This is a genomic window from Collimonas antrihumi, assembly GCF_018304965.1.
GTDB classification, from domain to species: Bacteria; Pseudomonadota; Gammaproteobacteria; order Burkholderiales; family Burkholderiaceae_D; genus Collimonas; species Collimonas antrihumi.
This window is the reverse complement of record NZ_JAGQED010000005.1, coordinates 1-56,460: the sequence shown is the minus strand read 5'-3', so window position 1 is coordinate 56,460 and position 56,460 is coordinate 1. Positions and strand designations below refer to the sequence as shown.

The 56,460-nt window shown below is 56.1% G+C and carries 53 protein-coding genes, 1 pseudogene and 1 riboswitch (1 of these 55 only partly in view); of the genes and pseudogenes, 26 read left to right on the top strand and 28 right to left on the bottom strand.

What is annotated here, in order from left to right:
* A protein-coding gene (gene lpxO / locus KHU29_RS06560; protein WP_211452044.1) for a lipid A hydroxylase LpxO crosses the window boundary here: on the bottom strand, window positions 1-122 show its start. 781 nt of this gene lie to the left of the window's left edge; only the first 122 of its 903 coding nucleotides appear in the window; it begins with the start codon at window positions 120-122; its stop codon lies beyond the left edge, outside the window.
* A 253-nt stretch (window positions 123-375) separates the two neighbouring features.
* A riboswitch (yybP-ykoY riboswitch) is annotated at window positions 376-547 on the top strand.
* A gap of 145 nt (window positions 548-692) precedes the next feature.
* Between lpxO and KHU29_RS06555 the strand changes: the two genes are divergently transcribed.
* Entirely contained in the window at window positions 693-1,697 is a 1,005-nt protein-coding gene (locus KHU29_RS06555; protein ID WP_211452042.1) for a sodium:calcium antiporter, read from the top strand.
* A gap of 21 nt (window positions 1,698-1,718) precedes the next feature.
* Here KHU29_RS06555 and KHU29_RS06550 read toward each other — a convergent pair whose 3' ends face one another.
* Window positions 1,719-2,042 carry a YnfA family protein gene (locus KHU29_RS06550; protein WP_211452040.1) on the bottom strand — a complete coding sequence of 108 codons (324 nt, stop codon included), beginning with the start codon at window positions 2,040-2,042 and terminating at the stop codon, window positions 1,719-1,721.
* 145 nt (window positions 2,043-2,187) lie between these two features.
* On the opposite strand from KHU29_RS06550, the gene sugE reads away from it, so the two are divergent.
* Window positions 2,188-2,508 (top strand): quaternary ammonium compound efflux SMR transporter SugE, encoded by a 321-nt coding sequence (gene sugE, locus KHU29_RS06545; RefSeq protein WP_211452038.1) that lies wholly within the window; start codon window positions 2,188-2,190, stop codon window positions 2,506-2,508.
* A 22-nt stretch (window positions 2,509-2,530) separates the two neighbouring features.
* On the opposite strand, the gene KHU29_RS06540 is transcribed toward sugE, so the two are convergent.
* The gene (locus KHU29_RS06540) at window positions 2,531-2,851 is read right to left on the bottom strand and encodes a ribbon-helix-helix domain-containing protein (RefSeq protein WP_211452037.1); all 321 of its coding nucleotides are present in this window, start codon (window positions 2,849-2,851) and stop codon (window positions 2,531-2,533) included.
* A gap of 122 nt (window positions 2,852-2,973) precedes the next feature.
* Window positions 2,974-3,555 (bottom strand): DJ-1/PfpI family protein, encoded by a 582-nt coding sequence (locus tag KHU29_RS06535; protein ID WP_211452035.1) that lies wholly within the window; start codon window positions 3,553-3,555, stop codon window positions 2,974-2,976.
* Between the two features lie 232 nt (window positions 3,556-3,787).
* Between KHU29_RS06535 and folE the strand changes: the two genes are divergently transcribed.
* On the top strand, window positions 3,788-4,414 hold the full coding sequence (gene folE / locus KHU29_RS06530) for a GTP cyclohydrolase I FolE (RefSeq protein WP_211452033.1): 627 nt from the start codon (window positions 3,788-3,790) through the stop codon (window positions 4,412-4,414).
* A 75-nt stretch (window positions 4,415-4,489) separates the two neighbouring features.
* On the opposite strand, the gene KHU29_RS06525 is transcribed toward folE, so the two are convergent.
* Together KHU29_RS06525 and KHU29_RS06520 are read right to left on the bottom strand one after the other, a co-directional pair.
* Window positions 4,490-5,737 carry an MFS transporter gene (locus KHU29_RS06525; protein ID WP_211452031.1) on the bottom strand — a complete coding sequence of 416 codons (1,248 nt, stop codon included), beginning with the start codon at window positions 5,735-5,737 and terminating at the stop codon, window positions 4,490-4,492.
* A 148-nt stretch (window positions 5,738-5,885) separates the two neighbouring features.
* On the bottom strand, window positions 5,886-6,794 hold the full coding sequence (locus KHU29_RS06520) for a LysR family transcriptional regulator (RefSeq protein ID WP_211452029.1): 909 nt from the start codon (window positions 6,792-6,794) through the stop codon (window positions 5,886-5,888).
* Between the two features lie 103 nt (window positions 6,795-6,897).
* Here KHU29_RS06520 and KHU29_RS06515 point away from each other — a divergent pair, with 103 nt between their 5' ends.
* The 3 genes from KHU29_RS06515 to KHU29_RS06505 all read left to right on the top strand — a co-directional run bounded on the left by KHU29_RS06515 (window position 6,898) and on the right by KHU29_RS06505 (window position 11,716).
* Window positions 6,898-7,791, top strand: coding sequence for an MBL fold metallo-hydrolase (locus KHU29_RS06515; protein WP_211452027.1), 894 nt, complete (start codon window positions 6,898-6,900; stop codon window positions 7,789-7,791).
* Window positions 7,785-8,516 (top strand): DsbA family protein, encoded by a 732-nt coding sequence (locus KHU29_RS06510; RefSeq protein ID WP_211452025.1) that lies wholly within the window; start codon window positions 7,785-7,787, stop codon window positions 8,514-8,516. Before KHU29_RS06515 ends, KHU29_RS06510 begins: the two co-directional genes overlap by 7 nt.
* Before the next feature lie 380 nt (window positions 8,517-8,896).
* Entirely contained in the window at window positions 8,897-11,716 is a 2,820-nt protein-coding gene (locus tag KHU29_RS06505) for an autotransporter serine protease (RefSeq protein ID WP_211452023.1), read from the top strand.
* 121 nt (window positions 11,717-11,837) lie between these two features.
* Here KHU29_RS06505 and KHU29_RS06500 read toward each other — a convergent pair whose 3' ends face one another.
* Complete coding sequence (locus tag KHU29_RS06500) at window positions 11,838-12,998, bottom strand: saccharopine dehydrogenase family protein (protein WP_211452021.1); 1,161 nt, start codon at window positions 12,996-12,998, stop codon at window positions 11,838-11,840.
* A 225-nt stretch (window positions 12,999-13,223) separates the two neighbouring features.
* On the opposite strand from KHU29_RS06500, the gene KHU29_RS06495 reads away from it, so the two are divergent.
* Together KHU29_RS06495 and KHU29_RS06490 are read left to right on the top strand one after the other, a co-directional pair.
* On the top strand, window positions 13,224-13,670 hold the full coding sequence (locus tag KHU29_RS06495) for an Lrp/AsnC family transcriptional regulator (protein ID WP_211452019.1): 447 nt from the start codon (window positions 13,224-13,226) through the stop codon (window positions 13,668-13,670).
* 221 nt (window positions 13,671-13,891) lie between these two features.
* Entirely contained in the window at window positions 13,892-14,362 is a 471-nt protein-coding gene (locus tag KHU29_RS06490) for an SRPBCC family protein (protein ID WP_211452196.1), read from the top strand.
* A 45-nt stretch (window positions 14,363-14,407) separates the two neighbouring features.
* Here KHU29_RS06490 and arsH read toward each other — a convergent pair whose 3' ends face one another.
* The 4 genes from arsH to KHU29_RS06470 are packed head-to-tail and all read right to left on the bottom strand — an operon-like array spanning window position 14,408 to window position 16,998.
* Window positions 14,408-15,145, bottom strand: coding sequence for an arsenical resistance protein ArsH (gene arsH / locus KHU29_RS06485; protein WP_211452017.1), 738 nt, complete (start codon window positions 15,143-15,145; stop codon window positions 14,408-14,410).
* Complete coding sequence (gene arsC, locus KHU29_RS06480; RefSeq protein ID WP_211452015.1) at window positions 15,111-15,542, bottom strand: arsenate reductase (glutaredoxin); 432 nt, start codon at window positions 15,540-15,542, stop codon at window positions 15,111-15,113. Before arsC ends, arsH begins: the two co-directional genes overlap by 35 nt.
* 33 nt (window positions 15,543-15,575) lie before the next feature.
* A complete protein-coding gene (gene arsB, locus KHU29_RS06475) occupies window positions 15,576-16,646 on the bottom strand; it encodes an ACR3 family arsenite efflux transporter (RefSeq protein WP_211452013.1) in 1,071 nt (356 codons plus the stop codon).
* Window positions 16,647-16,668: 22 nt separating this feature from the next.
* On the bottom strand, window positions 16,669-16,998 hold the full coding sequence (locus KHU29_RS06470) for an ArsR/SmtB family transcription factor (protein ID WP_211452011.1): 330 nt from the start codon (window positions 16,996-16,998) through the stop codon (window positions 16,669-16,671).
* Between the two features lie 170 nt (window positions 16,999-17,168).
* Here KHU29_RS06470 and KHU29_RS06465 point away from each other — a divergent pair, with 170 nt between their 5' ends.
* Window positions 17,169-17,924: a Mut7-C RNAse domain-containing protein gene (locus tag KHU29_RS06465; RefSeq protein ID WP_211452009.1), complete on the top strand. Its 756-nt coding sequence runs from the start codon at window positions 17,169-17,171 to the stop codon at window positions 17,922-17,924.
* A gap of 147 nt (window positions 17,925-18,071) precedes the next feature.
* Here the strand turns inward: KHU29_RS06465 and KHU29_RS06460 are convergent, their stop codons facing one another.
* Window positions 18,072-19,355 carry an MFS transporter gene (locus KHU29_RS06460; RefSeq protein ID WP_211452006.1) on the bottom strand — a complete coding sequence of 428 codons (1,284 nt, stop codon included), beginning with the start codon at window positions 19,353-19,355 and terminating at the stop codon, window positions 18,072-18,074.
* 153 nt (window positions 19,356-19,508) lie between these two features.
* Here KHU29_RS06460 and KHU29_RS06455 point away from each other — a divergent pair, with 153 nt between their 5' ends.
* Window positions 19,509-20,399: a LysR substrate-binding domain-containing protein gene (locus KHU29_RS06455; RefSeq protein ID WP_211452004.1), complete on the top strand. Its 891-nt coding sequence runs from the start codon at window positions 19,509-19,511 to the stop codon at window positions 20,397-20,399.
* 18 nt (window positions 20,400-20,417) lie between these two features.
* On the opposite strand, the gene KHU29_RS06450 is transcribed toward KHU29_RS06455, so the two are convergent.
* The 3 genes from KHU29_RS06450 to KHU29_RS06440 all read right to left on the bottom strand — a co-directional run bounded on the left by KHU29_RS06450 (window position 20,418) and on the right by KHU29_RS06440 (window position 23,328).
* Window positions 20,418-21,386 carry an AraC family transcriptional regulator gene (locus KHU29_RS06450; protein ID WP_211452002.1) on the bottom strand — a complete coding sequence of 323 codons (969 nt, stop codon included), beginning with the start codon at window positions 21,384-21,386 and terminating at the stop codon, window positions 20,418-20,420.
* A gap of 22 nt (window positions 21,387-21,408) precedes the next feature.
* Complete coding sequence (locus KHU29_RS06445; protein ID WP_211452000.1) at window positions 21,409-22,017, bottom strand: LysE family translocator; 609 nt, start codon at window positions 22,015-22,017, stop codon at window positions 21,409-21,411.
* A gap of 66 nt (window positions 22,018-22,083) precedes the next feature.
* Window positions 22,084-23,328, bottom strand: coding sequence for an MFS transporter (locus KHU29_RS06440; protein ID WP_211452195.1), 1,245 nt, complete (start codon window positions 23,326-23,328; stop codon window positions 22,084-22,086).
* A gap of 180 nt (window positions 23,329-23,508) precedes the next feature.
* Here KHU29_RS06440 and KHU29_RS06435 point away from each other — a divergent pair, with 180 nt between their 5' ends.
* Window positions 23,509-23,970, top strand: a complete 462-nt coding sequence (locus KHU29_RS06435) for a winged helix-turn-helix transcriptional regulator (protein WP_211451998.1) — start codon at window positions 23,509-23,511, stop codon at window positions 23,968-23,970.
* Between the two features lie 131 nt (window positions 23,971-24,101).
* On the opposite strand, the gene KHU29_RS06430 is transcribed toward KHU29_RS06435, so the two are convergent.
* From KHU29_RS06430 to KHU29_RS06400, 7 genes are all read right to left on the bottom strand, one after another.
* Window positions 24,102-25,826: an ABC transporter ATP-binding protein gene (locus KHU29_RS06430; RefSeq protein ID WP_211451996.1), complete on the bottom strand. Its 1,725-nt coding sequence runs from the start codon at window positions 25,824-25,826 to the stop codon at window positions 24,102-24,104.
* 8 nt (window positions 25,827-25,834) lie between these two features.
* Complete coding sequence (locus KHU29_RS06425) at window positions 25,835-27,019, bottom strand: ABC transporter permease (protein ID WP_246541613.1); 1,185 nt, start codon at window positions 27,017-27,019, stop codon at window positions 25,835-25,837.
* 8 nt (window positions 27,020-27,027) lie between these two features.
* Window positions 27,028-27,966 carry an ABC transporter permease gene (locus KHU29_RS06420; RefSeq protein WP_211451994.1) on the bottom strand — a complete coding sequence of 313 codons (939 nt, stop codon included), beginning with the start codon at window positions 27,964-27,966 and terminating at the stop codon, window positions 27,028-27,030.
* Window positions 27,967-27,985: 19 nt separating this feature from the next.
* The gene (locus tag KHU29_RS06415) at window positions 27,986-30,001 is read right to left on the bottom strand and encodes a M3 family metallopeptidase (RefSeq protein ID WP_246541610.1); all 2,016 of its coding nucleotides are present in this window, start codon (window positions 29,999-30,001) and stop codon (window positions 27,986-27,988) included.
* Window positions 30,002-30,101: 100 nt separating this feature from the next.
* The gene (locus tag KHU29_RS06410; protein WP_211451990.1) at window positions 30,102-31,913 is read right to left on the bottom strand and encodes an ABC transporter substrate-binding protein; all 1,812 of its coding nucleotides are present in this window, start codon (window positions 31,911-31,913) and stop codon (window positions 30,102-30,104) included.
* Between the two features lie 97 nt (window positions 31,914-32,010).
* Complete coding sequence (locus tag KHU29_RS06405) at window positions 32,011-33,768, bottom strand: ABC transporter substrate-binding protein (RefSeq protein WP_246541608.1); 1,758 nt, start codon at window positions 33,766-33,768, stop codon at window positions 32,011-32,013.
* Between the two features lie 367 nt (window positions 33,769-34,135).
* On the bottom strand, window positions 34,136-35,935 hold the full coding sequence (locus KHU29_RS06400) for an ABC transporter substrate-binding protein (protein ID WP_211451986.1): 1,800 nt from the start codon (window positions 35,933-35,935) through the stop codon (window positions 34,136-34,138).
* 455 nt (window positions 35,936-36,390) lie between these two features.
* On the opposite strand from KHU29_RS06400, the gene KHU29_RS06395 reads away from it, so the two are divergent.
* The 6 genes from KHU29_RS06395 to KHU29_RS06370 all read left to right on the top strand — a co-directional run bounded on the left by KHU29_RS06395 (window position 36,391) and on the right by KHU29_RS06370 (window position 43,453).
* Window positions 36,391-39,090 (top strand): TonB-dependent receptor, encoded by a 2,700-nt coding sequence (locus tag KHU29_RS06395; RefSeq protein WP_211451984.1) that lies wholly within the window; start codon window positions 36,391-36,393, stop codon window positions 39,088-39,090.
* 352 nt (window positions 39,091-39,442) lie between these two features.
* Window positions 39,443-40,096 carry an energy transducer TonB gene (locus tag KHU29_RS06390; RefSeq protein ID WP_211451982.1) on the top strand — a complete coding sequence of 218 codons (654 nt, stop codon included), beginning with the start codon at window positions 39,443-39,445 and terminating at the stop codon, window positions 40,094-40,096.
* A 68-nt stretch (window positions 40,097-40,164) separates the two neighbouring features.
* On the top strand, window positions 40,165-41,085 hold the full coding sequence (locus KHU29_RS06385) for a MotA/TolQ/ExbB proton channel family protein (protein ID WP_211451980.1): 921 nt from the start codon (window positions 40,165-40,167) through the stop codon (window positions 41,083-41,085).
* A 2-nt stretch (window positions 41,086-41,087) separates the two neighbouring features.
* On the top strand, window positions 41,088-41,516 hold the full coding sequence (locus KHU29_RS06380) for an ExbD/TolR family protein (RefSeq protein ID WP_211451978.1): 429 nt from the start codon (window positions 41,088-41,090) through the stop codon (window positions 41,514-41,516).
* Window positions 41,517-41,650: 134 nt separating this feature from the next.
* Complete coding sequence (locus KHU29_RS06375) at window positions 41,651-42,085, top strand: ExbD/TolR family protein (RefSeq protein ID WP_211451976.1); 435 nt, start codon at window positions 41,651-41,653, stop codon at window positions 42,083-42,085.
* A 102-nt stretch (window positions 42,086-42,187) separates the two neighbouring features.
* Window positions 42,188-43,453: a tetratricopeptide repeat protein gene (locus KHU29_RS06370; protein WP_211451974.1), complete on the top strand. Its 1,266-nt coding sequence runs from the start codon at window positions 42,188-42,190 to the stop codon at window positions 43,451-43,453.
* An 85-nt stretch (window positions 43,454-43,538) separates the two neighbouring features.
* Here the strand turns inward: KHU29_RS06370 and KHU29_RS06365 are convergent, their stop codons facing one another.
* Complete coding sequence (locus KHU29_RS06365; RefSeq protein WP_211451972.1) at window positions 43,539-43,763, bottom strand: hypothetical protein; 225 nt, start codon at window positions 43,761-43,763, stop codon at window positions 43,539-43,541.
* A 70-nt stretch (window positions 43,764-43,833) separates the two neighbouring features.
* Window positions 43,834-44,076, bottom strand: coding sequence for a hypothetical protein (locus tag KHU29_RS06360; RefSeq protein ID WP_211451970.1), 243 nt, complete (start codon window positions 44,074-44,076; stop codon window positions 43,834-43,836).
* Between the two features lie 31 nt (window positions 44,077-44,107).
* On the opposite strand from KHU29_RS06360, the gene KHU29_RS06355 reads away from it, so the two are divergent.
* Window positions 44,108-46,294 carry a prolyl oligopeptidase family serine peptidase gene (locus KHU29_RS06355; RefSeq protein WP_211451968.1) on the top strand — a complete coding sequence of 729 codons (2,187 nt, stop codon included), beginning with the start codon at window positions 44,108-44,110 and terminating at the stop codon, window positions 46,292-46,294.
* 174 nt (window positions 46,295-46,468) lie between these two features.
* On the opposite strand, the gene KHU29_RS06350 is transcribed toward KHU29_RS06355, so the two are convergent.
* Entirely contained in the window at window positions 46,469-47,335 is an 867-nt protein-coding gene (locus KHU29_RS06350; protein WP_211451965.1) for a Crp/Fnr family transcriptional regulator, read from the bottom strand.
* A 262-nt stretch (window positions 47,336-47,597) separates the two neighbouring features.
* On the opposite strand from KHU29_RS06350, the gene KHU29_RS06345 reads away from it, so the two are divergent.
* Together KHU29_RS06345 and KHU29_RS06340 are read left to right on the top strand one after the other, a co-directional pair.
* Entirely contained in the window at window positions 47,598-47,741 is a 144-nt protein-coding gene (locus tag KHU29_RS06345; protein ID WP_211451963.1) for a hypothetical protein, read from the top strand.
* A gap of 334 nt (window positions 47,742-48,075) precedes the next feature.
* Entirely contained in the window at window positions 48,076-48,411 is a 336-nt protein-coding gene (locus KHU29_RS06340) for a hypothetical protein (protein ID WP_246541605.1), read from the top strand.
* Window positions 48,412-48,509: 98 nt separating this feature from the next.
* Here KHU29_RS06340 and KHU29_RS06335 read toward each other — a convergent pair whose 3' ends face one another.
* On the bottom strand, window positions 48,510-49,208 hold the full coding sequence (locus KHU29_RS06335) for an aspartate/glutamate racemase family protein (protein ID WP_211451961.1): 699 nt from the start codon (window positions 49,206-49,208) through the stop codon (window positions 48,510-48,512).
* A gap of 115 nt (window positions 49,209-49,323) precedes the next feature.
* On the opposite strand from KHU29_RS06335, the gene KHU29_RS06330 reads away from it, so the two are divergent.
* On the top strand, window positions 49,324-50,049 hold the full coding sequence (locus KHU29_RS06330; protein ID WP_211451959.1) for an AzlC family ABC transporter permease: 726 nt from the start codon (window positions 49,324-49,326) through the stop codon (window positions 50,047-50,049).
* Entirely contained in the window at window positions 50,046-50,372 is a 327-nt protein-coding gene (locus KHU29_RS06325) for an AzlD domain-containing protein (RefSeq protein WP_211451957.1), read from the top strand. Before KHU29_RS06330 ends, KHU29_RS06325 begins: the two co-directional genes overlap by 4 nt.
* A gap of 61 nt (window positions 50,373-50,433) precedes the next feature.
* Here the strand turns inward: KHU29_RS06325 and KHU29_RS06320 are convergent, their stop codons facing one another.
* Window positions 50,434-51,195, bottom strand: a complete 762-nt coding sequence (locus KHU29_RS06320) for a metallophosphoesterase (RefSeq protein ID WP_211451955.1) — start codon at window positions 51,193-51,195, stop codon at window positions 50,434-50,436.
* Window positions 51,196-51,501: 306 nt separating this feature from the next.
* Here KHU29_RS06320 and KHU29_RS06315 point away from each other — a divergent pair, with 306 nt between their 5' ends.
* A complete protein-coding gene (locus tag KHU29_RS06315; RefSeq protein ID WP_211451953.1) occupies window positions 51,502-53,685 on the top strand; it encodes a phosphocholine-specific phospholipase C in 2,184 nt (727 codons plus the stop codon).
* A 118-nt stretch (window positions 53,686-53,803) separates the two neighbouring features.
* On the opposite strand, the gene KHU29_RS06310 is transcribed toward KHU29_RS06315, so the two are convergent.
* On the bottom strand, window positions 53,804-54,871 hold the full coding sequence (locus tag KHU29_RS06310; protein ID WP_211451951.1) for an aldose epimerase family protein: 1,068 nt from the start codon (window positions 54,869-54,871) through the stop codon (window positions 53,804-53,806).
* Between the two features lie 317 nt (window positions 54,872-55,188).
* On the opposite strand from KHU29_RS06310, the pseudogene KHU29_RS06305 reads away from it, so the two are divergent.
* From KHU29_RS06305 to KHU29_RS06295, 3 genes and pseudogenes are all read left to right on the top strand, one after another.
* Window positions 55,189-55,529: pseudogene (locus KHU29_RS06305) on the top strand (xylose isomerase); the annotation flags it as partial.
* A 208-nt stretch (window positions 55,530-55,737) separates the two neighbouring features.
* Window positions 55,738-56,070 carry a hypothetical protein gene (locus KHU29_RS06300; protein ID WP_211451947.1) on the top strand — a complete coding sequence of 111 codons (333 nt, stop codon included), beginning with the start codon at window positions 55,738-55,740 and terminating at the stop codon, window positions 56,068-56,070.
* A gap of 71 nt (window positions 56,071-56,141) precedes the next feature.
* On the top strand, window positions 56,142-56,396 hold the full coding sequence (locus KHU29_RS06295; RefSeq protein ID WP_211452208.1) for a hypothetical protein: 255 nt from the start codon (window positions 56,142-56,144) through the stop codon (window positions 56,394-56,396).
* Window positions 56,397-56,460 lie beyond the last annotated feature (64 nt).

The window sequence follows — 56,460 nt, the reverse complement described above, 5'->3', positions numbered from 1 at the left end:
TTGAGCGGGGCCATGATCGACGAATGGTCGAATATCTGCCGGAAAAAAGGCAGGCGCGCCTTGCCGCGAAAGTGCACGTACAACACCGATAAAATAAAAATACTGACTACTGCCCATTTCATAAAAATGTGCTCCGTTTCAAAAAATGGCTGGTCACCGTTGCGTTGCCGGCAGATGCCTGGCGCGCATCACATGGCGAGGAAAAAGAATGTGATATTGCCAACTAAAATCAAGTCAACCGCCATTTTATCCCTTTTGCGGCTGGTAACCGTGATCTTGGTGCGTTTGTTCATCCAGATGGTTGCAGCAGGGAATGTCGTGGAAGCGTATCTCCAACATTGCCGCCAATAATATTTCAATGTTAATATTACGCTTCCTTAGGGGAGTAGCCGCCTTCGTTTCTTTCGAAGAGCGCATGTCAACATACTTGGCGCTGTATCAAATTTACGCCATGGCATGCGCGACCGCACGGTTTGGCAAGACCTATGGTGCTTCCCTTTACCCGGCCGGGCGAAGGTGTTGCGCCATTCGTCAGTGCCCGGCCCTCAGGATTTCCTCATGCTTATTTACCGCCAGTGGCAGCGTCAATGCTCTACTACAGCCTGCTTTGCTAAGCCGACCACTGTTACGTCCCCTTCATCTTCTTCGCCAGTTTCATCCTCAACCCTGATTTATCCGGCAGGAGCACGCGCATGATGCTCAGCGTTGCTCTGCTACTCGGTTCGGCCGTAGTGATTTATCTGTCCTGTGAATATTTCGTCAATAGCATCGAATGGGTCGGGCGCCGGATGGGTATTGCGCAAAGTGCCGTGGGCACGGTGTTGGCGGCGTTTGGTACGGCGTTGCCGGAAAGCGTGGTGACTTTTGTCGCGGTGGTGTTCGGGCGCGATGCGGCGCACCGGGAAATCGGCGTCGGTGCTGCGCTCGGCGGGCCGCTGGTGTTGGCGACGATCGCCTATGCGGTGGTCGGCCTGATGTTCATCCTGAATCGTAAAAAACTCGGCAGCATCCTGCTGTCGGCCAGTGCTGCGCAACGGCTGAGCCGGGACCAGGCCTGGTTCATCGGTATTTTTGTGGTCAAGGTTGGCCTCGGCCTGGTGGCGTTTGCCATTAAGCCTTGGCTGGGTGTGTTTTTCCTGCTGGCTTACGGTGTGTATATCTGGGGTGAAATGCGCAAGGAAGAGGATGCCGACGCGGAAGTGAATGATCTGGAGCCTTTGAAATTCCGGCCGCACGATCCGCAACCGGGAATCGGCTGGGCCTTGTTGCAAACTTTGGTGGCGCTGGTGGTGATTTTTCTGAGTTCCCAGTTGTTTGTGCATCAGCTGGGTGATATCGCACCTTGGCTGGGTATTTCGCCGCAATTGGCTGCGCTTTTGCTCAGCCCGATCGCTACCGAGTTGCCGGAGATCCTGAACGCGGTGATCTGGGTGAGGCAGGGCAAGCAAAACCTGGCCCTGAGCAATATCAGCGGCGCCATGATGATCCAGGCGACTATCCCGACCGCACTGGTATTGATCTTTACGCCATGGATGCTGGGTCCGCCGTTGATCTGGGCCGCAGCGGTGACGATGATGTCGATGTTCGGCCTGTACGTGCTGCTGCGCAAGAGCATGTTGACCGCTGGCCGCCTGGCGATCTTCGGCTTGTTGTATTTGCTATTTGCTGCCGGGCTTGGATTCATCGGCGTGCATTGATTGCATTTGATAAAGCCGTTGTCAGGCGCGCGCACCCAAGGCGATCACCGCCGCGCCTGTCAACGCCAGCCCCGCGCCCAGCAGATCGGTCCACCGCGGGCTAACGCCGTCAACACCCCATAGCCAGAAAATTGCGGTGGCGATGTATACCGCGCCATAAGCGGCATACACGCGGCCGCTGGCAGCGGGGTGCAGCGTCAGCAGCCAGACGAAGACCATCAAGCTGACTGCCGCCGGCAGCAATAGCCACGCCGAACCCTTGTTGTTCAACCATAACATCGGCAGGTAGCAGCCGAGGAGCTCGGCGATGGCGGTCAGCAGGAACAGGCCAAGGGTTTTTGTCATGACAGGGTATAAAAGAAACCGGGAAGAGTAGGGTAGCAGCAAGAGCAATATAATGTTGCTGTTATTGCTCTAGCTTTACTCCAGCACCGGGACGACCCGGTGCTGCATTCTATCCGGGGACGACCCCATCTTTTCTGGAGTTCGCATGGCCTGGATCATTCTCTTTCTTGCCGGTTTAGCCGAAATCGTCTGGGCTGTCGGCCTGAAATATTCGGAAGGTTTTACACGTACCTGGCCTTCTGTAATTACCTGCGTCGGCATGGCCATCAGCATCTGGCTGCTGGCACTGGCGATGCGTACCTTGCCACTTGGTACCGCCTACGCGGTGTGGACTGGCATCGGTGCGGTCGGTTCGTTTATTGCCGGTATCGTGCTGCTGGGCGAGGTGGTGAGCGTGGCGCGCATTGCCAGCGTCAGCTTGATCGTGCTGGGCTTGATCGGTTTGAAGTTGTCAACGGCAAGCTGATCGCTAGCCTATGGCTCACGGCCTATGCTGCAGCGTTGATTTTATTGGGTGAGCTGACTACTTTGGAGTCGAATCCTGCATGGGTTTTCAGGGCCTGGTAACGCAGGCAGGTGACGCGCAGGAAAGACGCGAAATTGCTGGCTTCACCGAAATGTGTGGTGACTTCTTCGTGTAATTTTGCGATCAGCTGGTTGGTGGTCAAATCGTTATCTGCAGCCAGTTCCGCCAGGGTTTGCCAAAACAGGTTTTCCAGCTTGATGGTGGTGATGACTCCCATGATGCGCACCGAACGGGCGCGCGATTCATACAGTATGGGATCGGCCTGGGCATAAATCTGACACATCGAACACCTCGCTTCTTGAATATTCCCGAATATTTCTTGTGCAACAGTTGCTGCTGATGCATGCAAACGATACATGCAAACATATTGTGCGGCCGGTCTTGCGGCAGGCCGCACAACATCCATCATAACTCGATGCGTGTCCCCAATGCGGTCAGGAACAGCGCCAGCCACGCTGGATGTGCCGGCCATGCCGGCGCCGTGACCAGGTTGCCGTCGCGATGAGCAGCCGTTATAGCGATTTCTGCATATTTACCGCCCGCCAGTTTTACTTCCGGCGCACAAGCAGGATAGGCCGAGCAGGTTTTTCCTTCCAGCACGCCGGCCGCCGCCAGTAGTTGGGCACCGTGGCAGACTGCGGCAATCGGTTTGTCGGCCGCATGGAACTGCTGGACGATTTCGATCACGCGCGGATTCAGGCGCAGGTATTCCGGTGCACGGCCGCCCGGGATCAGCAAAGCATCGTAGCGGCTGACATCGACATCGCTGAATGCGGCATTCAGGGTAAAGTTGTGGCCGGGTTTTTCGCTATAGGTCTGGTCGCCTTCGAAGTCATGGATGGCGGTGCGGATCTGGGCGCCGGCGGCTTTGTCGGGACACACCACGTCGACCTGGTGGCCGACCATCTGCAGCGCCTGGAACGGCACCATCAATTCATAATCTTCAACGTAATCGCCGGCCAGAATCAGGATTTTCTTTGCGCTCATGATAGATCTCTCAGTGAGGTTGGTGGGGCAGGGAAGGTCGAGTATGAGACTCTAAAAATCTGTCAGGTAATAACTGGCTATTACCAGCGCAGGTTTCGATGCTGCGCTGCGCAATTCCCCGACTTTAATGAATGCAATGCACTAATGCGATAGCTGAATTACACTGTCGGCATCAGCCGCCGTGTGCAACTGCACAATGGCAAGCGAAAATTTTTTTAGAAAAGGTAAACAGATGGCCTCAAAAGATCCAGTGCCGTTGGTGGCGGCTAGCGCCTTGTCAAAACGTCCAAGCCGCGCCGAGGCGGAATCGGCGATTCGTACCTTGTTGCGCTGGGCCGGGGATGATCCGGACCGTGAAGGTTTGCTGGATACGCCGGCGCGCGTGGCCCGGGCTTATGAAGAATTCTTTGCCGGTTACAGCAAGGACCCGGTGGAAATCCTGTCGACCACGTTTTCAGAAGTTGAAGGTTACGACGAGATGGTGGTGTTGACCGGTATCCGTTTCGAGAGCCATTGCGAGCATCACATGGCGCCAATCATCGGCAAAGCGCATGTCGCCTATCTGCCGGACCATCGTGTGGTGGGGATTTCAAAACTGGCGCGACTGGTCGATATTTTCGCCAAGCGTTTGCAGATCCAGGAAAAAATGACGGTCCAGATTGCGGATACCTTGCAGCAAGTGTTGTTGCCGAAAGGTGTGGCAGTAGTGATCGAGGCATCGCATGGCTGCATGACGACGCGCGGCATTCACAAGCCGGGCACCAATCTGGTGACCAGCCGCATGCTCGGCGCATTCCGCGACGATCCGTCGACGCGGCGCGAATTCATGAGCATCATCAGCCAAAAGCGCAACGAGTAAATTGCGTTTGTTCGTCCTTTAGCGCGTTCTTTGGTCACATGCTCCGACTCACGTCGGAGCGCATTCCTGCAGCATTCAGATCAGTGGTCCGGAATCGTCTTTCTCTTCACGCCCGGTAACCCGGGCCAGCATGGCGCGCGCTACCACGCTACGCGACAAGTGCCAATACAACCCAATTACCGCGAGCGAAAACAACGCAAAACCCATCATGCCCGCGTATAGGTAAAACACCTTGTACAGCTCGATGCCGACGCCGTACAAAGTCATGTTGATCATGCCCATGGTGGCAGCGACAGTGGCTTTGGAGACGGCGCTCTCGGTCAGCGTGAAACGGATCATGACGGCTGCCGACAAACCTTCGCCGAAAGCAATCACGCTGATCGCCGCCACCAGGAAGTAGGGTTTGTCGAGGAACGCTGCGCCAAGCAGCATGATCAGGATACCCACGGCGATCGGATACATGGCCAGCTTGATCGAGCTGCCGAGGCGCCAGCGGTCGACTTGCCGCGCCAGCACCAGGTTGCCGGCAATCAGACAGGCGAACACCGGGATTTGCCAGTAGCCGTATTCGATCACGCTCAGATGGCCATCGGCCACCAGGATTTCGGGCGACATGGCGATCCAGCCGATCAGTGGAATCGCTAACAGAGGCATGCACATGGCGGCTTTCAGGAAATGGCGGTTGCCGACCACTGCACGGTAGTCGTGCCAGATCTGCATCAGCGGCAATTTCTCTTTGCGCTGCCTGACGGTTTCCGGCATATGCCGCGCCAGGCCGATGAGGGCGATAAAGGCAATCGCGGCGATGAACACGAACACCATGCGCCAGGGCAGGATGCCAATCATGAAAGCACCCGCCACCGGCCCGATCAGCGGTGCAATCAACGCCACATTGGCCATCAGCGCGGTGACCCGGATCGCGGCTTTTTCTTCAAACGCTTCTTGCACCACGGCGTAGCCGACCGAAGAAATAAAGCACAAGCCCATGCCTTGCAACACGCGCAAGACGATGAAACTCTCGATGCTTTGGGAGAACAGCGTCGCCAGGCAGGCCAGGATGAAGAAGATGGTGCCGCCCAACATGACGGGACGGCGTCCGATACGATCCGATAGTGGTCCGAACAACCATTGGAAGATGGCGCCGCCCACCAGGAATGCGGTCATGGCCGAAGCCATCCAGGCGGCGCTGGCGCCGAATTCACGGGTGACCGTCAGCATGCCCGGCTGGATCATGTCATTGGCGATGTACACCGAAAACTCAAACAAGACCAGAGCCAGCGGGAACATCAGGGTATTACGGGTAAGCGTAGAGATTTTTTGCATTTTTTTGTTTTACGGGGTGAAGCGGCGACAATTGCGGCATTGGCTAACGCGCGGGTAGTAGATACCCTGCGGGTGTCACGGACGAACTTGTTTGATTAATTTGCTTGATTAACTTGCTTGATTAACTTGCTTGATTAGCTTGCTTGATTCAAACGGCTGGTGTCGCCCAGTCGGTGTCTGCGTTGAATTCCTCGACCAGAAAATCGAGCATGGCGCGCAGGATGGCAGGCATTTGGCGGCGCGAAGCGTAGACGCCGTAAATACTCATTTCGCGCGGTTGGTATTCGCCGAGCAGCGCCCGTAGTTTACCACTACGCAGCAATCCTGACGCGGCATATACCGGTTGCAGGCTGATTCCGGCGCCATTGACAGCTGCCTCCAGCAATACCGACGATTCGTTGGCGCTCATATTGCCGCCTACCGGCACTGCGACCGGCACGCCGTCTTTCTCGAATTCCCACAGGCTTTTACCGAAGTAGGAATAAGTCAGGCAGTTATGCAAGGCCAGGTCTTCCGCCGTTTTCGGCGTGCCATGTTCTTTCAGGTAGGCCGGCGATGCGCATACCACCGAGCGGCACACCGCCAGTTTGCGCGCGATCAGATTGGGATCGAGTGCATTGGTGATGCGGATCGCCAGATCCACGCGTTCTTCGATCAGATTCACGGTCCGGTCGACCATCAGCATATCCACGGCTGTGCCGGGGTAGCGTTTCAGGAAACGCGTCAGCAGCGGCGCCAGGTAGGCTTGTCCCAGGGACATGCTGCAAGTCAGCCTTAGCGTGCCACGCGGCGTATTTTCGGGCGTCATCGCGGATGCCTGGATATCGCTGGCCATGCCAAGCATCTGACGGCAGCGCGGCAGGGTATCGCTGCCGGCGGATGTCAGGCTCAATTTGCGGGTGGTGCGATGCAGCAGGCGGGCGCCTACCCACGCTTCCAGTTCCGCCAGGTAACGCGACACCATGGCGCGCGACATGTCGAGCTTGTCGGCGGCGGCGGTCAGGCTGCCCTGGTCCGCTACCTCGACAAATACTTGCATTGCGATCAGCCTATCCATGATTTGCTCGATTTCTGCAACAAACTAGTCGTCATTATGCGGTTTTTCGCATCGTTTTTGGCAACTATGATGATGCTTCTTTCACCTCCCCCTGGAGATATCGATGTTTACACGCTCACCACGCTCACTATTCCGGTCGCTGCTGGCAGCCGCCGCCGGCTTGATGATCGCCGGCTCGGCAGCAGCAGCGCCGCAACCTTTGAAGCTGGAAGTCTATAATCCCGGCGCCAACGGCATTTTCCCGGTGTCTTCCGAGCTGATTACCGGCAGCACCGACGCCATCGTGATCGATGCTCAGTTTGATCGCGCCAATGCCGGCCAATTGCTGAAAAAGATCCGGGACAGCGGCAAGAAGCTAACCACGATCTACATCAGCCACGGCGATCCTGACTACTACTTCGGGCTGGAAGTGCTGAAGGAAGCCTATCCGGACGCCAGGATCCTGGCGCCGGCACCAGTGATCGCACACATCAAGGCAACGATGCAAGACAAGCTGGCATTCTGGGGACCCAAGCTGGGCGCCAATGCGCCTAAGCAGCTGATCGTGCCGGAACCATTGCAAGGCAATACGCTGACGCTGGAAGGCCGCAAGCTGGAAGTGATCGGCCTGGACGGCGCCAGCCCGGATCGCACTTTTGTCTGGATTCCATCATTGAAAGCGGTAGTTGGCGGCGTGCTGGTAGTCGGCAACGAGCATGTGTGGACTGCCGATACCCAGACCCTGGCTTCGCGCCAGCAATGGATCAAGATGCTGGACAAGATTGCCGCCTTGCATCCGAAGGTAGTGGTGCCAGGACATTTCAGCGCCGGTGCGCCGCAAAACATCGAATCCGTACGTTTTACCAAAAACTACCTGAAGATTTATGAAGTAGAAACCGTCAAAGCCAAGGACTCCGCCGCCTTGATTGAAGCGATGAAAAAGCACTATCCAGATCTGGATGGCGTATCTTCGCTGGAACTCGGCGCCAAAGTGAGCAAAGGTGAAATGAAATGGTAAAGAATCATGATTGCGGCGACAGTAGTTGTCCGCTTCCCGGTGCGACCGTAAAGGATGCCGTAGCAGGTGTAGCAGCACCGGCCGCAGTTGCAGCAAAGGGCGCAGTGCTGCATTACATTTACGATCCGATGTGCGGCTGGTGTTACGGCGCAGCGCCTTTGCTGCAGGCCGCAGGTGAGGTCGACGGTCTGACGATTGAATTGCACGGCGGCGGCATGATGACCGGCAGCAATCGCAAACAGATCAGCACACAGTTGCGCAACTACGTGATGCAGCACGATCATCGGATTGCAGCGATGACCGGCCAGCCATTCGGCGACGATTATTTTAACGGTCTGCTGTTGGATACCGCGGCGGTGCTGGACTCCGGGCCGCCGACCACTGCGATCCTGGCAGCCGAAGCAATCGCGGGGCGCGGCCTGGCAATGCTGGCGCGGATACAGGCTGCGCATTACGTGCAAGGCTTGCGGGTTGCCGAGACTGCGGTATTGCATACTCTGGCGGTAGAAATCGGTCTGGAACCGGTGCTCTTTGATAGCAAGTTTGCTGAGCTTGGCGAAGCCGCCACACATGCCCACATTGCCGCCAGCCGCGCCTTGCTGGCGCGAGTCGGCGGCCAAGGGTTTCCTACCTTTGGGTTGCAACGCGGAGCACAAATCGAGATGCTGGATGCCGGCCGCTTCTTTGGTCAGGCGGAGGCCTGGAAGGCTGTCTTACGCAGATAAATTACGCGCGTAATTTTTGGCGTTTGCGTCATTAGAAAGTAGAAAGCCTGCCTTAAAGCAGGCTTTTTTTATTTCAGAATCTGCCGCCGCTAGCTACCTTGATAGTTGCATCATGCAATATGTATAAAAAACCAATTTATTGTTATTTTGTAGTTATTTAATGCTAATTACTCGTTATATAACGCTAATATTGCGAATTTTAATGCTGTCGTTTAGCAACATATATGCCTTTTTTAGCGTTTCATGACAGGTTTGTATTGTATCGGCCTAATGCGGAATGTATCGTTGCAGCAATTTTTCAATTAAGTAATTTGACGTAAAACACCGGGCCACGATTGACCAAGAGAAGTGTTTGCTGCAAGTTAATACCGAGTAAAAGTATGAATCGCAAACATGCAGGCCGTTTCCCCTTATCAGTTGTTTCCATAGCAGTATTGACCATGCTCGCGGCGTGCGGCGGAGGTGGCGGCGGTTCTGCCGGCCCTGGCGACAATACCCAGCAACCGGTGCCGACCACCACGCCCAATTCCACCGTTGCAACACCGCAAAGCGTTGCGTCGACTCTTAATCCAGCCGATCCGAGCAACGCAGCTGCCGCCTGCGCGCGCGGCATCGTCGGCGCCGGCGTGATGGTGGCATTGATTGATACGGACTTTAACGTTAGCGATCCGGAATTTGCCGGACGCCTGACCAAAATCGTGTATAACAGCGGCGGCGCCGGCAACCTGCACGGCAGCGAAGTGGCGGAAGCGCTGGGCGGAACCAGCTACGGCGTGGCGCCGAGGGTCAGCATGCTGGGCGCCGCGGTCGGCACCGGTGGTGAAAACGTTACTTTCAACAGTTCAACCTATCAGGATCTGTACAACAAGGGTGCCCGCATCTTCAACCAGTCGAACGCCTTCGGCTCGATCGCGACACCAGGCAACAACGGCCCGACTTTCTACAACATTTATCAACCGTTCGTGGCGCAAGGCAGCTTGTTCATCTGGGCTGCCGGCAACGATGCCAGCGCCCATCCCAGTCTGACGGCAGGTTTGCCGGCCTTGTATCCCGATCTGCAAAAAGGCTGGATCACCGTGGTGGCGGTGAACGCCGCCGGCGGCGCGCAAGGATACTCCAGCAGCGACACTACGCCGGGTGTGCTTTCCAGTTATTCGAACCGTTGCGGCGAGGCAGCCAACTGGTGCCTGGCAGCTCCGGGCGATTTTGTCTCGAACGCGGGTGGCGGCCGGGTCTACGGCACCTCGTTCGCCACGCCAGCGGTCACCGGTGCGGCTGCGCTGGTGCAGCAAGTCTTTCCGTGGATGAGCGCCGACCAGATTCGGCAAACCATCTTGTCGACCGCGACCAGCATGGGCGATACCGCTACCTACGGGTGGGGTTTGCTGAATGCCAGCAAGGCAGCCAACGGCCCGGCCCTGTTTGACACCAGGCTGACGCTGGGCGGCAACTTCGTCGCCAAGTTCGACTCCGTCAGCGCTACTTTCGGCAACGACATCGGCGGCAACACCGGTTTGCTGAAAGACGGCAGCGGCACGCTGACCTTGGCCGGCAATAACACCTACAGCGGCGTCAGTGAAGTATTGAAAGGCACGCTCAATGTGACGGGGTCGGTTGCCACTTCGGTCACCATCGACAGTGCCGGCATCTTGTCCGGCGGCGGCCGCATCGGCGGCAGCGTGTCCAACTACGGCCGTCTCAGCAACACCGGTAACGGCATGACGATTGCCGGCAACTACTCGGCGTCGGCCAGCTCGGTGCTGGCTAATCAATTCAATTCAACCTTGACTGTCGGCGGCAGCGCTACGCTGGGTAATTCGCATCTGGTCGCCACCACGCCAGCCGGCAGCAGCGATCCGTCCGGCTACGTGGCGCAGCAAGTCGGCGTCAAAGGCAAGGTGCTGACTGCCGCCAGCGGCGTATCCGGCCAGTTCCAGGATGTCTCGTTCGAACATGACGGCACGGTTTTCAATCCGGGTACTTTCCTGACCGCGTCGCTTGCTTATACTGCCAATGAGGTCGACCTGAGCATCGGGCGTAACGATGTCAAGGCAGTTGCGGCGCAAGCGTTCGCAACGGATCCTACCCGTAACAATAGTGCCGCCAATGTCGAGCAGGGACTCAAGGCAGCCGACGCCATGGTCGCCAGCGGTAACACAGGCAGCAATAACAGTGCCTTCCTTACCAGCGCCGCGGCGCTGCAGCGTACTGCCGGTATTGCTGCTGCGGCGCAGGTACTGGATAGTCTGTCGGGACAGATTTATGCATCGTCGCAGGCGCTGACTTTCCAGCAGTCGCAAGCCATCAACCGCGATTTGTCGAACCGCTTGTCGCTGTTGGCCAGCCCGGTATCCGGCAATACCAAAGCCGGCTTGTGGGCCAGCGTGATTGGCGCTACCGGCAAGCTGGGTGAATCGGGATATGCGTCTGCCGACACCTCGACCTGGGGCGGACAATTTGGTTTTGATACGCATCTGAATGACAAGGCGATTGTCGGCGCCGCGCTATCCTACTCGGAAAGCAAAGCCAACTTCGATCGAAACAGCGGCACCTCGAACAGCCAGAATACCGGCTTGTCAATGTATGGCCGCTACGCGCTCAGCAATAACGGCTTCTATGTTTCCGGCCGTGCCGGCATCGCCAGCGTTACCAGCAAAATCAATCGCACTGCAATCCTCGGCACGGAAGTGGATAGCCTGTCTGGTAACCATACCGACCGCATGATATCGGCCTATGCCGAAACCGGATACGTGCGCAATCTGTCGGCCACATCGACACTGACGCCGTTTGTCGGCATCAGCTACGATCGTCTCAAGCGCGGCGGTTTTACCGAAGCCGGCAGTCCGTTCGGCCTGACCGCGGGCAGCAGCACATATCAACAGACAGCGAGCGTGCTGGGTTTGCGTGGCGACGCCAAACTTGACTGGTTAGGTGGCGTGACCAATTTGCAAGCCTACGCCGCCTGGCAACATGGCTTCAACGACGGCAAGCTGGATTTCAATGCCGCCTTCGTGGGAGCGCCGGCAGCCGGCTTTACGGTGCAAGGTATCAACCTGCCGCGCAATAGCGGCTGGGCTGGCATCGGCATCTCCAGTGCGCTGGCGAACAATTGGAGCTGGTACGCCAATTACGACGCGCAGTTTGGCAAGGGTGGATTGGCCAACAACGTATTCTCGGCAGGTATACGCAAAGCGTTTTGAAGAATCTGCCTCGGTTGTGATCAGCGATGATCGCGATGGAGTTAAAGCAAACGGCCTGTATAGCTCGCAAGAGCCATACAGGCCGTTTTGCAATGAAACGGATTTTGCACCAGGCTACAGCTCAGGCAACCGCTTTCAGTTGATTGAAATCGGTATTGCTGGCCGGTGCGAAACCGCCATGAGCAGGGGCGTGGTTTGCATAGAACTGGCCGAAGCGGTTGGCCAGGAAATCTGTCAGCGAGGCTTGCTCTTGCCGCACAAAGCCGCTTTGCGGCAAGACACCGGTTACTACCAGATCAACCATGGCGCAGATGCCGGCAGCGGTAGTCAGCTGGATCGCCGACAACAACTGGCCGTTGACGTGCTGGCTATAGATTTTCTTGGCATAGGTTTCTTGCTCAAGGCGGCCGTCGCGCATGCCGCTGACGCTGACGAAAGTCAGCACCACATCCTGCTTGGTGATCGGGATCGAGGTTTCCAGCACTTCCTTCAGGATCGGACGGCGTTCCAGTTTGCCCAGTTGCAGGTCGCGCACCAGAATCTTGATGATGTCGCGATGGCCGGGATAACGCACGGTTTTGTAATCCAGGTTCTGTACCCGGTCACGCAGGCTTTCGCACAAAGTGCCCAGGCCGCCTGAAGTGTTGAATGCCTCGTAATCGACGCCGTCGAGCGAGAAATGTTCCAGCTCTTCCAGCGGCGAAGTTTCGCGCAGGACGCCGTCGACAATCGCTTCGCAAGGATTGCAGTACTCGTTGATCAGGCCGTCGGTGCTCCAGGTCAGATTGTATTTGAGCGCATTGCTAGGATAAGTCGGCAGCGCGCCGACGCGCATCTTCACGTCATGCAATTGCTCGAAGCGGCTTGCCACGTCGTTCGCCACAATCGAAATGAAGCCAGGCGCCAGGCCGCATTGCGGCACAAAGGCGGTGCTTGAATCGAGCGCCAGTGCCTTGACGAAACGGGTGCTTTCGACATCTTCGGTCAAATCGAAATAATGCGATTTCGCTGCTTTTGCGGCACCCGCGATAACCGGTGTCAGGAAGTAAGGGCAGGCCGACAGCGTGACATCGTGGCCGTTGATCAGCTTGGTCACGGTCGGTGCGTGCGAAATATCCGCCAGGATCGTGGTGACGTTGGGAAAGCCGGCTTGCTTCACATATTCCAGCCGTTGCGGATCGCGGTCGGCCACGGTCAGGATGTAATCGCCAGTGTGGGACAACAGGTTAAGAATGGCATCGCCGATTTTACCGGCGCCTAAAAGTATCAGTTTGGTAGTCATGTCGTCGCTCACGTAGTTGTTTTAGTCAATGCTGCGGTTCTGCTGAAGCAATTGTAAATTCAAGCGAAGTCAGATAATAGAGTGTAAATAGTCGTCGATATGTATAATAATGATACGTTTTGACGAACATTGAAGATGGAATGTCGCGTTAAGAGATAAGCGAGAGAGAAATGAGAGAGAAATGAGAGAGAAATGAGAGCGGAATGAGAGAGAAATGAGAGAGAAATGAGAAATAAGCTCGACGAAGTCGACCACAAAATCCTGGCCTTGCTGATGGATGACGCCCGGCTCTCCATGGCAACTATCGCCAAGCGGGTCGGCATTGCCAGGACCACGGCGATAGCACGTCTTGCGGCGATGGAAAAGAAGGGCGTGATCGCCGGTTACGGCGTGCGCCTCGATGTGGAGTTGTACCAGCCGGCGGTGCGCGCTTACGTCGGCATCTCGATCGATTCCCGCAATGCGCCGCTGTTGGTGCAGCAGCTGCAAACAATGTCGCAGGTGGAAACCCTGTGCGCGGTGAGCGGCGTGATCGACTATATGCTGACCCTGCGCTGTCAATCCACCGACGAGCTAGACCGTTTGCTGGACCAGATTGGCGCGATGGAGGGGGTAAGGCATACCTCGACCTCGATCATTCTCAGCAAGCGTATCGATCGCGGACCAATCTGATTTTCTGAAAGATATGTGTTTTATCTATAACTGTTATGCGAATAATAAAGCAGACATGAATGCTGCACTGCCATATAGTTACGCCTGTCTCCTCCAACACCTCCTAAGGTTTGGATTCAACCCGCTACCGCAAGGTCTGGCGGGTTTTTTTTTGCCTGGCTAGATTTTCCTTGCTTGCTCCCTGCTTGAGATAATATGCAGCCAGGAGGCGACACATGGACATAAATAAATCTACGGATCGGATTGAAACAGAGATCGTGCTCAAAGCCGCACGTTCGCGGGTCTGGCGTGCGTTATCGAATGCGGAAGAATTCGGCGACTGGTTCGGGGTGGCGCTCCAAGGAAAAACCTTCGTCGCCGGGCAAGCAGTGCAGGGACAGATCACCTATCCGGGCTACCAGCATCTGACCTGGGAAGTCGTGATAGAACGCATGGTGCCGGAGCAATTGCTGTCCTTCCGCTGGCATCCCTATGCAGTTGATACAGCCATCGATTATTCGCAAGAACCCACCACGCTGGTCGTCTTCGAGCTGACTGCTGTCGAGGATGGCGCTTTGCTGCGCGTGGCCGAATCGGGGTTTGATAACATCCCGGCAGAGCGGCGCCAGGAAGCGTTTCGCATGAACAGCGGCGGCTGGGAAGCGCAGATGAAGAATATCGAGAAATATGTCGCCGCAGCCGTTACATCGTAACGCTGCATCGAAGCAGGTGTCGTTGCAAAATTCGGCGCCTGGTTTCTAGATGGACTTTTGATTTACCCGCTTGCTTAACTGCTCCGCACTTTCCTTGCGTTCGCTGTAACGGTCTGTCAGGAGTCCGGAAACGTCACGCGTCAGCAAGGTAAATTTATACAGCTCTTCCATCACATCGACCACTCGCTCGTAGTAGGACGAAGGCTTCATGCGGCCATTGTCGTCAAACTCCAGGAATGCCTTGGCGACCGAGGATTGATTCGGGATCGTGATCATCCGCATCCAGCGCCCCAGTATGCGCATCTGGTTGACGGCGTTGAAGGATTGCGAGCCGCCGGAGACTTCCATCACGGCCAGCGTTTTGCCTTGGGTTGGCCGTACCGCGCCTACCGATAACGGGATCCAGTCGATTTGTGCTTTCATGATACCGGTCATGGCGCCATGCCGTTCGGGGGAACACCAGACCATGCCTTCGGCCCATGCAGCAAGCTCGCGCAACTCTTGCACTTTGGGATGGGTATCGGGTTCACCATCCGGCAATGGTAATCCGCGTGGATCGAAAATCCTGACTTCGCCACCCATCGCCTGCAGCAAACGGGCGGCTTCCATCGTCAAAAAGCGGCTATAGGATTTCTCACGTATCGAGCCGTACAGCAGCAGGAAACGCGGTGCATGCGTGGCACGCGCGACGGAGGAAAAATCGGTCGCCAGCGGCAGATGAAATAATTCGGCGTCGAGGTTCGGTAAATCAAGCAGATGGTGTGACACGTTGTCCCTCCGCATTGATCACAACTTCACCATCTTCTTTGGTGAACGCGCCGCGCTGCGCATGCGGCAGAATCTCCAGCACCAGTTCAGATGGCCGGCAAAGGCGCGTGCCTATGGTTGTCACGACAAAGGGGCGGTTGATCAGGATTGGATGCGCCAGCATCGCATCCAATAACTGTGCATCGCTCAAGCTTTGATCGTCCAGGCCTAGTTCGGCATAAGGAGTTCCCTTTTCGCGGATCGCTGCGCGCACCGTAAGGCCAGCATCGAGGATCAGTTGTTGCAGCGTGCTGCGCGAAGGCGGCTGTTGCAGGTATTCGATAACCTCCGGTTCGTCGCCAGAGTTCCTGATCAGAGCCAGGGTATTGCGCGACGTGCCGCAGGCAGGATTGTGATATATCGTGATGGTCATGATGATAGTTCCTTTGTAAGCAGGGAAGGGCCGTCAGTGCTTGGCTTCGTACCAGCCGCGGCTGCGGTTGACGATGCCGACTACCAGCAGCATGGCCGGGACTTCGATCAGCACGCCAACCACAGTGGCGAGCGCGGCGCCGGATTTGAAACCAAACAGACTGATTGCTGCCGCCACCGCCAATTCAAAAAAATTGGATGCGCCTATCAGTGCCGACGGACCGGCGATCGAATGTTTTTCACCGAGTACTCTGTTAAGCCAGTAAGCCAGCGCCGAGTTGAAGAACACTTGTAGCAGAATCGGAATCGCCAACAGCGCGATGACTAATGGCTGTTCGACGATGGCATCGCCCTGGAATGCAAACAACAAGATCAAAGTCAGCAGCAGTGCCGCGATGGACCACGGCTGGATGTTGTGCATCGCGGCGTCGAACGCCACCTGGCCCCGTCGCAGCAATGCTCTGCGCCATAGTTGGGCGATGATGACGGGAACCACGATATACAACACCACCGACGTCAGCAGCGTCGCCCACGGCACCACGATGCTCGATACGCCCAGCAGCAGTGCCACCAGCGGCGCGAAAGCGAAGATCATGATCAGGTCGTTGATGGCCACTTGCGACAGGGTGAAGTAAGGATCGCCACCGGTCAGCCGGCCCCACACGAAGACCATCGCGGTGCACGGCGCAGCGGCCAGCAGGATCAACCCTGCCACATAGGAATCGAGTTGCGCGGCCGGCAGATAGGGTGCGAACCAGTGGCGTATGAATAGCCAGCCGAGCAACGCCATCGAGAATGGTTTCACCGCCCAGTTGATGAACAAGGTGACGCCGATGCCGCGCGCATGCCCCTTTACCTGGCGCCAGGCGGCGAAGTCGATCTTGAGCAGCATCGGAATGATCATCACCCAGATCAGCAAGCCAACCGGCAGATTCACCTTGGCGATCTCCAGGCCGCCGATTGCTTTTACGGCATGGGGAAACGCTTGCCCTAGCAATACGCCGATCACGATACACAAGGCTACCCAGATCGTCAGGTAACGTTCAAATACGCTTAGTGAGGCAGTTTCGGCGCGTTGGCCGATGACGTCGGTTTGAGCGGACATCGGTAAATTCTCTGTTTTCATTTCAAGCTGTCTGAGGGCAGCAAACAGTGGCCGGTGCACAGACGGCATTGCCGCCGCAGCAGTTTTCAGTCAGGAAGCCGATCAGGCCATTCATGGTGTCGAAATTGGCCGAGTAAATGACGAAGCGTCCTTCATGGCGGGAGCTCACTAATTGTGCATGCGAGAGTTCTTTCAGGTGGAAGGACAGGGAGGAGGGGGATATGGACAGTTGCTCGCCGATTTTGCTGGCCGCCATGCCGTCGGGGCCGACCTGAACCAGCAGACGGAAAACCGCCAGGCGGGATTCTTGCGCAAGTGCGGCAAGCGCGGTGATCATGTTCTTGGTTTCCATGGATGGCCTTTATTATTCAATATTTCAATTATTATTGAAATATTGAATTAATTCAAGTGACCATTTAAATTTCTGGAGCGAAGTCAGTGTCGAATGTTGCCTAGGAAAGCGCCATACCGTGACTAGCCTGCGAATTCATCTATGATTGTGGGTACGAATGGAAGCGCGCCATGGTTACCGCAACATTTCGTTTCTACGAGGAATTAAATGCGTTCCTGCCCAGCGAACGGCGCAAGCGTGCGTTCGATGCAGTGTGTGTGCGTGCTGCTACCGCCAAGCACATGATCGAGGTGCTTGGCGTGCCGCACACCGAGGTCGAACTGGTGCTGGTCAATGGCGAGACTGTCGGTTTCGACCGGCTGCTGCGGGACGGCGACCGCGTTTCTGTTTACCCCAAATTCGAAGCACTTGATATCACCCCATTGTTACGCGTGCGCGACCAGCCACTGCGCACAAACCGCTTCATCGCCGACGCGCATCTGGGTGGCCTGGCTCATCTGCTGCGCATGGCTGGCTTCGACACACTCTACGACAATAATTTCCTCGACAGCGCGATCGCTTCCATCGCGGAAAAGGAGGCGCGGATCGTGCTCACCCGCGATCGTGAACTCCTCAAGCGCCGCATCATCACGCATGGCTGCTATGTGCACGCGCTCAAGTCGACACAGCAGCTTAAGGAAATCTTCGAGCGTCTGGACCTGGCCCGCAGCGCGCGGCCCTTCACGTTGTGCCTGCAGTGCAACGTTCCTTTGCGGAGCATCGACAAAGCACTGGTGGAAGAGCGGTTGCCGCCAAAGGTACGCGCGCATTTCGAACGCTTCAGCACCTGCGATCTTTGCCAGCGTGTGTTCTGGGAAGGGACGCACTGGCGAAGCATGCAAGCGTTGCTAGCCGAGCTCATGGTGAAGAGAGATTCTGATCCTTGACTTGCGGACACCATCGTCTACCTTGTCGTAACAAGCAAAGCAAGCGCCCCTGGCGAGCCGGCTTTCCGGCGGTTGCGCGAAAGTAAAGCAAGCCGGTGCGGCGGAGCAGCAGTAGGGTGGGTACATCGTGCCCACCCCACGAAGCGGCTAAAACGCCTCTCGCCTGCAAACAATCGTCGCTTGTACTGGCTTAGGAAAAAACTGCAACGCAATCAGCGCACAAACACTCCCGATCAGCCACACGGCTGGCCAGTTGCCGATAGTGAGGATGTGCGGAATCGCCAGCGGTGTCAGGAAGCACATCACGAACACACTTGTATTTGCCATGCCAAGCGCAGTGCCGGCGTTGCGTGCGCCGGCGATCGTCGCCAGTTCGGTATAGGCGACACCGTGCCAGGCTGAGACACTGACCCCGGTCAGCACCAGCATGACGATCAGCAGCGTTGCCATGGCCGGGCCGACTGTCGGCAACTGGCCGGCCAGCGTTACCAGTGCAGCCAGCGCGGCGAAGGCAATCGCGCTGGTGATGGTGCAGAAGCGCAGGAATTCGCGCCGGTTACGATTACGGTCCGTCCAGCGGCCGCTCCATACGCGCATGACCATGGCGCCGCATTGCAGCGCTGCCATGGAGGCGGTGATGGCGGCAATGCCGGCGTGGCTGAAATCGTGCAGGAACACCGTGCCGAAGGACAGTATCGCAAACTGCGGCGCACACAAGATACCGATCGCGGCGACAATGCGCCATAGCTGGCGATCCTTCAATGGCGCAGGCGATGACGACAAAACGGTGTGGCTCACACGTGCTTTATCTGCTGCGGTTGCGGCCGGGTCATGTAACCAAAGCCACGTGAAGAACAACGTCACGCCGCAGAACAGAGCGAGCACGCCGTATACCGAGGCAAAGCCGAAATGGGTAGCCAGCGACGGCAAGATTAGCGCGCCGGCAGCACCGCCCAGAGGCACTGCGGTTTGGCGTATGCTCATCGCCATTCCGCGTTCGCCTTCGCCGAACCAGGTCATCACCGCACGGCCGCTGGAACCGTTGACGCTGCCGCCAAGCAGGCCGACCAGCAACAAGCCGGCCGCCAGCAGCGGCAGGCCAGGCACATAGCCGGGAGTCGGCGCAGCGAACATGGCCATCAGCGCCAGTGCCACAGCTGTTGTAGCGAGGCCGGACAATAGCACCGGACGGTCGCCCCAGCGATCGGTCAGCAAACCCCACGGCAATTCGCTTATTGCGATACCGAGCCCCATCAAGCCCAACACCAGGCCAAGTTCGGCATTGCTCAAATGATAACCAGAACGTATCAAGATCGCAGTTGTCGGAATGCCACTGAAAGCTGCCGAAAAACTAGCGTTGGCCGCAACGCCCACGCCCAGGACTTTCCAGCGATGGCGGCGATTATTGGTAAAAGCAGCAGATTGAGACATTGAATTTCTCCTGTGACGGGATGGGCTGCCTATGGAATAAGAGCGGCAATCACAAGCTTTGGTTTAAGCCCTTGCGGCAAGTATCGCTTTGCGTGATACTTTTGAATATCAGATAGTTTCGAATTGATTGTTTTGAAAAACAGGATGGTTGTCATGCGGCAAATCAGCTTTGACATCGACGTATTGCGCACCTTCACCACTGGCATCGACCTGGGCAGCTACGCCAAGGCCGCGGATCGCCTGGGCCGATCCACTTCAGCTGTGAGCGCGCAGCTGAAAAAACTCGAAGAACAGGCCGGTGCGCCGATCTTTCGCAAAGCCGGGCGCGGCCTGGCCTTAACCGAGGCCGGCCAGACGCTGCTGGGTTACGCGCGCCGCTTGTTGGATCTCAACGATGAAACCGCGAGCGCGGTGCGTGGCGTCGAGCTGGAAGGGGAGGTGAAACTGGGTTTGCAGGAAGACTTCGGCGAAGCGCTGTTGTCGGACGTGCTTGGCCGTTTCATGCGGGCGCATCCGAAGGTACGTGTCGAAGTTTGTGTCGCGCGCAGTACGGAGTTGCGCGAGCGCGCGACTTTGGGACGCATCGATCTGGCGCTGATATGGGAAGGCGGCACGCCGGCATTGAATGGCGAGCGAGTCGCCGATCTGCCTCTATGCTGGATCGGGCCGGCCCAGGATGTAGCCGGGCCGGTCACTTCGCCGTTGTCTTTGGTCCTGCTGGATGCGCCTTGCCTGCTACGGGATCTCGCTGAAACTGCGCTGGACTCGGCCGGGATCACCTGGCGTCACGCATTCACCAGCGCCAGCCTGTCTGCTCTGTGGGCTGCCTCGGCGGCAGGGCTCGGCGTGACTGTACGCACGCCGATCGGCTTGCCGGCCAGCTTGCGTATCATCAATCCGCAAGAGACCGGCTTACCGGTGCTACCGCAAATCGGCTTGTCTTTGTATCGTGCGCAAACGGTGGCGGGGCCGGCGGTGAATCGTCTGGAGGAGTTGCTGCTGCAGGCGGTGCACGAAACCATCCGGCGGATTGCTGCTGCCTGACGCGCCAATCCCCATGTTTTAAAGCGGCACCACCGGGATGCAAAGATCGCACTCGAATGCGCCGATTTGCGGATCACAGGCGGCGTCTGTCGGGTAGTACTCGAAGAATGGCCGGGCATCGAGCTGCATGCCGCTGGCTGGCAGCCAGTCGCGTAGCAGCCGGGTCCAGGAATCGCCGATATCGCGGCCGTTGCCGACATAACGGGTCACTGCATAACTGCCGCCGGGAATGGTGGTGATAAATGACCGGCCGCTGGCAACAAAATCCGATGGCACTTCAACGCCCGCATCGTAGCGGCATTTTTCTGAACTGGTAATCGCCGGATCGTTGTGGCTGATACCGTAGCGAGGGCGGCCGAACAGATTGTTGGTTTCCATCCAGGGGCTGACGGTTTCGATCCAGAACTCAGAAATGGGCTGGCCGTATGGCCCGATGTAGCGCAGGTAGGCGACTTTGGCTGGCTGCCGCTCGATGATTTTGACTTTCATGGGAATCTCCTTGGTGGCTGGTTGGGAGTTTCCATGATGGCCCAGGCGCTGGTTGGTTTCCTGATCCTCCTTGCCATGCAACTGACCGGGATTGCTGTCTTGGCCCGATGGCTTGTCATGACTTGCTTCAAGCTGGGAGGCCCAACGATCCGCCTCTCCCTGGCGCCACTCGGTGGCGGTGCAGCCGAACCTGGTCTTGAAGGCGCGCGCGAACGCTTCGGTCGAACCGAAACCTACCGACAGGGCGATTTCCAGCACTGGCACTACGGGTTGGGCGATCAGTCGCAACGCCGCCACTTCCAGCCGGCGCCGGCGCAGGTAATCGCCGAAGGTTTCGCCCATCCAGGCCGAGAACAGGCGGTGAAAATGAAACGCAGAAAAATGGGCGACTTCCGCCAAGGTATTCAGCTCAAGCACCTGATCCAGATGCAGGTCGATATATTCAAGCACCCGGTGCATGCGCCGGGCATAGGCGGCCTGGTTTTCTTGCGATGTCATGATGTTCCAGGCAGGCGCTGGATCAACGCGTCGCCAGCATGACGCCGACGCCGATCATCATCGCGCCCGAGGCGCGTTCGACGTTGGCTTTGGCGCGTGAAGAACGAAACATCTTGCGCGCAAGCTCGCCGACCAGGCCATAACCGAGCACCACTGCGCACATCACGCCAACGATGATGGAACATATGATCAGATAACTGGACAGCGTGATCCCGGAAACGTTAATCACGCCTGGCAGCAAGGCCATATAAAAAGCGATGGCAAGCGGGTTGGTGACGGTCATCGCCAGGCCCAGTCCGATCTCGATACCCAGGCTGGCAGCGGGAGCAGGAGTCTCAGCAGCAAGCGCGGCGCTGGCTTTGCGCCACTTCTTGATACCCAGCCAGAGCAGATAAGCCGCGCCAATGTACTTAAGCGCAACGAAGGCGGGGCCAAGGATTGCCAATAGGGCGGTCAGCCCGATCACGGCGGCCGTCAGCATCAGCAGCTTGCCGATAATGATGCCGATCGCCAGCGGCAGGCTGGCCTTGAGCCCGCCGGAAATGGAGCGTGAAAGCAGGGCGGCGATTTCCGGTCCGGGTAATGCTGCAGAGGCCGTAAAAGCTAGCAAAAAGATGAGGTACTGCATCATGTCCGATCCTATAGCCGATTCTATATTTAATCCTTGTCCTGGCCGCAATATTAGTCCGTGGCATCCCTATGCGCTACTGCTTTCTGATTCATCGGCAGGCGCCTGCGGCATGTGGCGTAAGGTCAGTCCCCAGAACACCAACGCCAGTAAGCTGACTGCGGCGCCGAGCAGGCAAACACCGTTCCATCGGGCGGCGGCATAGACACCAGTCGAGGCGATTGCGCCAAGGCCGCTGCCGACCGTATAAAAAAACATGTAGCAGGCGACCAATCGGCTGTGCGCGGCGGGCTGTGTTTTGAAAATCATGCTCTGGTTGGTGACGTGTATCGCTTGCCCGCCCAGATCCAGCAATACGATGCCAAGCACCAGCGCCCACAGACTGCAGGGCATCAACGCCAGCGCCAGCCACGACAACAGCAGTAGCATCAGCGCCAAGCCGGTGGTGCGTTGGCCACGGCCACGATCGGCCCAGTGCCCGGCGCGGGCTGCCGCCAGCGCACCGAGTACGCCGACCAGCCCGAACGAGCCGATCACGGTATGCGAGAAAGAATAGGGCGCGGCGCTCAAAGGCAATACCAGTGCACTCCAGAAGATGCTGAAAGCGGCAAACATCAACATCGCAATCACTCCTCGGATTTGCAGCACGCGTTCGTTTGCCAGCATGGTGAACATCGAGCCCAGCAGTTTCAAATAAGAGATGCGCTCGGTCGGCGGCGCCTGGGCCGGCAGCAGGCGCGATAAAACAACCAGCATCAGCAGCGCCATCGCAGCCGATACGAAATAAACAGCGCGCCAGCCGGACAGATCCGCCACCCAACCTGCCACGGTACGCGCCAGCAGTAGCCCGATCACCACGCCGCCTTGCGCCACGCCGACTACGCGGCCGCGCTCGGCGGGGGCGGCGGCACTTGCCGCATAGGCGATCAATCCCTGCGTCATGGCTGTGCCGAGCAGGCCAACACCTAGCATGCCAACCAACAGGGCAGCCGGAGACGATGCCATGCCCACCGCAATCAATGCCGTGCACAGCAAGCACAATTGCGCCATGGTCAGGCGTCGCCGATTCATCAGGTCACCCAAGGGCACCACGAACAACAAGGCCAGCGCACAGCCAACCTGGGTAGCGGTGAAGACAATGCCGATCGTGGCCTGGCTGAAACCGAAGTCTGCAGCCAGGGCATCCAGCAGCGGTTGCGCATAGTAGACGTTGGCCACACTCAAGGCGCAGGTGATCGCAAACAGCAGCACTAGTCCCTTGCTGAGAACCGGCGAGACGGCCGCTGCCTGGTCGACAACCCGGCTTTCCGCCATATTCAATTCAGGGCCGCCCTGTGGATAGGGAATTCGGCAATGTTGATGATTCGCCATGATAGGGTTCCTTTCTAGGGCTAGTTTCAAAATAAAACTAGTTGAAGTTTAGATTTTCTGGTTTTAAAATGCAACTAGAATCTGCAGCATACCCGGAGCAACGAGTCCTGATTAAGGAAGAACATGGCCAAGAGAAAGAGTTTGAAAAGCGATAGCTGCCCGGTAGCTCGTTCGCTGGATGTCATCGGCGACCGCTGGTCGCTGCTGATCATCCGCGATGCATTCGACGGCATGCGTCGTTTCGGTGAATTCCAGAAGAGTCTGGGAGTGGCGCGCAATATTCTGGCCGACCGTTTGCAGACCCTGGTCGCGGAAGGCATTCTTAAAGTTGCCCCGGCCTCTGACGGCACCGCTTACCAGGAATATCTGTTAAGCGCTAAAGGCGAGGGTTTGTTTACCGTAGTGGTTGGCTTGCGGCAGTGGGGTGAAAAATACTTGTTCGGTAAAGGTGAGGCCTTTTCCCGCATGCTGGAAAGCGCGAGCGGCAAGCCCGTGCAGAAAATCGAACTGCGTTCGTGTGAGGGGCACTTGCTGGGGCCTGCGGATACGGTGGTGCGCAAGGTCGATAGCAAACAGGAGAGTTGATACCGTTTTTTCGAAGCGCCGCCTTTGGTAAATGCCAGCTATATGACATGACGTAAACGAGAACGGAGTACAGGTCGCGCTTGCGGCGCTCGCTGTACTCCGTTTTTAAGGTGCAGGCAGTTGCCGGCTTTTTAGTTCTGCAAACCGCGTGGAATCGCGCTCAGCAACTGGCGGGTGTAAGGATGGATCGGGTTATGGTACAGCTCATCCGAGTTGGCCAGTTCCACCACTTTACCCTGATGCATCACCATCACCTGGTCGGCCAGGTATTTCACTACCGACAGATCATGCGAGATAAAGATGTAGCTCATGCCGAACTCTTCCTGCAAGTCTTGCAGCAGATTCAAGACTTGCGCCTGCACCGAGACGTCCAGTGCCGATACAGATTCGTCGCACACCAGGATTTCAGGACGTAATGTCAGGCAACGGGCAATCGCAATCCGCTGCCGCTGGCCGCCGGAGAATTCATGCGGATAGCGGTGGTAAGCCTGCGGTGGCAGACCCACTTTTTGCAACAGCTGCATGGCCATCTCGGTACGCTCGTTGTCGTCGCTGCCGATCTGGTGGATGCGCATCGGCTCCAGCAGGATCTGGCCGATGGTGAAGCGCGGGTTGAGCGAAGCGTACGGATTCTGGAAAATGATCTGGATGCGCCGCTTGTAAGACATGAAATCATGGTTGGACATGCCGATGATGTCCTTGCCTTCAAACAGCGCCTGTCCCGCAGTGGCTTGATGCAGGCGCATCAGGGTCAGGCCGACGGTGGTCTTGCCGGAACCGGATTCACCCACCACGCCCAAGGTTTTGCCGCGCGCCAGCTTGAACGACACATCCTGCACCGCTTTGAATTCCTTGCGGCCAAACAAGCCTTCGCGGAAATAGAAGCTCTTGCCCAGATTGCGTACGTCCAGCAGGATGTCTTCCTGGCCGCTGCAACCGCGGCTGCGTTCCCGTAAATCCAGGTCGGCGCCGTTGTGGCCGTTCATGTAGTCGCTGATGACCGGCAAGCGCCAAGGGCGGGTATCGAGCGAAGGGCGGCACATCAGCAGGGCTTTGGTGTACGGGTCTTGCGGTGCTTCAAAGATTTGCCGGACGTCGCCGTTTTCGCGTACTTCACCGTGGCGCATGACGATCACCTGGTCAGCGATTTCGCCGACCAGCGCCAGGTCATGGGTGATGAACAATACCGACATCTTGTGACGTTTGCGCAAGGCTTCGATCAGGTCGATGATCTGCTTCTGGATCGTGACGTCGAGCGCGGTAGTCGGTTCATCGGCAATCAGCAATTTTGGTTCGCAGGCGATCGCCATGGCAATCATCACGCGCTGTTGCTGGCCACCTGACATCTGGCTCGGGTAGGCATCGACCTTGGTTGCCGGCGATGGAATCCCGACTTCCTCCAGCAAGGCGATCGCGCGTGCGCGGGCCTGCTTGGCGTTCATGCCCATGTGCAGCTGCAGCACTTCGGCAATCTGGAAACCGACGGTGAACACCGGATTGAGCGATGTCATCGGTTCCTGGAAAATCATGGAGATTTCCTTACCGCACATGTCGCGCCGTTCGTCGGGCGACATGGTCAGCAAGTTACGGCCTTCAAACTCGATCACGCTGGTGGCGGCAATGCTGGAATTTTCCTTGGGCAGCAAGCCCATCACGGCCAGCGAGCTGACCGATTTTCCGCTGCCTGATTCGCCCACCAGGGCGACGGTGGTGTTGCGTGGAATATCAAAGGAAATCCCTTTGACGGTTTCCACCATGGTTTTTTTATCGGTGCGAAAACTGACGCGCAGATCGCGTACGCGCAACAACGGTTGTTCGCCGTTGTCCGCTGGATGGTTGTGGCTAGTCGAATCCATGATGTCTCCTATTTCAGCTTCGGATCAAGGGCGTCGCGCAGCGCATCGGTGAACAGCGAGAACGCCGTTACCAGGATCGCCATGGCGATACTTGCAGCTGCCAGCTGCCACCACTTACCCAGAATTAATTCGTTTTGTGCTTCGTTCAGCATGCTGCCCCAGGACACGACGCCGACCGGCACGCCGAAACCGAGGAAGCTCAAGATCACTTCCGACTTGATGAAGCCGACCACCGAGATCGACAGCTGCACCAGCGACACATGGCTGACGTTAGGGAAAATATGACCGAACATCTTGCTCCAGTGGCTGGCGCCGATCGCATCTGCCGCCATCACGTATTCACGCGTTTTGTGCTTCATGTATTCGGCGCGGATCAGGCGATAGGTGCCGGTCCAGCCGGTAAGGCCAAGAATCAGCACGATCGCTGTCACGCCTTTTTGCTGGAGTACCGCGGCCACCGCCAGGATCAGCAGCAGATAAGGGATGGAGGTGAAGATGCTGTAGAACCAGTTGAACGCGTCATCGACCCAGCCGCCGAAGTAGCCGGAGGCCGCGCCGAAGATGGTGCCCAAGGCAACCGCCAGCAGCGCAGCAACCAGACCGACGATGATCGAGGTTTCAGCGCCCTTGATGGTTTTCTTGATGATGTCGTGACCCCATTTATCGGCGCCGAACGGCAGCGTCGGTTTGCGGATCAATGTTTCGCTGCCACCTTTTTTAGCCAGCTCGGCGCGGATTTCAGCCATCTCTGTCGCCAGCGGATCGGCGATGCCATAGTCATTGGCAATCACCGGTGGCGTAGTTGCCGCGGTACCGCTCTTGCGCAAATCGCGCAGGATGTCGCGCAGCGGATCGACCGGATTTTCCGGCGGTGGCGCTTCAACCACGGCATCGTTGTCGTTGAAGCCGCGCTCGGCTTCGGTTTGCGCACCAATGAAGGTAGGCGGCGCGTAGTTGACGCCGACTTCCTTCGACCAGTCGCTGGCGATCAGGCCGCTGGCCGACAGCGCCAGCATGACCAGGTACAGGCCGACGACGGCGAGGGCAAGCATGGCGACATGATCGGCGCGCAGGCGGCGCCAGGCCAGAGCCCACAGGCCAGGAGAGTGTGTCGCGCCGGGCCCGGTGGCCAGGGTTACGGTGGTTGCTGCAGGCGCCGCTTGGGTAGGGGCCTGGTGGATACTTTGAGTCATGGCGGCTCCTACTTCAGTTGAACGCGTGGGTCGACGGCTTGGTACAGCAAGTCAGTCAACAGGTTGAATATCATGGTGGCGGCGGCGACATAAATCGTGATCGCCTTGATCACCGGGAAATCGCTACGCTCAACCGCCAGGATGACTTCGCGGCCGATACCTGGAATCGAGAAGAAGCGCTCGATCAGGAATGCGCCGATCAACAGCGCCGGCAAGTTCGACATGACGTTGGTGATGATAGGAATCGCGGCATTGCGCAACACGTGCACCCACAGGATGCGGCGTTCCTTGACGCCCTTGGCGCGCGCGGTGCGGACATAGTCCTGGTTGACTTCGTCCAGCACAAAGGTGCGGTACAGACGCAGGCTAGGGGCGATACTCACCGCCAGCATGATCAGGATCGGCAGGGCCGAGTAGTGGAACAGGTTTTCAGCAAAACTGTTGCCCCAGCCTTGCACCGGGAACAAGCTCAGTTTGTAGGCGAACCAGTATTGGAACAGGATGATGTAGACCAGGATACTGATCGACATGCCGACGGTACAAGCCACCATCACCGCGCGGTCGGTCTTGGAGCCGCGTACGAAAGCTACGGCCAGCGCCAGTGCCACGGCGATCAAGGTTTCCAGGATAGTCAGCGGAATCAGCACCGTCATGGATGGCCCGAGACGGGTCAGGATGACGTTGGCCACCGATTCGCCGGTACTCCAGCTGGTGCCGAAGTTGAACGTAACGATCTGCTTGATGAAGATCCAGAGCTGGATGTAGTACGGCTGGTCGATGCCCAGCTGGGTACGGATGTTGGCGATCTGTTGCGGGTTCGACATCTTCCCGGCCAGGATATAGGCCGGGTCGCCACCGACCCAGTTGAACAGGAAAAATACAAGTACGATGACGCCGAGCATGGTCGGCAGCATTTGCCAGAGGCGTCGCAGGATATAAGCGGTCATGATGGTTCCTTAATCTGGCTCAATGCAGGCGTTGGCCCGAAATTTCGGCAAAAAATGCCTTGCTGTTAGGCTCGCGGCCGAGGAATGTGCTGACCATCTCGCCCGCCGGCTTTTCAGCTCCGCGCGACAGGATGTCCTGGCGATACAGATGACCGACTTCCGGGTTCATCAGTTTGTCGTTATAACGCGAGAGCATGTCCAGCGCCAGTACTTCCGACCACATGTAGCCATAGTAACCGGCTGCGTAGCCGCCCATCAGATGGCCGAACTGGCCGGGGAATTCGGTGCCGGGCACATAGCCCAATGGCGTGGCGCCTTCCATTTGTTGCCAGACTGCCAGCGGTTGTTCCTGGCCAGCCTTGTCGTTATGGATGGTCATGTCATAGCTCGCGTACAGCAACTGACGTGCATAGCGTATGCCGCGGCCATAGTTGTGCGCCGCGGTCAGGCGTTGCAGCAGAGCGTCGTCGATGGTTGGGCAGGCAGTCTTGCAGAAACCGGCCAGCAAGGTCAGCGACTCTTTACGGCGCGCCCATTCCTCATACATCTGCGATGGCGCTTCGACAAAATCGAGCTCGACGTTGGTACCGGCCTGGGCGACATATTTGGTGTTCGACAGCACGCCATGCAAGACGTGGCCGAATTCATGGACCAGGGTTTCCAGTTCGTCGCTGTTCAAACCGTTGCGATCGAAATTGGTCACCAGCGTTGAAACCGGCGTGCGGTGGGCCAGGGTGCTGACGCCACGGGTGCCCCAGGCGGCGGCGTGGCCGTATTTGCCTTCACGCGGGAACAGGTCGAGATAGATGCCGGCAATACGTGTTTTGCTCTTGCTGTCGATAACGTCGTAGTACTGGACTTCAGGATCCCAGACCGGTACTTCAACGCGTTTGAATTCGACGCCATACAGAGTGCTGGAAACATGCAGGATCCACGGCACTGCGGCCTCGGTAGGGAAGTACTTGCGCAGGGCTTCCTGGTCGACGTTGTAACGCGCTTGTTTGATCTTCTGCTGCCAGTACTCGGCATCCCAGCGTTCCAGCCTGGTGTCGGCCAGCGGCGTCTTCAGGGTTTCCGATTTGAATACGCGCAGTTCTTCGATTTCCTTGATTTCCAGCTGTGTGACCGCGGTTTTTACTTCAGTCAGGAATTTGTCGACGGTTTGCGGATTTTTTACCATGCGGCGACGGGTCACCAGATCGGCATAACTTGGCAGGCCGAACAAGGCCGCCATTTCATGGCGCAGGTTCATGGCTTCTTTCAGGATGTCCGGATTCTTCGGCGTACCGTGATTGGCGAACGCGATCTGATAGCGGCGGCGCGCATCGCCGTTATCCGCCGATTCCATGAACGGCTTGTAATCGGGGTAGTCGAAACCGAGCAGGTAGTTACCCTTGTCGTCGCGCTTGGCGCGGGCCAGGTAGGCGGCCGGCATGCCTTGCAGTTCTGCCGGAGTGAAAGTCAATTTCTGATTATTGTCGCGGATGTTACGGGCGAATTCCTGGCTCAGTTCACCGAGCTTGTCGAGGATCTCTTTCATCCTGGCGCGCTTTTCCGGGGGCAGCGAGACGCCGGTGTCGTCGAAGCTGTACAGGATGTCCTGACGCAGTTTTTTCTCTATCGGATCGCCAGGCTGGATGGCTTTGAAGCGCGCGTACAGTTTTTCGCTTTGCAGCAGATCGGTAGCGAATTTATTGGTTTCAATCAGGCAGGCTTCGGTGGTGCTGCGTACCTTGGCGTCCGGCGAAACATTGTTGAGGATATCGACCGGACCTTGCAGGTCTTCCAGGGCGATCTGCAGATCGTTCCATTCGGTCAGCACTTTCTTGCTGTCTTTGGCACGGGCCGCCGGTAATTTCTCTAACATGGATACGCGCTTGCGCAGGCTGGTCAGGGTGTCCTTGCACAGCGTTGGGACGTCGTCCGCTTTCAGCAAAGGAATCAGTGGGCGTTGCGTATCCTGGGCGGCTGCCTGGTTCAGCATCAGCGTGAATAACGCTGTCGTGACCGGCAAGAAAAATGATGATGGTTTCATGCATTTCCTCAAATAGGGCTTAGTAATAGTTGATGGTTAGTGGGAGCGGGGAGCGGAAGGCGCTGGGCGATTCCGCTCCGTAGTATTTTTGTTTACATTTCTATTTACGTTTTTCGATATCGAAATACATCCATTCGGTAGGCATGACCGGGTGTTTTTTGTAACCGATCACACGCGGTTGCGCGATCATGTTGCGGTAGCGGGCATAGCCGATACGGATCGGCGCATCCACTTCCAGGATACGCGTCATCTTGTGATACAACAGGTCGCGTTCCGGGCCGGCCGGCAATTTCTGCGATGCAGCGTAGAGCACGTCGTATTCGGGGATCTTGTTACAGCCGTTGTTGTTCTGGCCGACATTAGGCCCGTAGAACAATTGCATGAAGTTGTCGCCGTCCGGATAGTCGGCAATCCATGGTGCAGTGCGGGTTTGCAGCTGGCACTCTTTTTCTGCCTTGAGCAGATCGGGGAAAGTTTTCAGATCGCCGACCATGCGAATGTGGATGGTGTCGTAGGTTTTCTTCCACATTTCCGATTGCTGCTGACCGTTGGAGTCTGCGCGGGCGGAGTAACGGACCGTCAGAGGCTTGCCGTCCGGCAGGGTACGATAGCCGTCCTTGCCGATCTTGTAGCCGAACTTGTCGAGCAAGGCGTTGGCCACTTCCGGTTCATACTGGATGCTGCTTTTGTAATCCGGATCGTAGCCGACCACGCCTGGCGGAATCGGATATTCAAGCGGGATCGCTTCGTCGTTCCAGACTACCTTGATTTCTTCGCGCACGTTATGGGCCATGGCGATGGCACGGCGCAGGGCGATTTTTTCCTTGCTCATGCCGCCCAGTACCGGGTCTTGCATATTCCAGTAGTAATAGCTGATTTCAGGGTCGACGATACGCGACAGTTGCACGCCTTTTTTTACAAACTCTGGCTTCAGCTTGCCGCCGGCCATGACTTGCGGCGCCAGCGGACCCTGCAATTCGGTGATGTCGACTTCATCGCCTTCGAACGCCAGTAAACGCGACTGGTCCTCCACCATGACGCTGATTTCCACGCGGCCGATTTGCGGCATGCGCTTGCCCTTCATCTTGGCGACGATAGCGGCATCGCCCGGGTCGGTGCTGGGTTGGAAATCCCATGTATAGCCGCGGTAATCCGGATTGGCAGTCAACACCATGCGCGAACCGCGTATCCATTGGCTCAATATGTAGGGGCCGGTGCCGACCGGATGTCCCATCACGGTGCCTTGCGCATCGCGATATTTTTCGATTACTTCGCGGGCGACTGCGCTCGTCGGTTGATGCGCCAGGATCATGCCGAGGTTGAAGTCAGGTTGTTTCAGGTGGATCCGCAGGGTATAGCGGTCCAGCAATTCAAAGCCGGGGACGTTGGCGTCGTAATCGAAATGGCCGGTTTTCTTGGCTTGCGCCGCCACTTCGTCGAGGCCGACCACTTTACCTTCCAGCAGCCAGGTTTGCGGCGAGGCCAGTTGCGGATCGAACAGGCGTTTCCACGAATAGACGAAATCGGCCATGGTCAGTTCGCGCTTCTTGCCGTTGAAGACCGGATCATCGGCAAAGTAGACGCCTTTTTTCAGGCGGATGGTATAGGTCATGCCATCCGGGCTGACTTCCGGCAGTGCTGCGGCCGCAGATGGCATCAGCTTGGCTGGCCGCGCCAGGTATTCATAGGCGAACAGTGTTTCAAATACCGACTGATTGACCAGCTGCGAATACAAATCGCGCGTAACCGCCGGATCGAAACCGGTTTCAGGCGCCACGAAAACAAAGCGCAGTACCTTGTCGGGATCTGCCGGGGAAATTGGCGCTGCTGCAGTTGTTGCTGCCGATGCTTTCATCGGCAGCGCGCACGCTAAACAGGCAACCAATATCCCGCGTAACCAAAGCGAGTTCATACCATTTGTCTCCTTCAAATAACTCTAGCTAAATTGAAACTGCGGCAGGCGGATCACACTTGCCGGAGCAGGGTTCTATTTTCGTATAGGGGGCGAATTAGTGTTTCTCGACATCGATGTACTGCCATTCAGCGTGCAGGATCGGGTGTTTTTTGAAACCCTTGACCCATGGTCGTACCAGCCAATTGCGGATTCTGGTGGTGTTCAGCGACCAGGCGGTGTCGGCTTCGAACTGTCGGTTCATTTGCTCGTAGACCTTATCGCGCTCAGGGCCGAAAGGCAGCGCCATGGCTTTGACATAGAGAGCATCAAAGGCTGGCGATTGATAGCAGCCGTGGTTGCCGTGGCCGGAATTCGGCCCGTACAGCAATTGCAGGAAATTCTCGGCTTCCGGATAATCGGCATTCCAGGCCGCGCCCCACATCATCAATTCGCAAGAGGTCGCGGCTTTCAGGTTGTCGGCAAAATTGCTGACGATGAATTTGGTCCGGATGCCGATCAGGTCGAGGCCGCGTTTCCAGAGCTCTGACATTTCCTGGTTGATCCCGCCTTGATTGCTGGTGTATTTCAACAGCAGTGGCTTACCGTCCGGCATATTGCGGTAACCGTCGGCACCGCGCTTATAGCCGAAGTGATCGAGCAGCTTGTTGGCTAATGCCGGGTTGTAGTCGATGCTGCTGCGATATTTGGGATCATAGCCTCCTACCCCTGGCGGAATCAGCATTTCGAGTTTGACGGCCTGGCCATTGCGCAATAAAGAGGCTTCTTCCTTATTGTTATATGCCATTACTATGGCGCGCCGAAGTGCAATCTTATCGTTGCTGTAGCCTCCGATCACCGGATCTTTCATATTCAAGATGTTGTAGGTGATGCCTGCATCGACGATGCGCTGTAGCTGTATACCTTGCTCTGCATATTCTGGTTTCAGTTTGTCGCCATCCAGCACGGTCGGGGCAGCGGTCTCTGGCATTTTGTCGAAATCGATTTGCTTCCCCTGGAATGCCAGCCAGCGCGATTGGTTTTCTTCGATGATGCTGATCTCGACTCGGCCGACTTGGGGCATTTTCTTGCCCTGCATGTCTTTGATGATTTGCTTGTCGATAGCGTCCGCAGAGGGTTTGAAGTCCCAGATGTAGCCACGATACTCAGGATTGGCGGCCAGTACGATCTTGCTGCGCGGGACATACGTTTCCAACATATAAGGTCCGGTGCCGACCGGATGTTGACCGCTTTGCTGGCCGTAGGCAGTGACAACTTCACGTGCCACCGCGCCGAAGCCGGCATAGGCAACTACGTTCAGGAAGTTGTAGTCCTTGGCATTCAGGGTGACTTTTAACGTATAGCGGTCAGGCGCCTGTAATCCGGCTATCGATGCATCGTAGTTGAAATGCCCGGTTTTTCTGGCTAGCTCGGCAAGATCGTCGAGGCCGGCAATCTTACCCGTCACGAAGCTGGCGTGCGGTGACCGGTTTTGCGGATCAAGGGCCCGCATGAAGGTGTAAATGTAGTCTGCGGCAATGAGTTCTCTACGCACACCTTTGAAAACGGGGTCGGGCGAGAAATAAATCCCTTTTTTTAGATGAAAGGTATATGTCTTGCCATCCTCGCTGATTTCCGGCATCGCCTCTACCGTCTCCGGCACTAACTTGGCTGGTCGTGCCAGGTAGTCGTAGGTAAGCAGGGTTTCATAGATGACTTCGCTGACCCATCCTGAATAAAAATTCTGGGTGCGCACCATGTCGAAGCCATCGTCCGCAGCTTCAAATGCGGTGCGTATCACTTTCGAAGGATCGGCTGGATTTGTCCCGGCATGAGCACCGGCGGCGCTGCCCGCGAATGCTGTAAAGGCCAGCATTTGCGCTAGCAATATTTTTTTGAATCTGACTGAATTCGACATTTTTCGAAGCATTTTCTTGTTGCCTTTTGAGCAGGTGGTTATTTTCTATATGCACTTAAGATTGCTTATCTTCTGCACAAAATAGTGTCATCTCCGATGACATCGCGCTAATTCACCGGTAAGCGAACGCGTGATCAATACCTTTTTACTTGGTAATTCAATAATATCTGAATCTGTACGTTTTATTCTGTCTAAGTGAAACCTGGCATGTGGTTTGTCTCCTGTTGTGTGTAATTTTGTGGCTGATGGCAGCCATTTATTCCAGGTTAAGGCGGCATACTACAGAATCCCGCGCAAAAAGATAGATGAGCAGATAAATTAGCGTTTAGTGTTTTTCAACATCCAGATACATCCAGTCTGCCTGCAGGATAGGGTGGCGCTTGAAGCCCTTGATCCACGGCCGGATCAGCCAGTTGCGCAGGCGCGACACGCTGAGCACCCAGGCGGTATCGGCTTCCATCTGGCGGCTCATCTCGACATACAACTGATTGCGTTCCGGGCCTGGCGGCAATGCTTTTGCCTTGACGTAGAGCGCATCGAAGGCTGGCGAGCTATAGCAGCCGTTGTTGCCTTGCCCCACATTCGGGCCATATAGCAACTGCATGAAATTATCGCCTTCAGGGTAGTCTGCGACCCAGGAACCGTTCCACATCATCAATTTGCATTCCGTTGCTGCCTTCAGGTTGTCTGCAAAATTGCTGACCCGGAAATCGGCATGAATACCGATTTTGTCGAGCCCGCGCTTCCATATTTCCGAGAGAACGACATTGATCGCCTGCGCCTCGGTGGCTATTTTCAAAACCAGTGGCCGCCCGTCCGGAAGAGTGCGGTAACCATCGGCCCCACGCTTGTAACCGAAGTGATCAAGCAATTTGTTTGCCAGCGCCGGATCGTAGGCAATGCTGTTGCGGTAGTTGGGGTCATGGCCGACGACTCCGGCGGGGATTGCCATTTCCGCTTTCACTGCCAGCCCCAAGCGGACCTGGGCTATGTCATCCTGAATGTTATAAGACATTGCAATCGCGCGGCGCAGTGCGTTTTTCTCCAGGCTGCTGCCACCGATGACAGGGTCTTTATAGTTCAGGAACGTATAGACCACGCCTGGCTCAACTACGGTGTCCAGGCGGATCCCCTGATCGAGAAAGGATTGTTTCAGTTTTTTTCCGTCCAATACGGTCGGGGCTGCTGCCTGGGGCAGGTAGTCGAGGTCGATCTGCTTGCCTTGGAAAGCCAGCCAGCGTGATTGCTCCTCCTCGATGATGCTGACCTCGACACGGCCAACCTGCGGCATCTTCTTGCCCTTCATGTCGTGCACCAGCTGGTCGTCCCAGGCGGTACCGGACGATTTGAAATCCCACGTGTAGCCACGGTATTCAGGATTGGCAACCAATACGATTTTGCTGCGCGGGACATATTCCTGAAGCATGTAGGGGCCGGTGCCAACCGGATGGGCTCCGGTCTGGTCGCCGTAGGCGTCGACCACTTCACGCGCTTGCGCGCCCAAGGCTACGAATCCCATGATGTACAGGAAATTGTAGTCGGGTGCATTGAGCGTGATCTGCAGGGTATAGCGGTCAGGGGTTTGCAGGCCGCTTACTGGCGCGTCGTAGTCGAAACGGCCGCTTTTCTGTGCCTTGGCGATCAGTTCATCCATGCCTGCGATTTTGCCTTGCAAGACATTGGCGGACGGCGAACGGTTCTTGGGGTCGAGAAAGCGTTTGAAAGTATAGGCGTAGTCTTGGGCGGTCAGTTCGCGGCGCGTCCCTTTGAAGGCAGGGTCCGGGGCAAAGTAAATTCCCTTCTTGATATGGAAGACATAAGTCTTGCCGCCGTCGCTCACCTCTGGCATGGCCTCTGCGGTCCCGGGTATCAGTTTGGCGGGGCGTGCCAGATAGTCATAAGTTAAGAGGCGCTCGAAAATCGCTTCGGATAGCCAGCTGGAATAGGCATTGACGGTACGCACAGGATCCATGCCGTCGTCCGCTGCCTCGAAAGCGGCATGCACCACTTTGGATGGATCTGCTGGATTGTTGCCCGCTTGCACCGGAAATGTTGCACCTGCGATGCAGCCAAACAGCATTATTGGTGCAATGCACGATTGCTTGAATTGTTTAAAGTTCCACATCGTCTAAACTCTTTTTTCTTGCCTTTTAGGCATTAAATTATTTTGTTTTCCAACTGGAAATGGCTTATTTACGCCGTTAAACGGGCCTATGCGGTTTTACTTATAGTTGTATGCGTATTTGTTATTTGGCGTATATAAGCAACAGTATCGCAGGCGTTCCCAAATTTAATGCTGTTTTTATTTTTTTTAGGATACACTATTTTAGCTGCATTGCTTTGTGTGGCATGTTTTTTGCTTGTAGGTATCAGCGGAAATGTTTCTGGCAAACAATCACAAATTGGGACCAGGAAAGCAACCGTGCAGTACTGTTTTACACGCGAAATAAAATCTGCTTTTTGGTCGTTGTTGTGAATAGATTTTTGACGCATCGCTCAGAAGGCGATTAACAAATCGTGTTTGCTTTATTACAAAAACTTAAATTTCAACTCTAACTTTTACCCATAGGGAGTTTGGTTATGATGAAGGAACGGGGATTGCCACGTTCGCTGCGACTGATGTTTTCAGGCGGCGTAGCTGTTGGGCTAGGTTTGATGGCCCATTCAGTGCAGGCGCAGGAGACGAAGACGGACGATGCTCCGCAACAAATGCAACGAGTCGAAATTACCGGCTCATCGATTAAGCGGGTTGCCTCCGAAGGCGCTTCGCCAATCACAACGATTAAGGCCGACGATTTTGTCAAGACTGGCGCTACTACAGCCGCTGAAGTCTTGTCCAGCATCTCGGGCAATCAAACACAATTCACAGCCTCTTCCAACGTCGGCGCCGGCAAGACCGTAGGTTCTTCTGCCGACTTGCGTGGCCTGGGCTCCAACAAGACACTGGTGCTGCTGAATGGTCGTCGCCTGGCGAATGCCGCGTTCGACGGTTCCGCAGTCGATTTGAACGTGATTCCGATTGCAGCGCTGGACCGCGTTGAAGTTCTGCGCGACGGTGCGTCTGCGATTTACGGTACCGATGCTATCGGCGGCGTAATCAACTTCATCACCAAGCGTTCGTACACCGGTCTCAACCTGAGCGCCGAAGGCATCCTGCCGCAACAAGCCGGCGCTGCTGAAAAGCGTTTCAATCTGTCGGGCGGCAAGGGCGATCTGGACAAAGACGGCTACAACTTCTTTGGCGTGATCGATTACCACACGCAGAATGCTGTCAAGGCGGCTGATCGCAGCTTCTCGGCCCCGGGCGGTCAGAATCCTCGCATCGGCTTGAATACCGGCAGCGCGAATGCGATGCCAGGTAACTTCACGGATGTCGTTACCGGAGACATGAGCAATCCATATGCCGGGACGCCGAACTGCAACAATCCTCCTTATGCCTATAACGCTAAAGGCGGTATCTGCCGTTACAACACCCAGGCTACTATCGGCATCGTGCCAAAGACGGAAGAAATTGCTGTCTTGGGCAAGGGCAGTTTCAAGCTGAATGCGGACAATACCGCGTCAGTTGAATACCTGCACTCAGAAAGCAAGATCAAGACTTACGTTGCTCCTGACGTTTTCTCCAGTGCGAATTATGACGGTGGCAGCGGTGACTACGTCATCAATCCGAACAGTCGTTACTACCCGGGTAATGGTATTACCCCAGGTGTTGGCAGCGGTAATCCGTTGGCTTTGAACTGGCGTTCCCAGGCTACCGGCCCTCGCGTCACAGACTCCAAAAACACTACCGATCGTCTATTGCTGAGCCTGGATGGCACGGTCGCCGGCTGGGACTACAAGACCGGTCTGGCTTATGCAATGAGCAAGGCTAGCGACAATCTGGTCCGCGGTTACCTGAACAACGACCTGGTTAAAGCCGGTATGTTGAGCGGCGTTATCAATCCGTTTGGTCCGCAGGATGCAGCTGGCCAAGCCTATCTGAATAATGCCCAGGTAAAGGGTATTTATGAAGATGCGAAGACGACAGTCACGACTCTGGACTTCACTGCCAGCCGTGAATTGTTCCAGTTGCCTGCAGGTGGCGTTGGTTTCGCTTTCGGCGGTGAGCTGCGTAAGGAAAAGGCAAACTTCAACGTCGATCATAACGTCGCCGATTTGTCGCAAAGTACCGGTTCTTCTACAGCCCAGTCTTCATCCGGCAGCCGTAACGTCAAGGCGGTGTTTACCGAGTTGAACGTGCCGATCTTCAAAACCCTTGAGGCGAACGTTGCTGCTCGCTACGACAACTACAGCGATGTAGGCGGCACGCTCAATCCTAAGGCTTCCTTGCGTTGGCAGCCAGCCAAGCAGTTGATGTTCCGCACCACCTACAGCACCGGTTTCCGCGCACCGAGCCTGTATGAACTGCATGATCCAAACTCGACGACCTATACACAAAGCGCTTACAACGACCCAGCCTTGTGTCCAGGCGGGAATGTCGCCGCAGGCGGCAATTTTTCGCGCGATTGTAACCAGCAGTTTTTCCGTCTGATCGGTGGTAACACCAAACTGCAGCCGGAAAAATCGACTTCGTTCACGCTGGGTATGGTTGCTGAGCCGCTGCCGAACCTCACGACATCGATCGACTATTTCAACATCAAGATCAAGAACCAGATCTCCGTGATCTCGGAACAGGATATTTTTGCTGACCCGGTCAAGTACGCTGCGAATTTTGTCCGCAATGCTGACGGTTCGTTGCAATACATTACCAACACCAACGTCAATCTGGGCAATATCCATACCTCCGGTTTCGACCTCGGCTTCGGATACCATCTGCCGAAGACTGCTTGGGGTAATTTCGGCCTGTCGCTGGATGGTACTTACATCACCCAGTACGACTATCAGACTGAAGCTGGCGGCGCTTACCAGAACAATCTGGCAGTCTATGCCAACGGCGGTCCGATTTTCCGCTGGCGTCATACTGCAACATTCAACTGGTCCAAAGGTCCTTGGAATGCAGTGTTGCAACAGGTGTACACGACTGGTTACCGCGATCAAAACGGCGGCCTGATCGATAAGCAGCACAACCACCACGAAGTCGGCTCCTACACACGTTACAACGCGTCAGCTTCCTACACTGGCTTCAAGAACCTGACCTTGACTGCCGGTATCAAGAATCTGCTGAACACCGACCCACCATCGTCTAACGTCACCGATAACTTTCAGTATGGTTACGATGCGCGTTATGGTGATCCAGTCGGCCGTGCGTTCTTCGTCCGTGCCAACTATCAATTCTTCTGATAGCGGGAAGCAATTGGTTTAAGTTCTTTTTGTAAGCAAACCACCTGGGAAGTTTCCAGGTGGTTTTGGCTTTTCAGAATGCATGAACTTAGAGCGATCATTCTGCTGTTTTATTAGGCATTGATGTAGTATTTGCGGACGCGCATTAATTGGGGGAGAGTGATCTGATACTTTTTTGTCGGCTTGATAACAAAATGGTGTCTGATAATTTAACCTTGTATCGAATCGTTTTGCATGGCAGGCGCGGGTCGATTGGTACAATTTTTGCGTTACCGTAGATTGGTTAGTAGTTCACTCATCTGATTGCATGTGGTTTTAGCAATTGAATAATGTAGTATCGGAGGAAAGAGGCATGGATTTCACGCAGGATGGGAGAAACCCTTCCAAGAATATAGTTGGCATCAGCGTGGTTGTTCTTCTGCATGTAGCTCTAGTTTATGCGTTGATTACAGGGCTAGCCCGTAAAGTTGTCGAAGTGATTCAGCAACCGGTCGAAACCAAGATCATCGAGGAGATCAAGCCGCCGCCACCGCCACCACCACCGGACAAGCCGGTTCCGCCACCGCCAAAATCGGTTGCGCCACCGCCACCGTTCGTACCTCCACCAGAGGTAAAAGTAACGCCGCCGCCACAAGAGAACGTGATTGCAGCTGTAACCAACGTCAAACCACCGACCAATGACTTGCCTACTTCTGTAGCCCAGCCATCGTCCACCGGCGAAGCAGCACCTGCGCATACCAGTGCAAAAATTGCTGGTAATTGCGAAAAGCCGGAGTATCCAAGAACTTCTCTACGCAACGAAGAAGAGGGTACAGTTACTGTCAAGCTGACTATCGGCGCCGACGGTAATGTGGTCGATTCCGCTGTTGAAAAGAGCAGTGGTTTCAAAGATCTGGACAGGGCCACGACAAAAGCGTGGAGCTTGTGCCATTTCACCCCTGCCATGGCTGACGGTAAGCCTGTTCAGTCAACGACAAAAATGCAGTATGTCTGGAAGCTGGAATAATCAAAGTGTAGAACCACTACCTTGTCCGTTATCCTAGCAATCTAATTTATAAAATTTGGAGTATTAGTATGTCTACCACTCGTAATCGCTTGTCCGCCCTTGCTGCCGCCCTGATGATCTCTGCCATGACGATCTCGCCGCTGGCCGCAATCGCCCAAACACCTGCAGCAGCATCCGCTACTGCCTCCGCACCGGCCGCCGCCGACGCACCAAAAGCTGCCGATGCAGCAGCGTCGCTGGCAGACACCCCGACACCGCCGCCACTGCCTGCAGCCAAGGAAACCGTCGATAACCCATACGGCCTGGACGCCCTGTGGAAAGGCGGCGACTTCGTTGCCCGCGGCACCCTGATCATCCTGGTGCTGATGTCGATGGGTAGCTGGTACATCATCATCACCAAGCTGATCGAGCAAGTGAAACTGATGGGCCAGGCTAACAACGCCAAGAAGACATTCTGGAAAGCCGCTACGGTTGAAGCCGGCGTCTCCGGCCTGAAGCCAAACAGCGCTTACCGTTTCATCGCTGAAAACGGCGTGAACTCGACGCATCACCACGACGGCGCCTTGCTGGAACAAATCGACCTGAACACCTGGGTGACGATGTCGATCCAGCGTTCGGTAGAAAAAGTCCAAAGCCGCCTGCAAGACGGCCTGGCATTCCTGGCAACGGTTGGTTCGACTGCACCGTTCGTCGGTCTGTTCGGTACCGTCTGGGGTATTTACCACGCGCTGACAGCGATCGGTATCGCCGGCCAGGCTTCGATCGACAAGGTTGCCGGTCCGGTGGGTGAAGCGCTGATCATGACCGCTATCGGTCTGGCAGTGGCTGTGCCTGCGGTGTTGGGTTACAACTGGCTGGTTCGCCGCAACAAGAGCGCCATGGAAGAAATCCGTTCGTTCAGCGCCGACCTGCACTCGGTCCTGTTGAGCGGCGTGATGTCCTCGAGCTCGGCAGTTCAGGTTGCCCATATCAATAAAAAGGTTGGTTAATCATGGCGATGTCACTCGGCTCTCCCGATGGGGATGAAGACGAAGTGATCGGCACGATCAACACGACGCCGCTGGTCGACGTCATGTTGGTGTTGCTGATCATCTTCCTGATCACGATTCCGGTGGTGACGCATACGATTCCGGTGAAGTTGCCGCATGAAATCGACGAACCTTATAAAACCAAGCCAGAGAACATCAACCTGGCGGTGAATAAGGAAGGGGCGATGTTCTGGAACGAGCAGCTGGTGCCGAACACGGCGACGTTGCTGTCGAAGCTGAAGGAAGTGGCGGTAATCGTGCCACAACCGGAACTGCATATCCGCGGCGATCAGCAAACCAAGTATGAATACATCGGCAAGGTGATCCTGACTGCGCAGCGGGCAGGGATCGCCAAGATCGGTTTCATTACTGAACCGCCTGCGCGCAACTAGCACATAGTCTGACTACGCCGTCATCCCCGCGAACGCGGGGATCCAGTTTTCGCAGGATGCTGCAACATGGGCTCCCGCGTTCGCGGGAGTGACGGGGTCGCCTGGACGCTGGAGAGATAGAAGAGGAGTATTTTATGGGTATGAATGTAGGTTCTTCCGGCGGCAGCGCCAACGATCCGGAACCGATGATGGAAATGAACATGACGCCGTTGATCGACGTCATGCTGGTGTTGATCATCATGCTGATCATCACGATTCCGATCCAGAATCACGCCATCAAGCTGAACATGCCGACGGGTAATCCACCGCCGCCATTGTCCTTGCCGGTGGTCGATACGGTGGACATCGATCCAAGCGGCACGGTGATGTGGAACGGTACGCCGATGGCCAGCCGTGCTGAACTGGAAGACCGGTTGAAGACGGTGGTTGCAGGCGGCAATATCGATGAAGTGCATCTGCGTCCGAACAAGCTGGTGGAGTACAAGTCGGTCGCTGCCGTGATGGCATCGGCACAACGGCTGGGCGTCACCAAGATCGGTATCGTCGGTAATGAGCAGTTCATGGAATAACCGGAGTAACCGGAGCAACAAATAGTATTTGTTTTCGGCATGAGAAAATAGGCAGGCTATACCTGCCTATTTTCGTTTTCGTTTTCGATTGAAAGAATAGTTATGTCCAAATTACGATTCGCACCAATTATCATGTTGTTGGCCGCAGTGGGCCTGACTACTGCACTTCCTATGGCTGGTCTTGCTCCGCTGGCCTACGCCGCGGATGACAGCGCTAAAGCAGAAACAGTGCGTCCGGAAATAGGTCTGCCGTTGCAGGCAGCGCAGGCTCTCGTCAAAGAAGAAAAATACAAAGAGGCGCTTGCCAAGATCGCAGAAACCGACGCTGTCGCAAACAAGACAGCCTACGAAATTTATTCCGTCGATCGTCTGCGTGGCGCTACCGCAGCGCGCGCTGGCGACACCAAGCTGGCGGGAGCCTCGTTTGAAGCCGTGATTGCTTCCGGCCGTTTGACGCCAGATGAGCAAGCTAAGATCGTCAAAGCTTTGGGCAGCCTGTATTACGATGCGCAAAACTATCCTAAAGCGATCGAATGGTTTTCGCGTTCGTTGAAAGAAAACGGCAATGATCCGCAAACACGGACCCTGCTGATACAGTCGTACTATCTGGGTAACGATATTCCACGCGCCACCAGCGAGCTGCAGAAAGACATCGCCGCAGATGAAAGCGCCGGCCGTGCCCCGAGCGAGATAAACCTGAAGCTGCTGATCAGCTGCGCGCTCAAGACCAATGACAAAGCTGCGTACCTGGTTGCGCTGGAAAAACTCACCACTTACTATCCGAAGAAAGAATACTGGGCTGATTTACTCAACCGTGTGCAGGGTAAGCCAGGATTTTCCGACCGCCTGATACTGGATGTCTACCGCTTGAAAGCAGCCACTGCAAAGCTGCAAACCAGCGTTGAATTTACGGATATGGCGCAACTGGCGTTGTTGGCGGGATTCCCTGCGGAAGCCAAGCAAGTGCTGGATCAGGGCTACCAGTCGGGTTTGCTGGGAAGCGGCGCGGATGCGGCTAAGCAAAAGCGTTTGCGCGATCAGGCAAACAAGGCTGCCGCCGACGACCTGAAAACCATGGCGCAAAGCGAAGCGTCGGTGTCCAGCGCGAAAGAAGGCACCGGCCAGATCAATCTCGGCTATGCGTTGGTCACCGCAGGGCAGTTCGACAAAGGCCTGACGTTGATGGAAGACGGTTTGAAAAAGAGTGCCAAACGTAGCGAGGATGCGAAACTGCATCTAGGTATTGCATACCAGTTGGCGGGGCAGAAAGACAAGGCGATTCAGGCCTTCAAATCGGTTCAGGGTACGGACGGCGTCGCTGATCTGGCGCGTCTGTGGGTAATGCAGGTGAACCATCCCCTGAATTAATCACAGCGGGAAAATTGCGCCATCACAGAGACAGAGTGGTTTGCGGTTGATCCGTATACCACTCTGTTTTTTTATAAAAGCGAGTTTAATTCGCAAGCGGGTTGATATTGCGTATTGAGCGTATGGAGGCGGCGGCTTCTTCGCCCGAAACGGTCTGTACGTTGGTCGACTTGGATTTCCGGACCGGTAGATTGCTGCCGGTGACGTAGGTGGCTTCTCCCCTGTTCGATGCCGTGTCTGAATCCGTGTCAGAGCTGGCGCATGCGGACAGAAGCGGCAGGATAAATGCGCAAAATAATAATTTCTTCATGGCGGTATTCTCTTTGTCTCCGAGGAATGGAAGTACATCAGTCAGATAGATCGACGCGTGTTACCTTGAATTACTTTTGAGAAACATAAGATAACATATTTGTTACTGAAAAAGTAACAAGCCAAAGTTGTTTTATGCGTTGCGGGAAACGGGCAAAGACTTGGCCGCTGCTGTCTGATTTTCGATACTGCATCACGCAGCAGCACGCAGCATCACCCACTCGGCCGGATTGGCATGATGTGCAATCGATGCTAATGTGTCCATCTTGCGCCGCAGCCACCAGCCAGCGGCGTATTCCTTCAGCTTTGCTCATCTGATTTCACCCAAATCACAACGGACAAAACATGTACCTCAAACACGCATTAGCCTTATCCGCGATTCTCACCAGCGGCGGTAGTATCGCCCAGCAATGCCCTGCAAACAATCAGTCCCTGGTCTATCCGGTTAGCAAAAAAACCGATCAGGTAGACGACTATCACGGCGTCAAGGTAGCCGACCCTTATCGCTGGCTGGAGAACGGCAACAGCGACGATACCAAGGCGTGGATAGCGGCGCAAAATAAATTGACGCAAGGCTTCCTCGAGAAAATCCCGGCGCGCGAAACGATTCGCGAGCGACTCACCAAGCTATGGAATTTCGAACGCTACAGCGTACCCTTTAAAGAGGGCGGGCGCTATTTTTACAGCCGCAACGACGGCTTGCAAAATCAGGCGGTGTTATACACCGTCAAACAACTTGACGACGAGCCGCGCCTGCTGCTAGATCCCAACAAGCTGGCGGCTGACGGCACGGTGGCCCTGGCAGGAATCGCAGTCAGCCCGAATGGCAAATACCTGGCCTATGGCACTGCCGCTTCCGGCTCCGACTGGAACGAATGGAAAGTACGTGACATCGATAGCGGCAAAGATACCGCCGATCATTTGCAATGGGTGAAATTTTCGGGCGCATCCTGGGCTCACGATAGTTCCGGTTTTTTCTACAGTCGCTATGACGCACCGAAAGAAGCGACCAAGCTGGCCGATGTCAATTATTTCCAAAAACTGTATTTCCACAAACTCGGTACCTCCCAGAACGACGATGTCCTGATCTACGACAGGCCGGATCAAAAGGAATGGGGCTTTGCCGGCCACGTCACGGATGATGGAAAGTACCTGATCGTCAGCATTTCACAAGGCACCGAACAAAAGAATCGGGTGTACTACAAAGACTTGAGCAAGAAAGACGCAGCGATGCTGCCGCTGCTCGACGATTTCGATGCGTCCTACGATTTCATCGATAATGATGGCCCGGTATTTCTGTTCAATTCCAACAAGGATGCACCCAAAGGCCGGATTATTGCGATCGACACGCGCCAGCCCGCCCCCGAAAAATGGCAGGTGATCGTGCCTGAGGCAGAGCAAACCTTGCAAGGTGCGAACGTGATCGACCAGCGTTTGGTGCTGGATTACCTGAAAGATGCACGCAGCCAGGTCAAGGTGTTCAAGCTGGACGGCAAGCTGACAGGAGAGGTGGCCTTGCCAGGTATCGGCTCTGCCGCCGGCTTTGGCGGCAAGCGGCACGACAAGGAGACCTTCTACTCGTTTACCGGCTTTACCACACCCGCAGCGATTTACCGCTACGACATGGCAAGCGGCAAGAGCAGCTTGTACCGGCAGCCGAAAGTAGATTTCGATCCGAATGCTTTCGAGACGCGCCAGGTTTTCTACAGCAGCAAGGATGGCACGCAGGTACCGATGTTCATCGTCTCGAAAAAAGGATTGAAGCTGGATGGCAGCAACCCGACTTATCTGTACGGTTACGGCGGCTTCAATATTTCGCTGACACCGGCATTCTCGGTCGCCAACCTGGCCTGGATGGAAATGGGCGGCGTGTATGCGTTGCCGAACCTGCGCGGTGGCGGCGAATACGGTAAAGCCTGGCATGAAGCCGGCACCAAGCTGCAGAAGCAAAACGTATTCGACGATTTCATCGGCGCTGCGCAGTGGCTGATCGCCAATAAATATACTTCACCGCAAAAGCTGGCGATTGGCGGTGGCAGCAATGGCGGCCTGCTGGTTGGCGCCACCATGGTGCAACGACCGGATTTGTTCGCCGCCGCGATGCCGCAGGTGGGCGTGATGGACATGCTGCGCTTTCATAAATTCACCATCGGCTGGGGCTGGACGTCCGACTACGGCTCATCCGACAATGCGGACGAATTCAAAGCTTTGTACGCTTATTCGCCGCTGCATAACCTGAAGCCAGGCACTTGTTATCCGGCGACGCTGGTGACAACCGCCGATCACGACGACCGTGTGGTGCCGGCCCACAGTTTCAAGTTTGCCGCTACCGAACAGGCAGACCAGGCTGGCGCTGCGCCGGTATTGATACGCATCGATACCAAGGCCGGGCATGGCGCCGGCAAACCTACTACGAAGCAGATCGAAGAAGTTGCCGATCGCTGGGGCTTTTTAACTAAAGTGCTGGATATGCATATTGCACCGGATGCCGGTGCGGTGGCCGGGGATGCACCCAAGCCATCGGCAAATTGATCGCATGTGAATCAGCACAGCCAGTGGCCTGGACTGTGACCTGTGGCGAGGTAATGTAACTGTGCGTGTTGTGCCTGACTGTGGTTGACCATCGCCTGCATTGACAGCGGCAGGCCGGTCGACCACATCCGGCGGCGGACCATCGAGTGCGCGAGCGTGCTTTCATGAGCAATCTCACGACACTTTCTGCTTACTGAGCACGCCGCTATCTTCGTGTTTCAGATCCTTATAGCATTCGCAAGTTCTTGCTTCCAGGCCGGCCCGATCCAGCACCGTCATATGCCCACGCGCATATTGGATCAAGCCTTCTTCCTGCAATTTCCCAGCGGCTTCGGCAATCGATTCCCGTCGCACGCCCAGCATCGCGGCTATTGAACTTTGCGTGACACTGATTTCATTGCCCGGCAAACGATCCAGTGTCAGCAACAGGGATCGACACAATTGCTGCGGAACGCTATGGTGCCGGTTGCACACGGCGATCTGAGACATTTGCGCAAGCAGTGTCTGCGTATAGCGTAGCAACAATTGCTGCAAAGCGCCGCCACGGGAAAATTCTTCAGTCAGGACGCTAGCCTTCAGGCGAAAGCCGTAACCCGCGCTTTTCACGGTGGCCCGGTTCAGGCACTTGCCCCCGCCCATGAACAGGTTGACGCCTACCACGCCGTCATTGCCGATGACAGCTGTTTCCGCCGAACTGCCGTCTTTCATATCATGCAGCAAGGAGACAATGCTGCTGGTAAGGAAATAGATGTACCGCATCTCGCCATCGGCCTCGCATACCGTCATATCGAACGGCATCGCGACAAATTCCAGATGTGGCTGCAAGCGCCTGAAATCTTCTGCTGGCAGCGCAGCGAGTAGCTGGTTCTGAAGCGGGTTGTGACCGTACAGCCCTGCAATGCGAAGCGAGGTGAGGTTTTGCGTACCGGGCCGAATTAAACTGCGGGCGTTGTCCACGCGCAGGACAGACAGCATCGCTGCATTACTCTTCGGGCTCTTTTTTAAATTGCTGCAACTGTTCAATACCTGAGTCATCGCCATCTCCTTTAAGGATGTGGTGGTACTTCCGTGTATTGATCATTGCATCGGTACAAGATTTTCGGCATCAGCGCTTGCCTTCTTCTTCTGTAGGAATGCGCTGACACAAATAAAGGCGGGATAGCCAAAATCTCGACTAGTTGGATGATTTTGCAATAGTTGTCATGACTGACGCCGGCAATTGCGCGGCACTGAAAAATAACGCGGCGGCCGCCCTGACGCCAACCGCGTCTCGCTTCCTAACTTCCCGTAGAGGCACTGGAAGATGCAGCTGCCGGTGCTGCGTCAGAGGCCGGCGCAGCTGGAGCCGGGGCTGGAGGAGTGGCCGGTGGTGGCATCGCTTGTTGTGTTGCCGGAGGAGTTGTTGCTGAAGAGGCATTTTGGTCATCCGCTTTTTTACATCCGCTGACCGCGATCATGGCAATTGCTGCAACGATAAATGTTTGTTTAATTAACATATTCTCTCCATTTAGACGGCAGCAGCATGTCAAACCGCCACCATCAGAAAGTTGAAAAAGCGTTGCTGACGTTTATATCTTTGTGCAAAAAATCGAGAATGTAAAGTTTCAATCCGCGTTTTTTTTATCGAAAAAATCCCGCCGAGCAACTTGCTGTCGGCCGCAAAGCCGCGCGTAGCAAGCGCAGGCCGCAATTTGTTCGGGGTGGCGCGCTAAGTTGGTTAGCGCACAAACCCGATCCATGATTGCCTTTAACCTTAGTCTTGTTTTTACAAAGGATCTATCATGAAAAATATTCGCACTCTTATGCTGGCTGTTTCAGCACTGCTATGTATGAATCTGGCCCAGGCGCAAACCACCGTTTCTACCGATGACGCCGTTGGCGCTAACGGTACCGCTGGAGTCAGCGTTGGCGCCAAAGCGGCTGTCGCCACCGATCCGCTGGTGCAAAAGCGCCAATCCGACAGCGACGCCACGGCGGACTACAAGGCTAAAAAGAAAACCGCAAAAGCAAATATGAAGGTCGAGAAAGCGGAGGCGAAATCCGATTTGAAAGAGGAGAAACTGGAATCGACCAGTGTCCGCAACAAGGCATTGGCAACCGATCCGATACCTAAATAAAATTCGACCTGTGTTTGTCCCCAACGTCGGCCGCGCGCCTTAAACAGTAAGCCCGGCAAGCGGCCGCACGTTGGAAGCAGTAGATTAAGCGCAGAACATCATGCCGCCGCAAGCGCCAGGTCGGCGGCTTTGCGCGCATGAATGGTGGTAGTGTCAAACAACGGTACCGGGGAGTCTTCGGCGCCGATCAATAGCGAAATTTCGGTGCAGCCGAGAATGATCGCCTGCGCACCTTGCGCGATCAGGCCTGCCATCACCCGGCGGTAATCGGCGCGCGATGCTTCGTTCACTTTTCCCAGACAAAGTTCTTCATAGATGATGCGATGAACCAGTTCGCGATCTTCCTGTACGGGTGTCAATATCTGCAAGCCATGATGGTCACGCAAGCGATCTTTGTAGAACGCTTGTTCCATCGTGAAGCGAGTGGCTAGCAAACCAATGGTCGACAAGCCGGCTTTCTTGATTTCGTCAGCGGTAGGGTCGGCGATATGGAACAAGGGTATGTCAACCGCAGTTTCAATTGCGGCAGCAACCTTGTGCATGGTGTTCGTGCACAAAACCAGGAAGTCGGCGCCGGCGCGTTCCAATGCCTGTGCCGCTTCAGCCATTTTGGCGCCGGCAGCGGTCCAGTCGCCGGCATGCTGCAAGCGTTCAATCTCGTGGAAGTCGACGCTGTAGAGAATGATTTTCGCAGAGTGCAACCCGCCTAGCCGCTGCTTGACCGTTTCGTTGATTTGACGGTAGTAGGGAACGGTCGACTCCCAGCTCATGCCGCCGATAAGACCAATGATCTTCAAAAAAACTCCCTGGAGGTGAGGGTTGATATCTAATATCCGGCATGCACAGAGCAAGAACATACTAGCGCAAAGCGGTACTTGTCATTACTATTCTGGCATCACAAAGGAATAGCTTATGCCGCATCCCACCTCCCTGTCCAGTTTTGCCGCTGGCACCCGCGATACCTTGCCGATGTTGATTGGCGCCGCACCGTTCGGCGTGATTTTCGGCGCCCTGGCCGCCGCCGGCCCGTTGGCGCCGTGGCAGGGCCAGATGATGTCGCTGGGCGTGTTTGCCGGCTCCAGTCAATTCATCGCGGTCGGCCTGGCGGCGGGGCAGGTGGGCTTGCTGGTGATCTGGATGGCCACCTTCATCGTTAACCTGCGTCACATGCTGTATGCGGCGACTTTGCTCCCGCATGTCAGCCATTTGCCGGCACGCTGGCGCTTCCTGCTCGGCTTCTTGCTGACAGACGAAACCTTCGCCGTGATGAACGCCTACTATCTGAAGCATGCCCATGAACCGCATGGACATTGGTATTTCCTGGGATCGGGTTTATCCATGTTCGGCAACTGGCAGTTGTGGACGCTCGTCGGCTTGCTGTTTGGCACGGCATTTCCGCAACTGCAAACGCTGGGGCTGGATTTTGCGATGGTGGCAACTTTCATCGCGATTGTGGTGCCGCAGCTGTTTCGTTTACCGCAACTGGCTGCCGCTGTGGCCGCCGGGGTATTCGCCTGGTTCTTGCGAGACCTCCCTTATAAACTAGGTCTGCTGGCAGCGATCATGGCCGGTGTCAGCGTCGGCCTGGCGCTGTCGCACTGGCAGGCGCTGCATCGCTCTACAAGGAAAAAATCATGATGTACACCTTAATGATCGCAGGCATGGCGCTGATCACGGTATTCATCAAGGCGGCGATCTTCATGCTCGGCGAACGCGCCGCTTTTCCGATCTGGCTGAAAGAAGCGCTGGCCTTTGTGCCGGTCACCGTGTTGACGGCGATTATCGTGCCGATGATAGTGGCGCCGCACGGCCAGGGCATGGAGCTGAGCTGGCGTAATCCGCAGTTGATTGCGGCCGCCGCTGCAATCCTGGTGTGCGCCGGAACGCGCAAGCAATTGCTGACCATTATGGTCGGACTGGCGGTGTTTTTTGCCTGGCAGTTCGGGGTGCTGGGGCAGTAGGGCGTTTGCCTGCAGTGAGGCTCAAGCTGCGAGGCTTAACTTGCGAGATTCAGACGGAAATTCAGACGGAAAATGTCAGCAGAGGATCGAAGCTGGCATTTTCCGCATTGCCGCCCCGCGCATAACCACGTGGATTGCACAAAACACGGGTCGCGCCGATCCGGTAATCGGAGCTGTCATGCATATGGCCATGCAGCCAGAATGCGGGCTGCCATGCCAGGATGCGTTGTTCCAGCTCGGACACGAAACAGGCGTTCAGCGCCGAGCCGGCAAAGCGCTCATGCACGCTGCGGTAGTTGGGAGCGTGATGACTGATCACCACGGTCGGGCCGTCATGGGGCTGCGCGAATTGTTGTTCCAGCCACGCCACCGTGTCGTCGAACAGCAGTTGCGACAAGGCCGGCGTAAACGTCTCGGGAAAATCCGGCGACACCCGTATCCGTGAAAAATCCCTGACCAGCTCGGTCGCTTGTTTCAAGCCCTGATCGCGTTGCTCGGCACTTTCAAAAAAACGGAAATCCGTCCACAAAGTACAGCCGATAAAGCGCACGCCATTGAGCAGCAACACCTGTTTCTGCAGGACGTGCACATGGCTGTCCTGCGCTGCGCTTCTCAGTTCACGCATGGTGCTGACCAGGTCGTTCCCGTAAAACTCATGATTGCCCGGAACAAAAATCGTCGGCACAGCGAACTGCCGGGCCCACTGCATGGCTTCCGTCGGCCGCCAGATATCGCCGGCCAGCACCACAACGTCGGCATCGGTTTGAGGCGGCGCCATCGGGTGCACCGACAAATGCAAATCTGAGAGTAATGAAATTTTCATGATGAGCATTCTAAACCAGTCGGCCATCGCGTTTCAGCCAAGGCCGACAAGCTGCGTAGCCATACCCCTCAGTTGTAACACTTCTCTTCGTGACAGAACGGTCACGGAATCTTCATACCCCTGAAATATTTCGCCGTAATACTTCGTTACATCGAAAAAAAGATGCACAACGGCAATATATGGCTGAATTCGAATAACGTCCAAGGTACCGGCAACGTCGCTTTCGGCCGTTCCATCTTGTGCCGTCCTCCGAAGTCAATCCTCTCACAACCTGATGCTTACCCTGATAAGGAAAACTGGATCATCATGACCAAGAAAAACCGACGCCATTTCTTGCGCACTGCCGGCACCGCGCTCGCCGCCACAGCTTATTCAGTCACTGCAAATGCCGCGTTCCCGGAGGCGATCCGCAGGGCGCTGGCGATTCCCGCCAATAACAAGACCGGCACCATCCGCGACGTCGAGCACGTAGTGATCCTGATGCAGGAAAACCGCTCCTTCGATCATTATTTCGGTACCCTCAACGGCGTGCGCGGCTTTGGCGATCGTTTCCCGATTCCGCTGGCAGGCAAGCGCAATGTGATGCAGCAGACGTACACCGACAAGAATACCAAGCAATCGCGCGTCATCCTGCCTTACCATCTCGACAGCAAGATCGGCAACGCCCAGCGTGTCCACGGCACCAGCCATTTTTATGACAATGCGCAGGATGCCTGGGACCTGGGGCGCATGAGCAACTGGCCGACTTACAAGCAGACGCAATCCATGGGTTACTACACTTCCGCTGAACTGGATTTCCAGTTCGCGCTGGCGAACGCCTTCACGGTGTGCGATGCGTACCATTGCTCGTTCCACGGCGGTACCAATCCTAACCGGGTATTCCACTGGACCGGCAGCAATGACCCTGACGGTAAACTGGGTGGCCCGGTCCTCGACAATAGCCAGGACCATCTGCAGCCATCCGCCAGCGCCACCGGCTATAACTGGAAAACCTATCCGGAACGTCTGCAAAAAGAAGGCGTGTCCTGGAAAATGTATCAGAACATGCCGGACAATTTCACCGACAATCCGCTGGCCGGATTCGTCGCCTATCGCCAGGCTAATGAAAAGCGCGGCAATGCTGTCGACGGCGCTCCTTTTCCACCCTACCAGCCTAGCGACGACGCCGTCAATCCGCTCTTCAAAGGCGTCGGCAACACCATGCCGGATGGCGGCTTCCTGACAGCTCTGCGTGAAGATATCGGCGCTGGCACATTGCCGCAAGTCTCTTGGATCGTGGCGCCCGCAAACTACAGCGAGCATCCCGGACCATCCAGCCCGGTGCAGGGCGCCTGGTATATCCAGGAAGTGTTGAATGCCTTGACTGCCAACCCTGAGGTGTGGAGCAAGACGGTGTTGCTGATTAATTTCGATGAGAACGACGGCTTCTTCGATCACGTACCGCCGCCTTGCGCCCCGGCTTTTGATGGCGGCCAGCTGGCAGGCCATTCCAGCATCGCCACCGATGGTGAATATTTTTCAAAAGCAGCTTCGGCTACTTATGAAAAACATCCCTACGGTCCCGGGCCGCGCGTGCCGATGTATGTGGTGTCGCCATGGAGCCGCGGCGGCTGGGTCAATTCGCAAGTATTCGATCACACCTCGGTGCTGCGTTTTCTTGAAGCCCGCTTCCACGTCAGGGAAGAGAACATCACGCCATATCGCCGCGCTGTCTGCGGCGACCTGATGTCAGCCTTCAATTTCGTCAATCCGAATCACGAAGTCTTGCCTACGCTGCCGAAACGCACGCGGGCAGAGGCCGATGCGGTTCGCGCCCAGCAAGAGAAATTGCAGCAGGTTGCCTTGCCGTCTGAGGGCACGCAGGTGTTTCCAATGCAGGCTGCCGGTGTCCGGCCTTCGCGTGCATTGCCGTACGAGCTGCACGCCAGCGCCCGCGTCAATGTCAGGAACAACGCAATCGGACTGAGCTTCCGCAACACTGGTCGCGCCGCTGCGGTATTCCATGTTTATGATCGCTTGCACCTGGATCGCGTGCCACGCCGTTATGCGCTGGAAGCTGGCAAAGAGTGGCAGGACAGCTGGGACTTGAATGCGGATCGCGGCGCCTACGATTTGTGGGTGCTGGGGCCGAATGGCTTTCATCGTGCGTTCCAGGGCAATCTGGCGATGCTGTCTGTTGAGGATGCGGCTGAGCCGGAAGTACGGATCAGTTACGATATTGTCAGCAAGCAGATTCGCCTGACGATGGCGAATCGCGGGGAAAAGTCTTGCAATGTTGTGGTCAAGGCTAATGCTTACCGCAAAGCGGGGCCTTGGACTTTCCATGTGCCGGCCGGGATGCAGCTTGATCAGCATTGGCCGGTCGGGGCGCACGGGAACTGGTATGACCTTACGGCTACGGTGGCGGTGGGGGGATTCAGCCGGCGCTTTGCCGGGCGCATGGAGACTGGTGCGCATGGGGTTAGTGATCCGGCTATGGCTGCTACTTGAGGCTGGGTGCGCTAACGTATGTACTCCGTGGGCCGCTAAGCGGGGTCGAAGTCAAGTTTCGCGATAAGACCTGCGAAAGTTGACTCCGGTTAGCTGTTCCGGCTTTGATTTTTTGGGATTAGCGTACTGATAGCTGGTAGGTTGTGGTTTGGCGGTAGACCTGGCCGGGGCGCAGGATTACGGCTTCGGCGTCGGGGCCGTTGATCTGGTTTGGATAGGCTTGGGCTTCGAGGCAAAAGCCGTCGTGTATGTCGTAGGATTTGGCGGCGCGGCCGTGAATGCCGGCCAGGAAATTCCCGCTGTAAAACTGCAGGCCGTTTTCTGTGGTCGAGACTGACAGCTGGCGGCCGGAGCCGGGATCGTAGACTGTCGCTACTTCTCTCAATGCTTGCGCTTTGCGGCTCTGGCTCGGGGCATTGATCGCTTGGCTTTGCGGTTGCAGGCGGTAGCAGTGATCGAAGCCGCCTGCCAGTTTGAGCTGGGTATCGGGCCAGGCCAGGCGCGGGCCGATGGGTGCGGGCTGGCGGAAATCGAAAGCGCTGCCGGCGACGTTGGCGATGCCTGTCGGGATAAGTTGGGAGTCGATTTGCAGATATTCATCGGCGGCGATCGAGAGGATGTGATCGTAAATGTCGCTGCTGCCGCCGGTCAGGTTGAAATAGCCGTGCGAGGTCAGGTTGAGCGGGGTTGGTGCATCGCTGGTGGCGCTGTAGTCTATGCTCAGGCGGCCGTCATCGTCGAGGCTGTACAAGACTGAAACCTGGACGTTGCCAGGGAAACCGCCGTCACCATCCGGCGATTCCAGTGTCAGCCGTAATCCATCGGGACCTGGTTCGGCCCGCCATTGCGCCAGATGAAATCCGGCATCGCCGCCATGCAGGTGATTGTCGCCATCGTTACGGTCGACCAGAAACTCGGCGCCATCCACGGCGAAGCGGCCTTTAGCGATGCGGTTGCCCCAACGTCCCACCAGGCCGCCAAAGTATGGCGAGTTTTTCTGATAGCCGCCGCTGTCCGGATAGCCGAGCAAGATATCCGCCACCCGGCCATAGCGGTCAGGGGACCACCACGAGATCAAGGTAGCGCCGCGATCGCTGATCAGGACGCGCATATCATGTGCATTGCGTAGCGTGTACAGAGTGACGCCGTGTTCGGCGGATGTGCTGGAGATTGGGATCTGGGTCATCGTTGTCTGACGCTGTTTTATTAGTTAATTAAGTGATGGCTGCGCCGGTTCATTTTGAATCAGCCGATCCTGACGGTCTTGACGATCTTGGTATTCGCGCGGTGACCGCTGCGGGCCGGTTGCTGCCCGTTCGCCACGATTGTAGCGAACCGGAGCGCCAGCGTCAGGCCAAATACGGTTTTGTGCACTTGCAATAGAAAGAATCGCTAGTGCGCTTGGTGGATTTCGTAATTGTGAGGCGCCAGTTGCCGTTGCTAGTATTACCCACGCCAATGGCCCACGCCAACATCGCACCACCACCAGACAGGAGAGCAGCAATGAGTTATTTCCCTTCCATTACACCGATCCGCTTCGAGGGCAAGCAGGCGCAATCGCCGCTGGCGTTCCGCCATTACAACGCTGACAAGCCGGTGCTGGGCAGGCCCATGCGCGAACACCTGCGCATGGCGGCATGCTACTGGCACAGCTTCGTCTGGCCTGGTTCCGATGTGTTCGGCGCAGGCACCTTCCGCCGCCCGTGGCAGGAAGGCGGCGACGCCATGGCGCCGGCGCACAAAAAGGCCGACGCCGCTTTCGAATTTTTCAGCAAGCTGGGGTCGACTATTACACCTTCCACGACACCGATGTAGCGCCGGAAGGGGCCAGCCTGGCCGAGTACCCGCTCAGACCGTTAGAGGACGAGTTAGAGGACGATTTGACCAGTTACGCTGACCAGATACCTTGATTCGTTCTGACCGTGCGCGGCAAAGGATTTTTCGAATTGTAATCGTTTGTAAGTGCAGTCAACAGCACCTGCCTGGCAGTCGTTTATTGCTCAAGCCCTCGGGATTTTCCTGAGGTAACCAAGATAATGTAAAGGTGCACAAATGAACAAATTAATCGCTACCCTGATCGCCGGCCTGTTCGCTACTTCCGTTTTCGCACAAACTTCTGCTCCAGCCGCACCAGTAGCGCCAGCAGCGCCAGCAGCAGCAACCACCACTCAAGCCGTCAAGGCAGATGTGAAAACAAGCAAGGTTGAAGCTAAAGCCGCTGCAAAGACTGACGCCAAAGTAGCAACTACCGAAGCCAAGACGAAGGCCAAGACCACGAAGGCCAAGACCACAAAGGCGAAGGTCCATCACACAGCGGTAAAAGCTGAAGCGAAAGCACAGCCAGCTGTAGCCAAGGCAGAGGTCAAGGAAGCCGCACCTAAGTAATCAAGGCGGCGCACATCGCAAGAGACAGGGCAACCTGTCTCTTTTATTTTTCAGGATTCAAGGAGTAGCTCATGGGCATTTTGGAAGAAGTAATTGGTGCAGTTGTTGCGGTTGAAGGTGTTAAGAAACTGGATCCGAATGCATCCATATTTACCGAAGGCATAGCTGCGATTGCCGGCTACAAGGGTGTGGAAGAGATCATCGAACATCTCGAAAATAAAGAAGACGAAGGCAAAGAAGGTAACAACCCTCAACAACCTGCTTGTAGTGGTCAAGTAAATTCGGACACGACGATAGGTTTGTTTGCTGCCATGTTCCGTTCGTAGACGGAGGGCGGCAGATTGCCCAGAACTGAATGCAAACGTTCGTTGTTGTAGAAGCCGACGATGT

Bases quoted from the DNA above. Each gene is read 5' to 3' on its own strand.
- KHU29_RS06420 (WP_211451994.1), bottom strand. From the start codon at position 27,966: ATGACCGCTTATATCCTGCGACGCCTCTGGCAAATGCTGCCGACCATG.
- KHU29_RS06555 (WP_211452042.1), top strand. From the start codon at position 693: ATGATGCTCAGCGTTGCTCTGCTACTCGGTTCGGCCGTAGTGATTTAT.
- KHU29_RS06445 (WP_211452000.1), bottom strand. From the start codon at position 22,017: ATGATGCAGTACCTCATCTTTTTGCTAGCTTTTACGGCCTCTGCAGCA.
- KHU29_RS06465 (WP_211452009.1), top strand. From the start codon at position 17,169: ATGGTTACCGCAACATTTCGTTTCTACGAGGAATTAAATGCGTTCCTG.
- KHU29_RS06390 (WP_211451982.1), top strand. From the start codon at position 39,443: ATGGATTTCACGCAGGATGGGAGAAACCCTTCCAAGAATATAGTTGGC.
- KHU29_RS06435 (WP_211451998.1), top strand. From the start codon at position 23,509: ATGGCCAAGAGAAAGAGTTTGAAAAGCGATAGCTGCCCGGTAGCTCGT.
- KHU29_RS06380 (WP_211451978.1), top strand. From the start codon at position 41,088: ATGGCGATGTCACTCGGCTCTCCCGATGGGGATGAAGACGAAGTGATC.
- KHU29_RS06520 (WP_211452029.1), bottom strand. From the start codon at position 6,794: ATGGATAGGCTGATCGCAATGCAAGTATTTGTCGAGGTAGCGGACCAG.
- KHU29_RS06400 (WP_211451986.1), bottom strand. From the start codon at position 35,935: ATGTGGAACTTTAAACAATTCAAGCAATCGTGCATTGCACCAATAATG.
- KHU29_RS06550 (WP_211452040.1), bottom strand. From the start codon at position 2,042: ATGACAAAAACCCTTGGCCTGTTCCTGCTGACCGCCATCGCCGAGCTC.
- KHU29_RS06495 (WP_211452019.1), top strand. From the start codon at position 13,224: ATGAGAAATAAGCTCGACGAAGTCGACCACAAAATCCTGGCCTTGCTG.
- KHU29_RS06345 (WP_211451963.1), top strand. From the start codon at position 47,598: ATGCAGCTGCCGGTGCTGCGTCAGAGGCCGGCGCAGCTGGAGCCGGGG.
- KHU29_RS06430 (WP_211451996.1), bottom strand. From the start codon at position 25,826: ATGGATTCGACTAGCCACAACCATCCAGCGGACAACGGCGAACAACCG.
- KHU29_RS06365 (WP_211451972.1), bottom strand. From the start codon at position 43,763: ATGAAGAAATTATTATTTTGCGCATTTATCCTGCCGCTTCTGTCCGCA.
- KHU29_RS06325 (WP_211451957.1), top strand. From the start codon at position 50,046: ATGATGTACACCTTAATGATCGCAGGCATGGCGCTGATCACGGTATTC.
- KHU29_RS06455 (WP_211452004.1), top strand. From the start codon at position 19,509: ATGCGGCAAATCAGCTTTGACATCGACGTATTGCGCACCTTCACCACT.
- KHU29_RS06385 (WP_211451980.1), top strand. From the start codon at position 40,165: ATGTCTACCACTCGTAATCGCTTGTCCGCCCTTGCTGCCGCCCTGATG.
- KHU29_RS06535 (WP_211452035.1), bottom strand. From the start codon at position 3,555: ATGAGCGCAAAGAAAATCCTGATTCTGGCCGGCGATTACGTTGAAGAT.
- KHU29_RS06330 (WP_211451959.1), top strand. From the start codon at position 49,324: ATGCCGCATCCCACCTCCCTGTCCAGTTTTGCCGCTGGCACCCGCGAT.
- KHU29_RS06300 (WP_211451947.1), top strand. From the start codon at position 55,738: ATGAACAAATTAATCGCTACCCTGATCGCCGGCCTGTTCGCTACTTCC.
- KHU29_RS06350 (WP_211451965.1), bottom strand. From the start codon at position 47,335: ATGGCGATGACTCAGGTATTGAACAGTTGCAGCAATTTAAAAAAGAGC.
- folE (WP_211452033.1), top strand. From the start codon at position 3,788: ATGGCCTCAAAAGATCCAGTGCCGTTGGTGGCGGCTAGCGCCTTGTCA.
- KHU29_RS06370 (WP_211451974.1), top strand. From the start codon at position 42,188: ATGTCCAAATTACGATTCGCACCAATTATCATGTTGTTGGCCGCAGTG.
- arsH (WP_211452017.1), bottom strand. From the start codon at position 15,145: ATGCGGAGGGACAACGTGTCACACCATCTGCTTGATTTACCGAACCTC.
- KHU29_RS06395 (WP_211451984.1), top strand. From the start codon at position 36,391: ATGATGAAGGAACGGGGATTGCCACGTTCGCTGCGACTGATGTTTTCA.
- KHU29_RS06405 (WP_246541608.1), bottom strand. From the start codon at position 33,768: ATGCTGGCCTTTACAGCATTCGCGGGCAGCGCCGCCGGTGCTCATGCC.
- KHU29_RS06425 (WP_246541613.1), bottom strand. From the start codon at position 27,019: ATGACTCAAAGTATCCACCAGGCCCCTACCCAAGCGGCGCCTGCAGCA.
- KHU29_RS06340 (WP_246541605.1), top strand. From the start codon at position 48,076: ATGAAAAATATTCGCACTCTTATGCTGGCTGTTTCAGCACTGCTATGT.
- KHU29_RS06440 (WP_211452195.1), bottom strand. From the start codon at position 23,328: ATGGCGGAAAGCCGGGTTGTCGACCAGGCAGCGGCCGTCTCGCCGGTT.
- KHU29_RS06500 (WP_211452021.1), bottom strand. From the start codon at position 12,998: ATGACTACCAAACTGATACTTTTAGGCGCCGGTAAAATCGGCGATGCC.
- sugE (WP_211452038.1), top strand. From the start codon at position 2,188: ATGGCCTGGATCATTCTCTTTCTTGCCGGTTTAGCCGAAATCGTCTGG.
- KHU29_RS06505 (WP_211452023.1), top strand. From the start codon at position 8,897: ATGAATCGCAAACATGCAGGCCGTTTCCCCTTATCAGTTGTTTCCATA.
- KHU29_RS06295 (WP_211452208.1), top strand. From the start codon at position 56,142: ATGGGCATTTTGGAAGAAGTAATTGGTGCAGTTGTTGCGGTTGAAGGT.
- KHU29_RS06315 (WP_211451953.1), top strand. From the start codon at position 51,502: ATGACCAAGAAAAACCGACGCCATTTCTTGCGCACTGCCGGCACCGCG.
- KHU29_RS06410 (WP_211451990.1), bottom strand. From the start codon at position 31,913: ATGAACTCGCTTTGGTTACGCGGGATATTGGTTGCCTGTTTAGCGTGC.
- KHU29_RS06375 (WP_211451976.1), top strand. From the start codon at position 41,651: ATGGGTATGAATGTAGGTTCTTCCGGCGGCAGCGCCAACGATCCGGAA.
- KHU29_RS06470 (WP_211452011.1), bottom strand. From the start codon at position 16,998: ATGGAAACCAAGAACATGATCACCGCGCTTGCCGCACTTGCGCAAGAA.
- KHU29_RS06460 (WP_211452006.1), bottom strand. From the start codon at position 19,355: ATGTCTCAATCTGCTGCTTTTACCAATAATCGCCGCCATCGCTGGAAA.
- KHU29_RS06320 (WP_211451955.1), bottom strand. From the start codon at position 51,195: ATGAAAATTTCATTACTCTCAGATTTGCATTTGTCGGTGCACCCGATG.
- KHU29_RS06525 (WP_211452031.1), bottom strand. From the start codon at position 5,737: ATGCAAAAAATCTCTACGCTTACCCGTAATACCCTGATGTTCCCGCTG.
- KHU29_RS06450 (WP_211452002.1), bottom strand. From the start codon at position 21,386: ATGACATCGCAAGAAAACCAGGCCGCCTATGCCCGGCGCATGCACCGG.
- KHU29_RS06310 (WP_211451951.1), bottom strand. From the start codon at position 54,871: ATGACCCAGATCCCAATCTCCAGCACATCCGCCGAACACGGCGTCACT.
- KHU29_RS06415 (WP_246541610.1), bottom strand. From the start codon at position 30,001: ATGAAACCATCATCATTTTTCTTGCCGGTCACGACAGCGTTATTCACG.
- KHU29_RS06360 (WP_211451970.1), bottom strand. From the start codon at position 44,076: ATGAGCAAAGCTGAAGGAATACGCCGCTGGCTGGTGGCTGCGGCGCAA.
- KHU29_RS06355 (WP_211451968.1), top strand. From the start codon at position 44,108: ATGTACCTCAAACACGCATTAGCCTTATCCGCGATTCTCACCAGCGGC.
- KHU29_RS06540 (WP_211452037.1), bottom strand. From the start codon at position 2,851: ATGTGTCAGATTTATGCCCAGGCCGATCCCATACTGTATGAATCGCGC.
- arsC (WP_211452015.1), bottom strand. From the start codon at position 15,542: ATGACCATCACGATATATCACAATCCTGCCTGCGGCACGTCGCGCAAT.
- arsB (WP_211452013.1), bottom strand. From the start codon at position 16,646: ATGTCCGCTCAAACCGACGTCATCGGCCAACGCGCCGAAACTGCCTCA.
- KHU29_RS06510 (WP_211452025.1), top strand. From the start codon at position 7,785: ATGGTAAAGAATCATGATTGCGGCGACAGTAGTTGTCCGCTTCCCGGT.
- KHU29_RS06515 (WP_211452027.1), top strand. From the start codon at position 6,898: ATGTTTACACGCTCACCACGCTCACTATTCCGGTCGCTGCTGGCAGCC.